A 57,671-nucleotide genomic window follows, 5' to 3' on the forward strand; every position below is an offset into this window, starting at 1 on the left:
ACAAGGTGGCCCTGCGGCGCAAGCGCCTGGGGCTGTGGGAGCCGATCACCTGGGGAGCCTACGCGGAGGCGGTGCAGCTGGTGGGGCACGCCCTGCTGGCCCTGGGGGTGCAGCCGGGAGAGCGGGTCGGGGTGGTGGGGGAGAACCGGCCCGAGTGGCTGATGAGCGACCTGGGCATCCAGGCCGCCGGCGGGTGGACCGTGGGGATTTACACCACCAGCAGCCCCGAACAGGTGGCCTACATCCTCGACCACGCCGGGTGCCGCCTGTACATCGTCGAGGGCGAGGAGCAGCTCGACAAAGCCCTGGAGGTGCGCGGCAGGCTGCCGGCCCTCGAGCGCATCGTCGTCATGGACCCGGAGGGGTTGCGCGGCTTCCGCGACCCGCAGGTGCTGCTGTGGGAGGACTTCCTGGCGCTGGGGCGGGCGCACCGGCAGGCCCACCCCGACGCCCTGGATGCGCGCTGGAGCGGCATCGGCCCCGACGACGTGGCGGTGCTGATCTACACCTCGGGGACCACCGGGCCGCCCAAGGGGGCGATGCTCACCCACGGGAACATCCTGTGGACGCTCGAGGCCCTCGACCAGGCCCTGGACTTCCGCCCCACCGACGAGGTCCTCTCCTACCTACCGCTCTCCCACATCGCCGAGCGCCTCCTCTCCGTCTTCGGGCCGATCCGCATTGGCTACACCGTCAACTTCATCGAGAACGTCGACACGGTGCTGGAGAACCTGCGCGAGGTGGCCCCGACCATCCTCTTCGTCGTGCCGCGCATCCTGGAGAAGCTCCACTCCGCGGTGACGCTGCGGCTGCAGGAGGTCGATCCGGTCAAGCGCACCGCCTGCCGGCTGGCCATGGCGGTGGGCCGGCGCGCCGCACCGCCACGCTGGCGGGGGGGGCGGGCCGCGCTGCCGGTGGAGGCGCTGTACCGGCTCGCGGACCTGCTGGTGCTGGGGCCGCTGCGCCGCCGGCTGGGCCTCCACCGGGCGCGCTGGGTCCTCTGCGGCGCCGCGCCCGTCGCCCCCGACGTGCTGGCGGCGTTCTGGGCGCTGGGCGTGCCGGTGCGCCAGGTCTACGGCCAGACCGAGGGGAGCGGGCCGACCACGGTCCACCGCGACGGGGACATCCGCCTGGAGACGGTGGGGCGGCCGCTGCCGGGCGTGGAGGTGCGCCTGGCCCCCGACGGGGAGATCCTGGTGCGGGGCGGGAACGTCTTCCGCGGCTACTACCGCGACCCGGAGGCCACCGCGGCGGCGCTGCAGGACGGGTGGCTCTGCTCCGGCGACGTCGGGGTGCTCGACCCCGACGGCCACCTGCGCATCACCGACCGCAAGAAGGACCTGATCATCACCGCCGGCGGCAAGAACATCGCCCCGCAGGCCATCGAGAACCGGCTGAAGTTCTCCCCCTACATCCACGACGCGGTCGTCATCGGCGAGGGGCGCCGCTACCTGGTGGCGCTGGTCGTCATCGACGAGGAGAACGTCTCGCGCTGGGCGCAGGAACGCCGGCTGCCCTTCACCACCTACAGCGACCTGGCCGCGCACCCGGAGGTCCACCGCCTGGTGGCGCAGGAGGTGGAGGCGGTGAACCGCACGCTCTCCTCCCCCGAGCAGGTCAAGCGCTTCGCCATCTTGCCCAAACGGCTCTACGCTGAGGACGGCGATGTGACGCCCACGCTGAAGGTACGCCGCAAGGCGATCATGGAGAAGTACCGGGACCTGGTCGAGAGCCTCTACCGGTAGGGCACCCGTGCACCCGTTGGTCCGCCCCCTCGGGGTCTGCTTCCTGCTGGCGGCGCTCCTCGCCGCCCCGGGCCCGGCGTCCGTCACCGGCTTCGGGACCGCCGCCACCGCTCCCGCCCTCGGGGGATCCCGCGACACGCTCGTCATCGGGATGAACCAGGAGCCGGACCGCCTGGGCCGCTTCTCGGTGATGTCTGCGGCGCGGGTGGTGGAGGGGGCGCTCTTCGCCCATATCGCCCCCTACACGGAGCGGTGGGTGCGCCGCCCCGTGCTGGTGGAGGACTTCCCGACGCTGGCCAACGGCCGCTGGCAGGTGCGGCCCGACGGGCGGATGCGCCTGGTGTGGCGGGTCCGCCGCGGCTTCCGCTGGCACGACGGGCGCCCGGTGACCGCGCTGGACTTCCGGTTCACCTTCGCCATGGTGCGCCACCCGGCCACCCCGGGGGTGAGCCGGGCGGTACTCGGCAAGGTGGAGCACGTCTTCGTCCCCAATCCGGACGACCCCTACACGCTGGTGGTGCAGTGGCGGGAGCGCTACCCCTTCGCCGGCACGCTGCCCTTCGGGGAGCCCGTGGTCTTCCCCCGCCACCGCCTGGAGGCGGCCTTCCTGCGCTCGCCGGCGCGCCTGCCGCTCGACCCCTACTGGCGCGCGCCGCTCGGCAACGGCCCCTACCGGTTCGTGGAGTGGGTGCCCGGCAGCCACATCCTGCTCGAGGCGGTGCCCCACTTCCCCCTTGGCGCCCCCCGCATCCGCCGCCTCCTCTTCCGCTTCGTGCCGGACGCCACGGTGCTGCAGACGCTGGCCATCGCCGGTCAGGTGGACGCCACCGAGATCAGCGGCTTCGGGGTGGAGCAGGCTCTGGAGGTGCAGCGGCGGAGCTCGGGGGCGGTGGCCCTCTTCACGCCGTCGCTGCGCTGGGAGCGCATCCTCTTCAACCTGGACGACCCCTGGCTGGCCGACCGGCGGGTGCGCTGGGCCATCGCCCACGCCATCGACCGCGAGGGCATCGTGCGCACGCTCTTCCAGGGACGCTACCCGCTGGCCCACACCTGGCTCGCCCCCCGCCACCCGGCCAGCAACCCGCACGTGCGCCGCTACGCCTACGACCCGGCGCGGGCCCGGCAGCTGCTGGCGGAGGCGGGCTTCACCCCCGGACCCGACGGCGTGCTGCGCGACGCGGCGGGGCGGCGGGTGGAGCTGACCATCATGTCCACCGCCGGGGTGGCCGTGCGGGAACAGATCGAGGAGATCGTCCAGGACCAGCTACGCGCCGTGGGCATCGCCCTGCGCATCGACAACCGCCCCGCGTCGGTGCTGCTGGGGCAGATCACCGTGCGGCGGCAGTTCCCGCACCTGGCGCTCTACTCCACCCTCTTCAGCCTCGAGTCCACGGGGTTCGAGGGGTTCCACAGCAGCCAGATCCCCTCGCCGGCCAACAACTGGGAGGGCTTCAACGTCATGGGGTGGCGCCACCCCGAGAACGACCGCCTGCTGGAGGCCATCACCACCGAGCTGGACGAGCGGCGCCGCCACGAGCTGCTGCGGCGGCAGCAGGCCATCTTCGCCGAGGAGCTGCCGGCGCTCCCGCTGTACTTCGTGCCGGCGATCGTCACCGTGCCCCGCACGCTGCGCGGCGTGCGCCCCACCGGCCTCTTTGGCTCCTTCCTCACCTGGAACGCCTGGGAGTGGGCGTGGGCGGAGTGACGGCGTGAGCCGCGTGAGGGGCGCGGGCGCCGCGCGCTGCCGTTGCGGCGGTGTCGCGGCCCTCATCCCGGCGGCGATCCCGTGAGCGCGCCCCCCACCGGCCACATGCTCCGCGAGATCCGGGAGCAGCCCCAGGTGGCCGCGCGCCTGCTGACCGAGGGGAGGGGGGAGGTGGCGGCGCTGGCTCGCGTCCTGCGCCGCCGTCAGCCCCCGTTCGTCGTCTTCGCGGCGCGCGGCTCCTCGGACAACGCCGCCGTCTATGGCAAGTACCTGGTGGAGACCCTGCTGGGGGTGCCGGCGGCTCTGGCCGCGCCCTCGACCGTGACGCTGTACCGGCGGTCCCTGCGGTTGCGCGGGGCCCTCGTGGTCGGCCTCTCCCAGTCGGGGGCGTCTCCCGACGTCGTCGAGTTCGTGGCGGCGGCACGCCGGGCCGGGGCGCTCGCGGTGGCGGTGACGAACCGCCCGCGCTCGCCGCTCGCGGACGCGGCCGCCCACGTCCTGTGGCTGCGCGCCGGCGCGGAGCGCAGCGTGGCGGCCACCAAGACCTTCCTGGCGCAGCTCCTGGTGCTGGCGATGCTCGTGGGAGCCTGGGGGCGGGTGGGGACGCTGCGCCGAGGTCTGGCGCGGGTGCCGGGGGCGGTGGAGGAGGCGCTGGCGCTGGACGCCCCCGTGACCGCGCTGGCGCGGCGGTGGCGCGACGCCACCGGCTGTCTCGTCACCGGCCGCGGCTACGGCTATCCCGTGGCGCTGGAGACCGCCCTCAAGCTGAAGGAGGCCTGCTACCTGATGGCGGAGGCGCTGTCGGGCGCGGACCTGCTCCACGGCCCGATCGCGCTGGCGGCACCGGGCGTGCCGGTGCTGCTCGTGGCCCTGCGGGGACCGTCGCTGGCGGCGCAGCGCGCGGTGACGCGGCGGCTGGCCGCGCGCGGTGCCGAGGTCGCCCTGGTGACGGATGCGCGCCGCGCCGGCCCGCCTGCCGCCACGGTCCTCCCGCTCCCGCAGGACCTCCCCGAACCGCTGGCCGCCATCCCGGCAGCCGTCCCCGCCCAGCTGCTGGCGTGGCATTTGGCCGTCCAGCGCGGCATCGACCCCGACCGGCCCCGCGGGCTACGCAAGGTGACCCGCACCCGGTGACCCCGTGACCCCCGCGTCCCCATCCCGTCCGCTGCGCACGGCCGCCGGCCGCGTGCGCATCGCCGCCGGCCGCGTGGTGGCGCCGGACGGCGACCTCACGCCCGGCTGGGTGGAGGTGGCGGACGGCCGGATCGCCGTGGTGCAGGCGGGGTGGCCGGACGCGGCGGACGTGGCGCTGCCGCGCGGAGTCGTCCTGCCGGGGTTCGTCGACCTGCAGGTGAACGGCGCGGCCGGCGTGGACTTCCTCACGGTCGAAGACCCGGCCGCGCTGGACCCGGCGCTCCGCCACCTCGCCGCCACGGGGGTGACGGGCTTCCTCCCCACCCTCATCAGCGCGCCCCTGCCGGTGGTGCGCCGCGCGCTGGAGGTGCTCAGCGCGGCGCGTGCCGCGGACCGGCCGGGGCCGCGCATCCTGGGCGTGCACCTGGAAGGGCCCTTCCTCGACCCCGCCCACGCCGGCGCCCACGACGTCGCCTGGCTGCAGGCGCCGTCGGTGGAGCTGGCCGAGGCACTCCTGGATGGCTCCGGCGCGGCGGTGCGCCTGGTGACGCTCGCGCCGGAGCTGCCCGGCGCAGGCGCGGTGATCGCCGCGCTGCGGGCGCGGGGAGTCGTCGTGGCTGCCGGCCACACCGGCGCCGACTTCGCCGCCGCCCGCGCGGCCTTCGACGCGGGCGTGGCGATGGTCACGCACCTGTTCAACGCCATGCGCCCGTTCCACCACCGCGAGCCGGGGCTCGTCGGTGCCGCCCTCCTGGACGGTCGGGTGTGCGCCTCGCTCATCCTCGACGACGTCCACCTCCATCCGGCCGCGGCGGCGCTGGCGATGCGGCTGCTCGGGCCGGAGCGGGCGGTCCTGGTGACGGACGCGGTGGCGGCGGCGGGCGCGCCTCCGGGGACCTACCGGCTGGGGACGCGCGAGGTCGTGGCACAGGACGGTGCGGTGCGTCTGCCCGACGGCACGCTGGCCGGCAGCCTCCTGACCATGGACGCGGCGGTGCGGCGCGCCTTGGCGCTCGGGGCGACCTGCCGCGACGTGGCCCGCATGGCGGCGCTGACCCCTGCAGCGCTCCTGGGGGTCCCGGCCGGCCTCCGCCCCGGGAACCCCGCGGACCTGGTCGTGCTCGATGAGGGTGGGCAGGTGGAGCTGACCCTGGTGGGCGGGGCCGTCGTCTTCCAGGCTGGCCGGTCCTGACGCGAGAGCCGCCTGCCGTCACCCGGGCGCACGGGGAAGCCCTCGCGGCGGACGGTCCCGTCGGTGGACCAGGGCGGGCGGCGGGCGGCGGCGAAGTGTGCTTGTACCGAGAGTCGCGGAGGTGACCGCACATGCGACGACGTCTCGTCGCCGGGGTACTCGTGGGGGTGCTGCTCGCGGGGCTTGGCGTCGCGGCCGCGCAGGCCCAGCAGCCCGTCAGGCTGACTTTCTGGAGCTGGCGGGTGGAGGACAAGTGGGCCTACGACCGGATGATCCGGGTCTTCCAGCAGCGCAACCCCGGGATCACCGTCGAGTTCATCCCCTACAAGGCCACCGAGTACAACACCATCCTCTCGTCGGCACTGACCGCCGGGAAGGGGCCCGACATCATCCACCTGCGGGCCTACGGCGGGCTGGAGACCTTCGCCGCGCCCGGCTTCATCCTCCCGCTGGACACGACGAAGGTGCCGGAGCTACGGCGCTTCCCGCTGCAGACGCTGGCGGGCGCGCGCAGCCGCAAGGACGGGCAGATCTACGGGGTGCCCTTCGCCACGCAGACCCTGGTCATCTACTACAACAAGAAGATCTTCGCGCAGCACAACCTCTCGGTGCCGCGCAGCTGGGACGAGTTTCTGACGGTGCTGCGCACCCTCAAGGAGAAGGGCGTCCTGCCCCTGGCCAACGGCGGCAAGGAGGGGTGGACGCTCGAGGTGATGGCCGGCGTGCTCACCCCGAACTTCTACGGCGGCACGAGCTTCTACGAGGCGGTGATCCGCGGGCACACCACCTTCAAGGACCCGAAGTTCACCGGCGCGCTGGCGAAGCTGCTGGAGCTGCGCCCGTACATGGCGGACGGGTTCATGGGGATCGACTACGCCACCATGCAGCAGCTCTTCATCAACGAGCAGGCCGCTATGTTCATCGGCGGGTCGTGGGAGATCGGCTTCTTCAAGGCGCAGAACCGCAACCTCGACTTCGGCGTGTTCGCCGGCCCGCCGGAGAAGCCGGGGCAGGTGCCCTGGGTCTCCTCCTTCGCCGACGGGAACTACGGCATCAACGCCAAGACCCCGTACCCGGAGCAGGCGGTGAAGTTCATCCGCTTCACCGCCACGACCGAGTGGGGGCAGATGTTCACCGACCTGCTGGCCCAGCTCTCCGCCGTGCCGCGGGTCGTCGTGCGGGACCCCGTGCTGAAGCAGGTCCAGGCCCTCAACCGCAAGGCCACGCCCTACATCATGCTGGTCGGGTTCCGGTGGCAGACGCCGACGGGCTCCACCCTGCTGCAGAACGCCCTGCAGGCGATGCTGGCCGGCCGGATGACCCCTGTGCAGGTGGGGGAGGAGGTCACCCGCGGGCTGGCGAGCTGGTTTGAGCCCTTCCGCGGGCGGTAGGGGCTCCCGGGGGGAGGGTCCGAACCGGGCCCGCCCCCCGGTCGCCGACCGGAGGTCGCCGCAGGCCGCGACATGACCGTCGGTCGCACCGGGGAGGAGCAGCCCGGGGCCCTCGCCGTCAGGGGGCGCGACACCGCGCGCGGGGAGGTGGCCCGGGCCCGCCGCCGACGCCTCAGCCTGCGGGCGACGCGGCGGCTGTGGCTCGTGGTCTTCCTGGGACCGGCGACCGCGCTGTTTGCGCTCTTCGTCACCTACCCGATCCTCTCGGCGCTGGCCTACAGCCTCTTCGCCTGGGAGGGCATCGGCCGCCGCGAGTTCATCGGGCTGGGCAACTTCGTCCGGCTCGTCCAGACCTTCCCCTACCCGCGCCTGTTGGTGAACGCCTTCTGGCACAACGTCCTGGTCTTCGTCCTGACCATGGTCGTCCAGAACGGGACGGCCCTGGGGCTGGCCCTGCTGCTGGCGCGGGATCCCTGGGGGGCGCGGGTGTACCGGGTCATCTTCTTCCTCCCCGTGACCCTGTCGCTCGTCATCGTGGGCTTCCTGTGGCTGCTCTTCCTCAACCCCGTCTTTGGGGCGGTGAACAAGGTCCTGGCGCTGGCCGGGGTGGGCCACCTGGCCCGCCCCTGGCTGGGCGACCCGCACACGGCCCTGGTCACGCTCGTCCTGGTGAATGCCTGGCGCTGGCTGGGCTTCCCCACGCTGGTCTTCCTGGCGGCGATCCACGCCATCCCCGAGGAGTACCTGGAGGCGGCGCGCATCGACGGGGCCGGGGAGGGGGCGGCGGTGCGGCACGTCGTCCTGCCGCTGCTCGCCCCCGCGGTGACGATCATCGTGCTCCTGACCTTCCTTGGCGCCTTCAACTGGTTCGAGCTCCCCTACGTGATGCAGGGGGTCGCCGGCGCGCCCGACCGGGCCACCGACGTGCTGGGGCTGCTCTTCTACCGCACCGCCTTCGGCGAAGTGGACACCGGCCTGCAGGACATCGGCATCGGCTCGGCCATCGCGGTGCTGATGTTCGCGCTGTTGGGGTCGGTCTCGGCGGTGGCCGCCGTCCTGCTGCGACGGCGGGAGGTGGAGTACGCGTGAACGTGGCGGCCGCGGGCCTGCGCCGGAGGCGCCCGCGCGGCTGGGCGTGGGCCGGGCAGCTGGTGCTGACTGCCAACGCCCTGCTCGTCCTGGCGCCCATGGTCATCATGGTCCTCTCCGCCTTCAAGACCACGCGGGAGATCTTCCAGCACCCCTTCGGGCTGCCGCAGGCCTGGCGCCTGGAGAACTTCGCCCGGGTGTGGGTGGAGGCCCACTTCGCCCGGTACGTGCAGAACAGCCTGATCGTCACGGCGGCCGCGGTGCTGCTGATCCTCGTGCTGGGCGCCATGGCGGGCTACGCGCTCGGGCGGTTCCGCTTCGGCGGGAACGACCTCCTCTACCTGTACTTCCTCAGCGGGCTGATGCTGCCGCTGCGGCTGGGGGTGATCCCGCTCTTCCTGCTGATGCGCAACCTCCACCTCCTCGACACGCTGTGGGCCCTGATCCTCATCTACGCCGCCTCGGGGCTGCCGAGCGCCGTCTTCATCCTCACGGGGTTCTTCCGCACCCTGCCCCAGGACCTGGACAGCGCCGCGCGCATCGACGGCGCCGGGGAGTGGCGCATCTTCACCACCATCATGCTGCCGCTGGTGCGCCCGGCCCTGGTGATCGTGGCCATCTACAACATCATCCCGGTGTGGAACGACGTCTTCTTCCCGCTGGTCTTCATCCAGTCGGACGCGCGCAAGACGCTGCCGCTGGGGATGACCACCTTCTTCGGGCAGTACTTCACCGACTGGGCCACGCTCTTCGCCGGCCTCACCCTGGCCGCGCTCCCGGTGATCGCCACCTACGCGCTCCTCTCCGGGCAGTTCATCCGGGGCCTCACCGCCGGCGCCGTGAAGGGGTGAGGGCGCTCCACCCCGTCCTCGAGCGGGTGCGTGGCGGGCTGGTGGTCTCCTGCCAGGCCCGGCCGGGGCACCCGTTCCGCGACCCCGCGCGCATCCTGGCGATGGCCGAGGCGGCCGCCGCCGGCGGGGCCGCGGGCCTGCGCCTGGCCGGGGAGGAGGACATCCGCGTCGTGCGGGCAGCCCTCGACCTGCCCATCATCGGCCTGCGCAAGGTGACCTCCCCCGGCTCCCCTGTTTACATCACGCCCACCCTCGAGGACGCGCGCGCGGTCGTGGAAGCCGGAGCCGACCTGGTGGCGGTGGACGCCACCGCCCGGCCGCGTCCCGGCGGGGTGGAGGCGGCGGCGCTGATCGCCGCGGTGCGCGCGCAGCTGGGCCGCCCGGTCCTGGCGGACGTCTCCACGGTGGAGGAGGGTATCGCCGCAGCCGCCGCCGGGGCCGACGCGGTGGCCACGACGCTCGCGGGGTACACGGGGCCGGGGGCGCCGCCGGGGGAACCGGACCTGGCGCTGGTCGAGGTGCTGGTCGGGCGGGTCGAGGTGCCGGTGATCGCAGAAGGCCGCTATCGGACCCCGGAGGAGGTGGCGCGGGCGTTTCAGGCGGGAGCGTTCGCCGTCGTGGTGGGGCGGGCCATCACCGACCCCGTCCACCTCACGCGCCGGTTCGTCGCCGCCACGCCGCGCCGATAGGGAAACCCGATGGGCCGCATCCGGACGGGGAGCGTCCCCCTCTTCCTCGGGGTCGACGGCGGTGCCACCTCCACGAGCTGCGTCGTCGCCGACCTGCACGGCCGCGTGGTGGGTGTGGGCCAGGCCGGGCCGGTGGACCACCTCTACCGCCCCGCGGGGCGGCGGCAGACCCGCGAGGCGCTGCGCCAGGCGGTCGGGGAGGCGCTGCGGGGATCGGGAGCGCGCCGCATGCGCGCCGCCGTGGCCGGCCTGACGGGCTTGGAACCGGCCTCGCCGGAGTCGGCGCTGGCCACGAGACTCCTCAGCGAGGCGGCACGGGCACAGGGCGCGCAGGTGGAGGCGCTGCGGGTGACGTGGGACGTCGAGGTGGCGTTCGCCGGGGCCACGGTGGGACGCCCCGGGGTGATGGTGGTGGCGGGCACGGGCTCGGTGGCCTTCGGTCGCGACGCTGCCGGGCGGACGGCGCGCGCCGGCGGCTACGGGTTCCTGATCGACGACGCCGGCGGCGGCGTGGCCATCGGGCGGGCGGCGCTGGCCGCGGCGCTGCGCGCGCAGGACGGCCGCGGGCCGGCGACGCGCCTGGAGGAGGCGGTGGCGGCGCGGCTGGGCCCGTGGCCGGCCATCCGGCGGGCGGTGTACGGGGAGGAGGGGCGCAGGGTGCTGGCCTCGCTCGTCCCCCTGGTGGTGCAGGCGGCGCGGCGCGGGGACGTGCAGGCACAGGCCATCCTGGGGGAGGCGGGGCAGGCGCTCGCCACCCTGGCCCTGGCCGTCGTGCGCCGCCTGGACCTGCCGCGGGCCGACCTCTACCCGGTGGGCGGCGTCTTCGAGTCGGGCCCTCTTCTCCTCGCCCCGCTGCGCGCCGCCCTGGCCGAGGCCGGCGTGCCGGTGCGCCTGCGGCGGCCGGTCCTCCCGCCGGCGCTGGGAGCGGTGCTGCTGGCCATGGACCTGGCGGGCATGGCCCCGCCGCCGGCAACGGTGCGGCGGCTGCGCCGAGCCCGGATGGCCAAGCGCGCCCGCGCCGGCCCACCGTCCCGCGCCGACCTGTGGTCCCGCTGACGCAACGGCCTCCCGGCGAGCGCCAGCCGGACCGCCCCGCCGCCGAACGCCACCCTGACTGACCCGCCGGCGAGCGCCACCCGGATCGAGCCTCCTGCGCGGCGCAGGCGGCGGCGGGCCTCCTCCGCGTCCGTGCCGAGCCGCGCCATCACGATCGCCGTCTTCACCTCGCCGCCCGCCGCCGCCAGCAGGCGCGCAGCGGTGCGCGGCGGCACCCCGGCGGCCTGCGCCACGATCGCGCGGGCCCGTGCGCGCAGCTTGGCGTTCAGCGGCCGCACCCCCACCATCAGGTCGCCGTAGACGTGCCCCAGCCGCACCATCGTGGCCGTGCTCAGCATGTTCAGGACGAGCTTCTGCGCCGTGCCGGCCTTGAGGCGCGTCGAGCCGCGCACCGCCTCCTCGCCGGTCTGGGGCACGATGGCGATGTTGGCCGCGCGCACGAGCGGCGTGCGCGGGCGGGCCGCCAGCGCCACCGTCGTGGCCCCCCGACGGCGTGCCTCGGCCAGCGCGGCCACGGTGAAGGGGGTGGAGCCGCTGGCGGCGATGCCGACCACCACGTCGCGCCGTCCCACCCGCAGGCGCCGCATCTCCCGCCGCCCCAGCGCCGCGTCGTCCTCGAGCGGCGAGGTGGCCTCCACGGTGGCGCCGATGCCGCCGGCCACGACCGCCTGCACTGTCTCCGGGCGGACCCCGAAGGTGGGCGGGACCTCCAGGGCGTCCAGCAGGCCGATGCGCCCGCTGGTGCCGGCGCCCACGTAGATCAGCCGCCCGCCGCGTCGCAACGCCGCCACGGCGGCGCGCACCGCCCGCGCCACCTGCGGCAGGACGCGCTCCACGGCCGGCAGCACCCGGCGGTCCTCCTCGTGGAGGCGGCGCAGCAGGGCCGGCAGCGGCAGCGCGTCGAGGGGGACGGTCACGGAGCGGTCACGGCGGGTTGGGCGGGTAGATGGCCCCGAGCACGACGGGGTGGCGCGCGCCGGTGGCGCGCGGGATGTTGGTGGCCAGCCCCAGGAGGGCGTCGTGCCCGAGGATGGCGAAGGCCACCGCCTCCTTGGCGTCGTCGTCCACCCCGAACTCGGAGGCGCGCCGCACCGCCCGCGGGGCCAGCCGCCGGCGCAGCCGCTCCATCAAGGTGCGGTTGTGCACCCCGCCGCCGCTGACGATGACCTCGTGCACGTCGTGGCGCGGGAAGATGAACCGCTCGTAGTTCAGCACGATGGCCTCGGCGGTGAGCGCCGTCACCGTGGCCAGGGCGTCGTGGGGGGAGAGGTCCTTGCGCCGCGCCCGGGCCAGCACCGCCTCGGCGTAGGCACGCCCGTAGCGCTCCCGGCCGGTGCTCTTGGGGGGCGGGGCGATGATGTACTCGTCCCACAGCAGGTCGCCGAGCAGGGTCTCGTCCACGGTGCCCTGGGCGGCGGCCTGGCCGTCCGCGTCGAGGGCGCGCCCGAGCAGCATCTCCGCCAGCAGGTCGATGACCATGTTCCCCGGGCCGGTGTCGAAGGCGAGGACCTCTTCCGGCCCGGCTCCCGCCGGCAGCACCGTGGCGTTGGCGATGCCGCCGATGTTCTGGGCGATGCGCGTGCGCGTCCGGTCGGCGAAGAGGACGAAGTCCGCGTACGGCACGAGCGGGGCGCCCTGACCGCCGGCGGCCATGTCCCGGGCGCGGAAGTGGGCCACCGTGCACGTCCCCGTGCGCTCGGCGATGACCGCCGGCTCCCCGATCTGCAGCGTCGCCCCCGGCTGCCCGGGGCCGGGCGGGATGTGGTAGACCGTCTGCCCGTGCGAGGCGATGAGGTCCACCTCGCCCACGCGCGCCATCACCCCCAGCGCCGCCTCGGCGAAGACCTCCCCCACCGCCACGTTCAGCTCGCACACCTCGCGCGTCGAGCCCGCGGCGGTGAGGGCCAGCACCCGTTCCCGCACCTCCGGCGGGTAGGGGTAGGAGGCGGTGGCCAGCGTGGCCACCCACCGCGCCCGGTCCTTCCCCTCCACCCGCACCGCCGCGGCGTCCACCGCGTCGGCCGAGGTGCCGGAGATGAGCCCGATGACGGTGCGCGCCGGCTTGCGGGCGATGGCGTCCAGGACGCGGGCCAGCCGCATCAGCGCAGCGCCCCGTAGAGGGCGTCGTGGAAGGGGCCGCGGAAGGTCTCGATGGCCGGGTCGACGCGGGGGTGGACGCGGTTGGTCAGGAGGACGACGACGAGGGCGCGGTCCGGGTCGACGACGATGGAGGTGCCGGTGAAGCCGGTGTGGCCGAAGGCGCGTGGCGAGGCGCCCTCGCCCATGAAGGTCGTGCCCGTGCGGGTGCGCCACCCGAGGCCGCACCCGCTGCCCAGTGCGGCCCCGGTATGGTCGCGCACCGCCTCGGCAACGGTGGATGGAGCGAGCAGCCGCCGTCCCGCCAGCACGCCCCCGTCGAGCATGGCCTGTCCCAGGCGCGCCACCTCCTCGGCCGGTCCGAAGAGCCCGGCGTGCCCGGCCACACCGCCGAAGGCGTAGTGGGCATTGCCGTCGTGGACCTCCCCCACGATGACCTCCCTACGCCACGGGAAGCCCGGCCCCTCCTCCCCCGCCTGCGCCTCTTCGTAGCCATTGCCCAGCTCGGTCGCCGCACAGGTCCGCCGCCACGACGGCGGCGGGCGGAAGCGCGTCCGCCGCCACCCCAGCACCGGGGCCACGTGCGCGGCCAGGTAGCGGTCGAGCGGCAGGCCGCTGGCCAGCCGCACCAGTTCGCCCAGCAGGATGAACCCCAGGTCGCTGTACTCGAAGCGCGTCCCCGGCGGCGCCGCCGGCGGTGTGGCGCAGATCTGGGCGACCGCCGCCTCCGCTGTGGCGGCGCGCAGGTAGAGGCGGATCCACGCCGGCAGCCCGGAGGTGTGGGTGAGCAGGTGGCGCACCGTGACCGCCCCCTTGCCGGCCTGCGCGAAGGCGGGCAGCCAGGCCGCCACGGGACGGTCGATGTCCAGCGCCCCGCGCTCCCACAGCTGCAGCACCGCCGTGGCGGTGACGGGCTTGGTGAGCGAGGCCAGGTCGAAGAGGGTCCCGGCGGTCATGGGCCGCCGGTGGGGGACGACCTGCGCCCAGCCGAAGGCTCGGTGGTGGACCACCCGCCCGTCCTGGCGCACGTGCAGGACCGCCCCCGGGAAGACGCCGCGCGCGATGGCCTCCGCGAGCAGGGCCTCCACCGGGGTCAGGCGTCCGTCGCGCCGCGCCGTCACGCCGCCGTCCAGGTGGGGCGCAGGCGCGGGTCGAGGAGCTCCTGCAGCGCGTCGCCGAGCAGGTTGATCCCCAGCACGGCCACGACGATGGCCAGCCCCGGGCCCAGCGTCGGCCAGGGGCTCACCTCCAGGTAATTGCGCCCCTCGCTGACCATCAGCCCCAGCGACGGATACGGCGGCTGGGTGCCCAGGCCGAGGAAGCTCAGCGCCGACTCGAAGAGGATGGCCGTGGCCAGGTTGATGGTGGCCTGCACCAGGACCGGCGTGGCGGCGTTGGGCATGACGTGGCGGGTGACGATGCGCGACGGGCGCTGCCCCAGCGCCCGCGCCGCCTCCACGTAGGCCTGCGCCGTCACCACCAGGGTGGGGCCGCGGGCGATGCGGGCGAAGATGGGGACGTAGACCAGGCCGATGGCCAGCACGGTGGTGGCGATCCCCGGGCCCAGGATCACCACGATGGTGATGGCCAGCAGCAGCACGGGGAAGGCGAAGGCCACGTCCATCACCCGCATGATGACGGTGTCGACGGCTCCGCCGACGAAGCCGGCGACCACCCCGAGGGTGCCGCCCAGCGCCAGGGCGAAGGCCACGGCCAGCGCCGCCACCGCCAGCGAGGTGCGGTAGCCCCACAGGATGCGGCTGAGCAGGTCGCGGCCGTAGAAGTCGGTGCCGAGCAGGTAGGGGCGGCCGGGCGGCGCGAAGCGCGCCTCCGGGTGCATCTCGGTCACCGGGAAGGGGGCGAGCACGGGCGCGAGCAGCGCCGCGGCGAGGACCGCCAGGAGCAGCGCCGCCCCCGTGGCGGCTTTCGGGGCGCGGCGGACCAGGCGCAGGGGGCCGGCGGACGGCCGGACGGCCCTCAGGGCGGGGCGGGAGGCGGCGCCCTCAGCCATGCCCTCAGCCATAGCGGATGCGCGGGTCGAGCAGGACGTAGGCCAGGTCCACCGCCAGGTTGATCAGGACGAAGAGGCCGGTGACCAGCAGCACCACCGCCTGCAGCACCGGGTAGTCCCGCTGCACGATGGCCAGCAGCCCCAGCCGCCCCAACCCCGGGATGGCGAAGACCTGCTCCACCACGATCGACCCCCCCACCAGGTAGCCGGCCACGATCCCGATGAGGGTCACCACGGGGATGAGGGCGTTCGGCAGCATGTGCCGGCGCACCACCGCCACCTCCCCCAGCCCCTTGGCCCGGGCCACGGTGACGTACTCCTCCCCGCGCACCCCCACCAGGGACGCCCGCACCATGCGGGCGATGGCCGCCGCGTTGGGCACGGCCAGCGTGAGCGCCGGGAGGAAGAAGCCCCAGAGGTTGCCCAGCGGGTCGCGCCACAGCGGCGGGTAGGCCAGCACGGGGAACCAGCGCAGGTGGACGCTGAAGGTGAGGATGAGCACCGCCCCCACCCAGAAGGCCGGCAGGGAGAGGCCGAGCAGCGTGAAGGTCTGCATCGCCGCGTCGGCCAGGCGGGAGCGCGTGGTGCCGGCGGCGACCCCCAGCGGCAGGGCCAGGGCCACGGCCAGCCCCAGCCCGTAGGCGGCCAGCTCCAGCGTGTAGGGGAGGGCCTCCCCCACCAGGTCGGCGATGGGACGGCCGGTGCGCACCGAGGTGCCCAGGTCCCCGCGCAGCAGCCGTCCCATCCACCGCAGGTACTGGACCGGGACCGGCCGGTCGAGTCCCAGGTCGCGGCGCACGCGGGCCAGCTGCTCGGGATCGGTGGACTCGAAGCCCAGCAGCACCTGCGCCGGGTCCCCGGGGATGAGGTGCATCAACCCGAAGACCAGCATGGAGATGACCAGCAGGACGGGGAGGAGCAGGAGGAGGCGCTGGGCCAGGTAGCGTTGCATGGGACGCGCGCGGGCCCCGGTCCACGGACCGCGACCGCGACCCGCGCGGGCCTACCGGCTCGCCGTCACCCAGCTCTCCGCCAGCGGGGCCATCGAGCGCGTGGAGGTGAGGACGAACCCCTGCAGCTGCGTGCGCATGACCGCGAAGAGGTCGGCGTAGGCGATGAAGAGGAAGGGCACCTGGTCGGCGATGCGCTGCTGGGCCTGGACGTAGAGCTGGACGCGGCGCCTGGGGTCCGGGGTGGCGCGCGCCTGGTCCAGGAGCTGGTCCAGCGTCGGGTCCTTGAACTTGAAGACGTTCGTGCTGCCGGTGGAGTGGAGGTGGCGGTACAGGTGGATGTCGGGGTCGGTGGCCCCGCCGTTGAGCGAGACGAAGGTGTCGAACTGGCTGCCCCGCCAGCGCGCCAGGAAGGTGGCGAAGTCCACCTGCTCCAGCTCCACGGTGACCCCCGCCTGGGCCCACTGCTCCTTGAGCACCTGGGCGATCTGCACCGCCTCCGGCACGGTGGGGATGGGCATCATGCGCAGCGCCAGGCGCGGCTGCCCGGCCTGGGCCAGCAGCTGGCGGGCCCGCCCCACGTCAGGGCGGTAGTGGGGGAGGCGTCCCGGCGGCAGCGGGGCCCACTCCTCCAGCGTGGGCGGCAGCGGCCCGCCCACCGCCGCCCGTCCCGAGTAGACCAGCTCGACGACCTTCTGCCGGTCGGTGGCCAGGCTGAGGGCCTGGCGCACGCGCACGTCGGCCAGCGGCCCTCGCTCCACCTGCAGCCCCACCAGGCTGTAGGAGAGGTCGGGGGTGGAGACCACCCGCAGCCCCGCCACGTCGCGCAGGGTGCGCGCCGCGGTCACGTCCACCCCGAAGCCGATGATCATCTCCACCTCGCCGGCGCGCACCGCCGCCCGCAGGGTGGCCGGGTCGGGGATGACGCGGAAGACGACGGCGTCGGCGTAGGGCAGGCGCGTCCCCTCGGCGTCCTTGCGCCAGTAGCGCTCGTGGCGCACCAGGCGCACGCCGGTGGCGGCGAACTCGGCCAGCTGGTACGGGCCGCTGCCCAGCGTGCGCGTCTGCGGGGTGCCCACCTTCTCCTCGAAGTTCACCGGCACGATGCCGGAGCGGCGGTTGTCCGCCAGCACGGAGAGCAGCGGGGCGAAGGGCTGCGCCAGCGTGATGCGCACGACGAAGGGGCTCACCACGGTGACCTCGCGCACCGGCCCCAGGAAGCTGGCCTGCGGCGAGCGGGTGGCCGGGTTGAGGATGCGCTCGATGGTGTACTTCACGTCGCTGGCGTCCACCGCGCTGCCGTCGTGGAACGTGGCGTCGCGGCGCAGGGTGAAGGTGTACTCGAGCCCGTTGGGCGAGACGCTCCACGACTGGGCCAGGTTGGGCTCGAGGGCCAGCGTGCGCGGGTTGAGCCGCAGCAGCGACTCGTAGACCAGGTCCAGCACCTGGAACGAGGAGAAGGCCGTGGCCACGTGCGGGTCGAGGTTGAGGATCTCCTGGGTGATCCCCACCCGGATCGTCCCGCCGCGTCGCTCCGCCTGCGCCCGGGCCTCGCCAAGCGCGAGCGCAGCGACAACGCCGAGCGTGACCGTCACCACCAGTGCCTTCCTCACCACTACCACCCTCCAGCCACCTCCCCGACGAACCATCCGAGTGCTTCATTCGCCTCGGAGGCCCTTCTCCCCTGGAGCCCGGCAGGAGAGCTCCACGGGCGGTTCGAATGGTGCTGTCGGCGTCGCGCCCGGCCCGAGCTGCCGGTGGACGCCGGAGGGTCCGTGATGGTCGTCCCCGCCCGCCTCGCCGCGATGGTGCTCGCCTCCCTGGTCCTCATCGCCCTGGTCTCTGCCCCCACCACGGCGGCGCCCCCGGTCCCCGACACGGTGGTGATCGGGGTGGCGCAGGAGCCCGACGCCCTGCTCTTCTCCGCCATGCAGGTCTCGGGGGAGATCCAGGACGTCCTCTACGCCTACATGGTCCGCTACAACGACAAGGGCCAGACCTTCCCGCAACTGGTGGAGAAGCTGCCGACCATCCGCGACGGCGACTGGCAGATCCTCCCCGGCAAGAAGATGCGGGTGACCTACCGCTTCAAGCGCGGCTACACCTGGCACGACGGCCGGCCGGTCACCGCGCTGGACGCCTCGTGGACCTACCTGATGCTGCGCAACCCGCGCAGCCCCACCCTCAGCCGCTTCGAGCTGCGCAAGATCGACCACATGCTCGTTCCCAACCCCAACGACCCCTACACCCTGGTGGTGCAGTGGAACGAGGCCTACCCCTTTGCCAACCTGGGCCACCAGATCCTGCCCAAGCACGTGCTGGAGGCGGAGTACCTGCGCGACCCCTCCCGCCTGAAGGCGCACCGCCAGGCGCACGAGCCGGTGGGCAACGGCCCCTACCGCTTCGTCGAGTGGGTGCGGGGCAGCCACATGACGCTGGAGGCCTACGACCGGTTCCCGGAGGGGCGGCCGCGCATCAAGCGGTTGGTCTTCCGCTTCATCCTCGACAGCACCGTCCTGCAGGCCAACGTCATCGCGGGGCAGATCGACGTCACGGCCACGACCAACAACTTCTCCCTGGACCAGATGGTGGAGATCGAGCGGCGCAACCCCCAGATCGCCGCCCACTACACCCAGGGGCTGATCTGGGAGCGGCTGAACCTCAACCTGGACGACGAGTTCCTGCGGGACAAGCGGGTGCGCCAGGCGCTGGCCCACGGCATCAACCGGGAGGAGATCACCGCGCGCCTCTTCCAGGGCAAGCAGCCGGTGGCCCACACCTGGCTCCCGCCGGCCCACCCGGCCCACCACCCCAACGTGCGCAAGTACGCCTACGACCCGGCGCGGGCCCGCCAGCTCCTGCAGGAGGCCGGCTTCACCCCCGGCCCCGACGGCATCATGCGCTCGCCGGCGGGGAAGCGGCTGGAGCTGACCATCATCTCCACCGCCGGCAATGCGGTGCGCGAGCAGGTCGAGCAGATCATGCAGGCGCAGCTGCGCCAGGTGGGAATCGACCTGCGCATCAACAACGTCCCGGCCTCGGTGCTCATCGGGCAGATCATCCGCCGGCGCACCTACCAGATCACCATGTACGCCAACTTCTTCGGCCCCACCACGCTGGGCTCGTTCTTCCACTCCAGCCAGATCCCCAGCGAGGCCAACAACTTCGAGGGGGGCAACCACATGGGGTGGCGGAACGCCGAGAACGACCGCCTGCTCGACCAGATCGCCGAGGAGCTGGACGAGGCGCGGCGCATCCAGCTCCTGCGGCGGCAGCAGGAGCTGGTGGCGGAGGATCTGCCCGTGATCCCGCTGTACTTCCGCCTCTACCTGACCACGGCCAAGAAGGCGCTGCGCAACGTCAAGCCCGGGGGCTTCTCCGGCATCACCTGGAACGCGCCGGAGTGGGGGTGGGCGCAGTAGGGGCGGCCGGGGCGCGCCGGCCCGCCCCGCGGCGGGGCGTCAGGACCAGCGGCGACGCAGGCGGTAGCGGCGGTAGCCCTTGACCGAGGGCTCGCGGGTGACGCCGAGGTAGAGCTCCTGCACGTTCGGGTCCTCGCGCAGGCGCGCTGCCGGCCCGTCGAGCACGACGCGCCCGCCCTCCAGCACGTAGGCCCATTCGGCCAGCTCGAGGGCCAGCCGCGCGTTCTGCTCCACCAGCAGCAGGGCCGTCCCGGCGGCGTGCACCTCGCGCAGCGCCCGGAAGATCTCCGCCACCACCAGCGGGGCCAGGCCCAGCGACGGTTCGTCCAGCATGAGCAGCCGCGGGCGGCCGAGCAGCGCCCGGGCGATGGCCAGCATCTGCTGCTCGCCCCCCGAGAGCGTCCCGGCGGGCTGGCGGCGCCGTTCCGCCAGGACGGGGAAGAGGTGCTCCACCCAGGCGCGGTCACGGGCCACCGCCGCGTCGCGCCGCCGGAAGGCGCCCAGCCGCAGGTTCTCCTCCACGGTGAGGTCGGGGAAGATGCCGCGGCCCTCCGGCACGTAGCCCACCCCGAGGGCCGCCACGTCCTCGGGCTCCCACCCGTTCACGCGCCGGCCGGCCACCACCACGCTCCCCTTCGCCGGCTGCCCCGGCAGGTAGCCCATGACGGTGCGCAGCAGCGTGCTCTTGCCGGCGCCGTTGCTCCCCAGCAGCGCCACGATCTGCCCGGCGTGGACGGTGAGGGAGACGCCGTGCAGGACGGTGAGGCGGCCGTAGTAGGTGGTCTCGACATTGTGCACCTGCAGCAGCGGCGGGGCCTGCCGCGCCCGGAGGGCTGCGCCGCCCGGTTCCGGGCCCGCCATCCCGCTCACCGCGCCGAGGCCGCCGCCGGCGAGGCCCCCAGGTAGGCGCGGATGACCTCGGGGTGGCGCTGGACCTCCTCGGGCGTCCCCTCGGCGATGCGCACGCCGTGGTCGAGGACCGTGACGCGCTCCGAGACCTCCATCACCAGGCGCAGGTCGTGCTCGACCAGCACCACGGCCACCCCCCAGGCCTCCTGCACGTCCTTGATGCGGAAGACCAGCTCGGCCTTCTCCTCCGCCGTCATCCCGGCGGAGGGCTCGTCCAGCAGGAGCAGCACCGGTTCCAGGGCCAGCGCCCGGGCCAGCTCCACGAGGCGCTGCTGTCCGATGGGCAGGTCGCCCACTCGGCGGTGGCGCACCGCCTGCAGGTCGAGGAGGTCGAGGATCTCCTCGACGCGGCGGCGGTGGCGCACCTCCTCGCGCCGCCACCCCGGCGTGGCGCAGGCCGCCGCCAGCAGGGGGGTGCGGATGTGCAGGTGGCGTCCCAGCAGGACGTTGTCCAGGACCGTGGCGTGGCGGAAGAGCTCGAGGTTCTGGAAGGTGCGGGCCACCCCCAGGCGCGCCACCTCGTCGGGGCGCCGGCCGACCAGGGAGACGCCGCGCAGGCGGATGGTGCCGCGGTCGGGCCGGTAGAGGCCGCAGACGCAGTTGAAGAGGGTGGTCTTCCCGGCGCCGTTGGGCCCGATGAGGGAGACGAGCGCGCGCGGGGCGACCGTGAGGTCCACCCCCGCCAGCGCCTGGACGCCGCCGAAGGCGAGGGCCAGGTCGCGGATCTCCAGCAGCGGTGGCTCGCCGCTCACGGCCGCCGCCTCACCGACCCCGACCGATCCCGCCGCCGACCCCGCCGGGCCGTGCCGGTCAGTACTGCACCGGGTAGCTGATCCAGTCCGTCACCTTCACGTACTGCCGGTTGGTGGCCCGGACGATGTAGAGGCGTGTGATCCCCTGGCGCCGCTCCGGCCCGAAGGTCACCCCGCGGATGACCTCGCCGTCCCAGTTGCGCAGGCGCTCCAGCTCCGTCACCACGCGGTCCTTGGTCACCTCGCGGCCGGCCCGGCGGAGCCCCTCCAGCAGGGGTTCGATGAACGAGACTCCGGCCAGCACGTTGTAGGGGTTCTGGCGCACCAGCTCCGGGGCGGCGCGCCCCAGCCGCTCCAGCAGGGCGTCCACCCGGGCGTCGCCGTGCCCCGGGAGGGGGAAGTAGGCCGTCGAGTAGACGTCGTTCCAGGCGTCCCCGGCCAGCTGGAACATGATCGGGTCGCCCAGGGTGAAGGTGGCCAGCAGCTGCGGCCGGAAGCCCAGCCGGGCCATCTCCCGGACGATCAGCGCGCCGTGGCGGGGCGTGGCCGCCAGGAAGACGGCGTCCGCCCCCGACTCGCGCAGCCGCACCGCCTGGGCGCTCACGTCGGCGTCCGTCACCTCGTAGGAGGTCTGGCCCACCACCCGGACGCGGGCGGTGGTGGAGGCGCGCTTGACCCCCAGCAGGAGCTGCTGTCCGTACAGGTCGTTCTGGTAGAAGACGGCGATGCGCCGCACGTTCAGGCGCTGCGCGGCGAACTCGGTGAGGATGCGCGCCTCGTGCACGTAGGAGGGGTAGGTGACGAAGAGGTACTTGCGCCCGCGGAACCCCGCCCAGATGTCGCTGGTGGTGGGGGTGATCCACAACGTCTGGCTCTCCACCACGTAGTCGCGGGCGGCGAAGGCGTTGGCCGTGCCGATCATCCCCACGATGGCAAAGACCCCCACCCGCTCCACCAGCTCCCGCACGTTCGCCACGGCCCGCGGCGGCAGGTAGGCGTCGTCCCGCAGCACCAGGGTGATGCGGCGGCCGTTGATCCCGCCCTGGGCGTTGAGCAGCGCGAGGTAGACTTCCATACCGCGCCCCACCCCGATCCCCCAGTAGGCCGCGGGGCCGGACAGCGGCACCGTCGACCCGAGCAGGATCTCGGTGGGGGTGACGCCGCGTTCCTGCGCCTGGCCCGGAGCCCCCAGGAGCAGCAGGGTGACGACGAGGAGCCCGAGCGCCCCTGTCCTCAGATCTCGCATGACCGGATCCCTCCCCGATGGAGCTGTCCGCCCTCCCCGTCGGCCGGGGTGCAGTCCCTGTTCGTCATCCTCCCCCATGCCCCCTCGGCCTGGCGGCATTCGGTTCCGGAACCTGACCCCCTATACTATGGTGGCAATGTCACTTCATTGACACACTCTCCCCGGTTCCCGGCAGGGGGCGTCAGGTGTTCCCAGTGGCGAAATCGACGCGAACCGGATGGAGGCGTGGGGCCCGCCAAGCCCCGCCGCGGCGTCGGTGGGCCGCTGGAGCGGCTACGCTGGGGGCCGTCCTCCTGGCCATCGCGGGCGTCTGGCTGTGGGGAAGCAGAGGCGGCGAGGGGAGCGCCGACCCGCTGGCGGTGCTCCACACGCCGGACTTCCACGCCCTGGCCTTCGCCCCCGACGACCCCGACGTCGTCGTTCTTGGCCACCACAACGGCATCCTGCGCAGTGATGACGGCGGGCGCACGTGGCAGGCGCTCGTCGAGCGTCCCAACTTCGACGCCATGGGACTGGCGGTCCACCGGCGCGACGGACGGCGCATCTACCTGGCCGGGCACCTCATCTTCCAGGCCAGCGGCGACGGGGGCCGCACGTGGCGGGCCGTGGAGCACGACCTCCCCTACACGGACATCCACGGCTTGGCGATGAGCCCAGACAACCCGGACCGCCTCTACGCCTTCGTCGTCGGTCACGGGCTCTTTCGCAGCGAGGACGGGGGGCGCCGGTGGATGGCGGTGCCCGCGGCCCTGCCGCCCGACGTCATGGCGCTGGCCGCCGCCGGCGGTCAGCCCGAGACGGTGTACGCAGGCAGCATGCGCGGCGGCGTCATGCGCAGCACCGACGGCGGGGCGACCTGGACCGCGTCGGCCACGGGTCGCGTCTCCAGCACGGTCTTTGCCCTCGCCGTGGATCCCTTGTCCCGCAACACCGTGTACGCCGGCACCAATGGAGGTCTCTTCAAGAGCACCGACGGCGGGGCGACCTGGACGAAGCTCCCCTTCCCCGGAGCGAACGCAGTGGCCCTCGCGGTCAGCCCGGCCCGGCCCACCCGCGTCCTGGCCATCTGGATGAAGCGCCGCGGGCAGGGACTGGTCTACCGCAGTGATGACGGCGGCCGCACCTGGGGGGACGGGATGACGGAGCGGTGAGCTGGGTACAGCGGTCTTCCGCGCAACCGCTGCCTCGTGGGTCAGGCCCGTCGGCGGACCTCGCGTCCGAGCAGCCCTTCGGGGCGGACCATCAGGGTGAGGACGATCACCAGGAAGGCCAAGGTCGTCTTGAACTTCACCGAGACGTACCCGGCGAAGAGCGCCTCCAGGACGCCCAGGCACAGCCCGCCCAGCACGGCCCCCGGCAGGCTGTCCATCCCGCCGAGGACCGCCCCCGCGAACCCCTTGAGGAAGGGGTCGAGCATCATCGCCGGGTCGAGCAGCGTGGCCGGGGCGGTGAGGATCCCGGCGCCGGCGCCGAGAGCCCCGGCCAGCCCCCAGGTGAAGGCCAGGATGCGGCGGGCCGGGATGCCCAGCGCCTGCGCCGCCTCCACGTGCTGGGCCACGGCGCGCATGGCCAGCCCCACGCGCGTGTGCTGCACGACCAGGTAGAGCGCGGCCACCAGGACCAGGCCGGCACCCAGGAGGCCCAGACTGAGCTGGCTCACCACCACGCCGCCCAGGCGGTAGACGCGCGTGTCGGAGAGAGGGAAGGGAAAGACCTTGGTCTCCGCGCCCCACACCGCCGTGGTCAGGCCGTTCAGCACCAGGGCCAGGCCCAACGTGACGACGATCCGCCCGAGCAGCGTCGCCTCCCGGGCCGGGCGCAGGACCACCAGGTAGAAACCGGCGGCGAAGGTCCCCGCCGCGGCCAGGGCGGCGGTGGTGGCCAGCGGGAACCCCCACCCGCCCGCCATCAGCGTGAAGGCGACGAAGGTGGCGGCCGTGGCCAGGTCGCCGTGGGCGAAGTTCAGCACCCGCGAGGCGCGGTAGAGCAGGACGATGCCCAGGGCCATGAGCGCGTAGAGCGTGCCCGCGGCCAGCCCGCCCACGAGCAGCTGCGCCGCCTGGCTCACGTCCGGCACACCGGGTTCACGACCGCCCCACCTGGCTCACGTCCGGCACATCCGCTCCATCCCGGCCGCACCCTCACAGGGGCCACGTCTTCAGGTAGGCCCGGATGCGCAGCCAGCGGCCGTAGAGCCCCTGGGGCTCCACCGCCATCATCAGGATGATGGCCGCCCCGTAGACCACCGGCTGCCACTCCCGCGCCGCCGTGAGCCACTGCGGGACCAGCGTCAGGATCACGGCGCCGATCACCGCCCCCGGGATGGTGGCGAGCCCTCCGACGACGATCATGGCGAAGTAGTAGATCGACTCGAAGAGCGTGAACATCTGCGGCTCGATGTGGCGCAGCGCCTGGGCGAAGAGCGCGCCGCCCACCCCGGCGTAGAAGGCGCTGAGGGCGAAGGCCAGGGTCTTGTACCGGGTGAGGTGGACGCCCATGACCTCGGCGGCAATGTCGCTGTCGCGGATGGCCACGAAGGCCCGCCCGACGTGGGAGCGGGCCAGGTTGACGGCCACCCAGACGAGCACCGCCGCCGTCCCCAGGGCCAGGTAGGCGAGCTGCCGGTCCGGGCTGAGACCCCCCAGCCCCAGGGTGACCCGGGGGATGGGCAGGCCCATGCGCCCGCCGGAGAGCGCCTCCCAGTTGGTCAGCACCTGGTTCACCGCGATGCCGAACCCCAGGGTGGCGATGGTCAGGTAGGGGCCGGTGAGCCGCAGCGCCGGCAGCCCCACGAGCGCGCCGAAGCTGGCGGCGACGAGGCCGGCGAGCGGCCAGGTCACCCACCAGGGTAATCCTCCGGCCAGCCCGGGGAGCGCCGGCACCCCCCGCCCCAGCACGCCCGTGGTGTAGGCGCCGATGGCCACGAAGGCGGCGTGGCCGAGGGAGATCTGCCCCGTGTACCCGGTGAGGAGGGTGAGGCCGACCGCCACGATGACGTGGGTGGCCGCCAGCACGGCGGTAAAGAGGAGGTAGCCCGGGGCATAGAGGGGGAAGAGGAGGAGGGCGACGGCCAGCCCGAGCACCGCCAGCCAGCCGGCGGTGCCGCGCACGAGGGCCAGGTCCTCGTCGTAGCGCTGGCGCAGGTCGGTGCGCATCCGCCTGCGCATCTTCGCCGCGCCGGGCCCGCACTCTTGCGTCGGCCCGCGCCGGCCAGCGCCCCCCGCGCCTGCACGCCCGCCTCCCCGCGTTTGCAAGCCCGTCGCGGATGCGATAGATTGCGCATAGACGCCCGCCGGCGGTCTGGCCGGGCGTTTTTCTCGCCCGCGGGGCAGGGCCGTTCACGCGCAGCGAGGGAGGGACGGATCGAGCGGTGGTGACGAACCGCCTGAAGCTCCTGGTCGGCGGGGTGCAGTTGCGGGACGGCGTCGGCACGGTGGTGGACGTCGTCGGCCGCATCCTCACCCGCGCCGGGCTCTACGTGCTGGCCAACGAGCGCAACTACGCCTCCACCATTTACGGCGCGCACCAGTTCGACCCGCTGGTCATCAGCGCCACCCCGCCGCTCTCCCACGGCGACAACCTCGTCGACATCCTCATGGCCCTGGAGTTCGACGCCAACCCCGACGTGCCGCGCCAACCCAACCGCGACACGATCCTGCGCCACGGCCCGCACCTCCGCGACGGCGGGGTGCTGCTCTACGACTCCTCCACCGGGGAGGTGCCGGTGGACGACCTGGTGGCGCGCGGGGTCAAGGTCTTCCCGCTGCCGGCCCGGCAGATCGCCCTGCGCGAGCTGCGGCGCGAGGTCGTGAAGAACATGGTGGTCACCGGGGCGCTCTTCCGCCTGCTGGAGTTCGACATGGACCAGGCCTACCTCCGGCAGCTCCTGGAGGAGCGCTTCCTGCGCAAGGGCCGGGAGCTCGTCGACCTGAACCTGGAGGCGGCGCGCCGGGGGCGCGAGGTCATCGAGCAGGTCCTGGCCGCCCAGGGGTGGCGGGACGTCGGCTACCGCCTGGAGCCCGTCCCCACCAACGGGGAGCGGCGCCTCCTCGTCTCGGGGAGCGAGGCCCTGGGCATGGGGGCGATCCAGGCCGGGTGCCGCTTCTACGCCGGCTACCCCATCACCCCGGCCTCGCCGCTCCTGGCCTTCATGGAGCGGTGGCTGCCGCGCTACCAGGGACGGTCGCTCCAGGGGCAGAACGAGCGGGAGTCGATCCGCGCGGCCCTGGGGGCCAGCCTGGCCGGGGTGCGCGCCATGGTGGCCTCCTCGGGCCCGGGCATCTCCCTCAAGGTGGAGGAGTTCGGCCTGGCCGGGGCGGGGGAGATCCCGCTGGTGGTCGTGAACGCGCAGCGCGCCGGCCCCTCCACCGGGATGCCGACGAAGACGGAGCAGGCCGACCTGCGGATGATGATCGGCGCCGGCCACGGGGACTTCCCCCGCATCGTGCTGGCCCCCTCCACCCTGGAGGAGTGCTACACGATGATCCAGGAGGCCTTCTACCTGGCCGACAAGTACCAGTGCCCGGTCTTCGTCCTCACCGACCTGACCCTGGCCGAGGTGCGCAAGACCGTCCCCGAGGCCTTCTTCCTGGAGCACCGCATGCCGCCCCACCGGGAGGGCGTGCTCACCGAGGCGGAGCTGCGCCGCGACGGATACCGGCGCTACGCCATCACCGAGTCGGGGATCTCCCCGCGCATCTTCCCCGGCACGCGGGGCGGCATCTTCAAGGTGAGCGGGACGGAGCACGACGAGTTCGGCTTCGTCACCACCGAGCCGCCCAAGCGCGCGGCCATGATGGACAAGCGCATGCGCAAGCTGGAGACCTACCTGCAGGAGGACGCCCGCGGGCCCCAGGTCGTCGGCACCCCGCGCGGGAACCCGGTGCTGGTGGGGTGGGGCTCCACCAAGCCGGTCCTGCTCGAGGCGCGGGAGCGCCTCCGCGCCGACGGGCTGGACGTGGCGGTGGTCCACCTGACGCACCTGTGGCCCTTCCCCACGCACCTGGTGCGGCCGGTCCTGGCGGACGCCGCGGCCATCATCGTCTGCGAACAGAACTGGTCGGGGCAGCTGGCCGACCTGCTCCAGGAGCGCTGCCTGCTCCCCACCCGCCGCATCCTCAAGTACAACGGGCGGGTCTTCTACGTCTCCGACATCATCCGGGGGGTGCGGGAGATCCTGCGCAACGGGGCCACGGAGTTCCGCGTCTCGGAGTTCGTGCCCGTGACCGTGGAGGCCCACGAGGGCGACTGAGTGAGGACGGACCCACCATGAGCACGAAGCCTGCCGCACGCACGCCCATCAGCAAGGTGTGGGAGGAGAACGCCGTCCCGCGCCACCGCATCCAGTGGTGCCCCGGGTGCGGGGACTACGCGGTGCTGAACGCGGTGAAGATGGCGCTCACCCGGCTGGAGCTCATGCCCCACGAGGTCCTGCTCATCGGCGGCATCGGCTGCTCCGGGCAGATCCGCAACTACCTGAACGGCAACGCTCTGCACGGCACCCACGGCGGGCCGCTGGCCTACGCCGTGGGGGTGACCATGGCCAACCCCGAGCTGCGCGTCATCGCGCTGGCCGGCGACGGGGACACCTTCGCCATCGGCGTGGAGAACTTCGTCCACGCCTGCCGCCGCGACCCCAACGTCGCCCTCATCGTCATGGACAACGGCGTCTACGGGCTGACCACCGGGCAGCGCTCCCCCACCGGCGGGCTGGGGCAGCCCCAGGAGGAGTTCAGCGAGGAGTCCCCGCCGGCCTTCAACCCCCTGCGGCTGGCCCTGGCCGCCGGGGCCACCTTCGTCGCCCAGTCCTTCAGCGGCGACCCCCGGCACAGCGCCGACGTCTACGTGGAGGCCATCGAGCACCCGGGGTTCGCCTTCGTGAACGACTTCTCGCCCTGCGTGACCTACAACAAGTTCAACACCTACGACTGGTTCAAGCAGCACGTCGAGCTCGTCCCGCCCGACCACGACCCCGCCGACCTGCAGGCGGCCTTCCGGCTGCTGGACGACTTCGAGGCGCGCGGGCGCCTGCCGCTGGGGGTGATCTACCGGCGCCCGCGGCGCAAGAAGCCGCAGCAGCGGCTCCCCATGTGGGACCACGAGCTGGCCGACGTCGACCTGGAGCCGATGCTGCGCACCTTCCGCTGAGCCGGTCCGACGGCGGCCCGGTCCGCGCCCCGCGGCCCGCCGGCGGGCGCCGGCCTCGCGCCCGGGCGGCCTCGCCCCTCAGGGCTCCCCGAGCGCGTCCAGCTCCGCGCTGAGGGCCTCGGCCAGCGGCGCCACGGTGCCGGCGTCGAAGGCGAAGCGCGCCCCCGCCGCCGCGAAGAGGGCCGGCAGCGGCGCGGCCCCGCCCAGGGCCAGCGCCTCGCGGTAGCGCCGCACCGCGTCGCGGTAGTCCGCCCGCGCCCGCAGCCACACCTGCAGCGCCCCCAGCTGCGCGATGCCGTACTCGATGTAGTAGAAGGGCGCCAGGAAGAGGTGGAGCTGGGCGTGCCACAGCGCCCCGAGCGGCTCCTCGAGCCCCGTCCAGTCCACCGCGGGGTGGAAGCGGCGGTAGGCGGCCACCCAGGCGGCGCGCCGCTCCTCGCGGCTGTGCCCCGGGTGGGTGTAGACCCAGTGCTGGAAGGCGTCGATGGTGGCCACCCAGGGGAGGAGGCGGATGACGCGCTCGAGGCGGTGGCGGTAGGCGCGGCGCCGCTCCTCCGGGTCCGGGTAGAAGGGGTCGAGGTGGTCGGCGGTGAGCAGCTCCATGGCCATGGACGCCACCTCGGCGAACTCCATGGGCGGGTGGCGGTAGGCCAGCAGCGGCTCCTCGCGGACGGCCAGGGCGTTGAAGGCGTGCCCGCCCTCGTGGAGCAGGGTGAGGACGTCGGTGTCCCGCCCCACCGCGTTCATGAAGATGAAGGGCCAGCGCCGCTCCGTCAGCGTGGCCTGGTAGCCGCCGGGGGCCTTGCCCTTGCGGCTGGCCAGGTCGAGCAGCCCCTCCTCGCGCAGGAAGCGGAACTGCGCGGCGAACTCGGGGTCGACCCGGGCGAAGATCTCCTCGGCGCGCGCGGCCAGCTCCTCGGGGCGCTCGAAGGGACGCAGCGGCGGGGCGCCGCTCGGGTCCACCTCCAGGTCCCACGGGCGCAGGCGCTCCACCCCGAGACGCTGCTGCCGCGCCCGGTGGAGGCGCGCCGCCAGCGGCACCAGGTGGGCCTCGACGGCGTCGTGGAAGCGGAAGCAGTCCTCCGGGGTGTAGTCGAAGCGCTCCCGCCGGCGCCAGACGTACTCGCTGTAGGTGGGCACCCCGGCGTTGCGGGCGATCTCCCGGCGCAGGGCCAGCAGCCGGTCGTAGAGGTCGTCCAGCACCTCCCGGTCGGCCAGCCGCCGCCCGGCGATCAGCCGCCACGCCTCCTCGCGCGTCGCCCGGTCGGGCTCCTCCAGGAAGCGGGCCATCTGCTGCAGGGTGCGCTCCGCCCCGCGGTAGGTCACCGTCATCGCCCCGCTGACCTTCTGGTACTGCTGCTCCAGCTCGGCCTCCCGCACCTCCAGGGGCAGGTTGGCCTCGCGGAAGAGGGCGACGCGGGTCTGGACGCTGCGGTCGAAGAGGCGGTAGCGCTCGGGCAGCGCCCGGCGGTGTGGGCTGGCCAGGTAGTGCTCGTCGAGCCGCTGCAGCAGGGCCTTCATCCGCGGCTCCACTTCCCGGATGAAGGTGAGGTAGGCGTGCTCGCGTTCGGGGTCGTCGGTCTGGGAGGTCATGGCGATGTAGCGCCGCGCCCGCTCCTCGCCCACGGCGGCGAGCAGCTCGCTCACGTCTTCCAACCACCGCTCCAGGGCGTCGGGGGACTCCGGGGTGCGCGCCAGCAGGGCCGCCCCCAGCGGCTCGATGGTCTCCCACCGCCCCAGGTCGGCGTCGGGCGGGACGAACCGGCGCGGGAAGACCTTGCGGGGATCGAGGCGGACGGCCATGTGCAGCCACTCCTGTCCGAGGTCTGGGGCCCCGCCGCCGCGTGACGGGCGGGCGCGGGGCGTCGCCCCGGACCGGGGCGACGCCTAGGGGGCGTAGCGGCCGGCGGCGAGCATGCGGTCGGCGATGGCCCGGCCCAGCGCGACGGCGTTCGCCGGCGGGTAGCGCAGCAGGCGGCGCAAGCCCGTCAGGGCCGTGCGCAGCGCCTCTCCCTCCTCGACCGCGGCCAGCACCTCGCGGCCCAGCCCCTCCAGGCGGGGCACGGCCTCGTTCACCCAGGCCCGGGCCATGAGGGCGTGCCCCTCCGCCCCCGGCGTCCCCGCCGCCTGCTGGGCGCGCCGCACCACCGACTCCATGGCGTAGACCTCACTCACCATATCGGCCAGCCAGCCCAGAATTTCCTGGTGCTCCTCCAGGGCCGGGCCCAGCCGGCGCACCGCCGCCCCCGCCGCCACGAGCACCGCCTGCTTGGCCAGGGCCACCTGCTGCCGCTCCGCAGCGAGCCCCTCTCCGGCTGCGCCGTCCCGCCCCAGGGCCGGCAGGGCGGGGCTCAGCACCGCCTCGGCGGCCCGCTGGGCCGCCGCCAGCAGGGGCAGACGGCCGCGCTGTGCCCGCCGGAGCAGCATGCCGGTGATGAGGAGGCGGTTGATCTCGTTGGTCCCCTCGAAGAGGCGGTTGATGCGCGCGTCGCGGTAGGCGCGGGCGGCCGGGTAGTCCTCGATGAACCCGTACCCGCCGTAGATCTGCACCAGCTCGTCCACGACCCGGTCGAGCATCTCCGAGGCGAAGACCTTGGCGATGGAGCACTCCACCGCGTACTCCTCCAGCGCCCCCAGGTACCCGCCCTCCTGTGGGGCCCGGGCCAGCGCCGCGTCGATGAGCCCGCCCGTCCGGTAGACCATCGCCTCGGTGGCATAAAGCCGCAGGGCCATCTGGGCCAGCTTCTGCTTGATCAGCCCGAACGCGGCGAGGGGCCGGCCGAACTGCCGGCGCTCCTGCGCGTAGGCCAGGGCCTGGCGGAAGGCCAGCATCGCTCCGCCGAGCACCCCGGCGGCCAGCTTGAACCGCCCGACGTTCAGGATGGTGAAGGCGATCTTGTGCCCCTGCCCGACCTCGCCCAGCACGTTGGCCGCCGGGACGCGCGCCTGCTCGAAGAAGAGGGAGGCGGTGGAGGAGCCGCGGATGCCCATCTTGTGCTCCTCCTCCCCGACCGTCAGCCCCGGCGTCCCCCGCTCGACGATGAAGGCGGTGTGGTGCTGCCCGTCCACCTTGGCGTAGGTGACGAAGAGGTCGGCGAAGGCGGCGTTGGTGATGAACTGCTTGGTGCCGGTGAGGAGGTAGGCCTCCCCCTCGCGCACGGCGCGCGTGCGGATGGCCATGGCATCCGAGCCGGCGGTGGGCTCGGTGAGGGCGTAGGCGCCGATGCGCTCGCCGCGGGCCATCGCCGGGAGGTAGCGCTGCCGCTGGGCCTCGTTGCCGTAGAAGACGATGGGGAGCGTGCCGATGCCGATGTGCGCCCCCACGGAGACGGAGAAGGAGGAGGCCATCCCCAGCCGCTCGGTGATCACCAGGGCCGTGATCTTGTCGAGCCCCAGCCCCCCGTAGGCCTGGGGGATCTCCGCGCCCAGGAAGCCCAGCGCCCCCAGCCGGGCGATGAGCGCGCGCGTGAGCGCCCAGTCCTTGGCCTCCAGGCGGTCGGCGACGGGCAGGACCTCGCCGGTGACGAACTCCTCCACCGTCCGCGCCACCAGGCGCTGCTCGTCGGTCAGCATCTCGGGGGTGAAGATCGGCCCCTCCGGGTCGGCCACCAGGAACCCGCCGCCCTGCCGGGCCACCTCCTCCTGCGCCACGCCTGCCTCTCGGGTCGTCACCGCCTCCCGCCTCCTGTTCCCTCGGCCCTCACGGACGCGCGCCCGCGGCGTCCCGGCGCCTCACCACCGGGCGCGCCGCCCGTGGCCTCCATGCAGCCTCACGGGCGCTCGAAGAGGCCGGCCGCGCCCATGCCGCCGCCCACGCACATCGTCACGAGGCCGTAGCGCCCCCCGCGCCGGGCCAGCTCGTACAGCAGCGTCACCGTCATGCGCGCGCCGGTCGCCCCCAGCGGGTGCCCCAGGGCGATGGCCCCGCCGTTCACGTTGAGCCGACTCTCGTCCAGCTCGAGGGCCCGCACCACCGCCAGGGCTTGCGCGGCGAAGGCCTCGTTGAGCTCGATCAGGTCGACGTCCTCCAGCCGTACTGCGGCCAGACGCAGCGCCTTGGGAATGGCCTCCACCGGCCCGATGCCCATGAGCTCCGGGGCCACGCCCGCCGTGGCGAAGGCCCGGAAGACCCCGAGCGGCCGCGCGCCCAGGCCGGCCGCCACCCGGTCGGCGACCACCACCACGGCCGCCGCCCCGTCGCTGGTCTGGGAGGCGTTGCCGGCGGTGACCACGCCGTCGCGGGCGAAGACCGGGGGCAGCGCGGCCAGCCGCTCCAGCGAGGTGTCCCGCCGGATGCCCTCGTCGTGCGCCAGCGTCACCGACGTAGGGCGGGGGCGCCCGTCGCCGTCCTCGTAGCGCGTGACGGTGAGCGGCAGGATCTCCTCGCTGAAGCGGCCGGCGTCGTCGGCGGCGGCGGCGCGCTGGTGGCTGCGCAGGCTGAAGACGTCCTGGGCCTCGCGGGTGACGTGGAAGCGCTTCGCCACCACCTCGGCCGTCAGCCCCATGGAGAGGAAGACCTCAGGCCACGCCACGGTCAGGTGGGGGTTGGGGGCGTAGCGCCACCCCGTCATGGGGATGAGCGTCATCGACTCCACGCCGCCGGCCACGGCCACGTCCACCTGGCCCGTCATCACCTCCTGGGCGGCCATGGCGATGGCCTGCAGCCCCGAGGCGCAGAAGCGGTTGACGGTCACGGCGCTGCTGGTGACCGGCAGCCCGGCGCGCAGGGCGGCGATGCGGGCAACGTTGAGGCCCTGTTCCCCCTCGGGCATGGCGCAGCCCAGCACCACGTCCTCCACCTGCGCCGGCTCGAGGTCGGGGACGCGGCGCACCGCCTCCGCCACCACCGCCGCCGCTAGCTCGTCGGGGCGGGTGTCCTTGAAGGCCCCGCGCGGGGCCTTGCCGATGGCGGTGCGCACCGCCGAGACGATCACCGCATCGCGCATGCGCCGTCCCTCACCCTTCGTCCGTCGACTGCCCGCGGCCCGGGGGGCCCGCGGGTCGGGTCAGTTCCGCAGGGGCCGCCCCGTCTGGAGGAGGTGGCGGATCCGCTCCTGGGTGCGCGCCTCCCCCAGCAGGCTGAGGAAGGCCTCGCGCTCCAGCTCCAGCAGGTAGGCCTCCGAGACCCAGGACCCCTCCGGCACGTCGCCGCCCGTCATGACGTAGGCCAGGCGGCGCCCCACCACCTCATCATAGGCCGTGATGTGCCCCCCGGTCTTCAGGATGTACAGGAGGGACTCCAGCGCCGCCCGCCCGCGCTGGCCGGCCACCCGCACCGGAGCCGGCGGTTCGCCGTGGTAGCCCAGCTGTACCAGCGACCGCGCCACCTCGCGCGCGTCGGCCACCACCCGGTCGGGGTTCATCGTCACCAGGTCCGCCTCCCGCAGGTAGCCCAGCTCCCGCGCCTCCAGGGCCGAGCGGGAGACCCGCGCGCGCGCCACCGTCTCGAAGGCCCAGCGCAGCAACGGGAGGAGGTCAAGCGTGACGTCGGCGGGGATGCGCCGGCTCAGGCGCCGCACCACCTCCATCGTCCCCGTGCCGGCCGGGATGAGCCCCACCCCCGTCTCCACCAGGCCCAGATAGGTCTCGGCGGCGGCCACCACGCGCGGGCAGGCCATCGCCATCTCGACGCCGCCGGCCAGCGTCCGCCCGGCCACCGCCGCCACCACCGGCTTGGGGTGGTGGCGGACGCGCTGCAGCAGGTCCTGGAAGGTGCGCAGCGCCAGGTCGAGCTCCTCCCAGTTGCCCTCCTGCGCCTCCATCAGCAGGAGGGCCAGGTTGGCGCCGGCGGAGAAGTCGGCCGCGTCCGTGCCGATCACGAGCGCCTCGAACTCCCGCTCCAGCCGGTCCAGCCCCGCCGCCAGCACCTCCAGCGTGCCGAGGCCGATCAGGTTCAGCTTGCCGTGCAGCGCCACCGCGGCGATCCCCTCGCCCAGGTCCAGCAGTGAGGCGTCGGCGTTCTGTGCGAGCACCCGGCCCGTGCGGCGGACGGCGCCCAGCCGCAGGACCCCCGGGGGCTCCGAGACGGGACGGTAGGTGGCCGTGGCCGGGTCGAAGGCGGCCCTGCCCGCGGGGTCGTCACGGTAGAAGCGCCCCTCGCCGCGGCGCAGCACATCCTCCACCAGCGGGGGGAGGGGGACGCCCTCGGCGTCCAGCCGCTCCGCCACCGCGGCCACGCCCAGCAGGTCCCAGGTCTCGAAGGGGCCCTCCTCCCAGTTGAAGCCCCAGCGCATCGCCCGGTCGACGTTCACCACGTCGTCGCTGACCTCGGGGATGCGGCGCGCGGCGTAGACCAGCGCGTCGCGCACCAGCGTCCACACGAAGCGGCCCAGCGCGTCCTCGGCGGCCATGGCCGCGCGGAGCCGGTCGGCCAGCGGCAGCTCCCGCACCGCCTCCACCCACCCCACCTGCGGGCGCCGCCGCGGCCGGTAGGTGAGGGTGGCCAGGTCGAGGGCTTCCACGCCGGCCTCGGTGCGGCGGTAGAAGCCGCCGCCCGTCTTCTCGCCCAGCCACCCGCGCCGCACCATCTCCTCCAGCGGCGCCGGCGCGCGGAAGGTCTCGCGGGCCTCGTCGTGGGGCAGGTGGGCGTAGCTGTGGGCGGCCACGGCCAGGGCGACGTCGAGCCCCACCAGGTCGGCGGTGCGGAAGGTGGCCCCGCGCCGGCCCAGGAAGGGTCCGGTGACGGCGTCCACCTCCTCGACGGTGAGCCCCAGCGCCAGCATCAGGTGGACGGCGCGCAGGAAGGCGAACGTGCCGATGCGGTTGGCGATGAAGTTGGGCGTGTCCTTGGCGTAGACGATCCCCTTGCCGAGTCGCCGGTCGCCCCAGGCCGCCACCGTGGCGGTGACGGCCGGGTCGGTGGCCGGGGTGGGGATGAGCTCCAACAGCCGCATGTAGCGCGGCGGGTTGAAGAAGTGCGCGCCGAGGAAGTGGCGCCGCGCCGCCTCGGGCAACGCCTCGCCGATGCGTCCCACCGGCAGCCCCGAGGTGTTGGTGGTGATGATCGTCCCCGGGCGCCAGGACGCGCCCACCCGGTGGAGCAGCGCCTGCTTGGTCGGCAGGTCCTCCACCACCGCCTCGATGACCCAGTCGGCCTGCGCCACCTGTTCCAGGTCGCGCTCCACATCCCCGGGCGTGATCAGGCGGTCCACCTCCGGCAGGAAAAGCGGTGCCGGCTCCCACCGCCGCAGCCGCTCCTTGGCCTGATGGGCCAGGTCGCCCAGGTCGAGGAGGACTGTTGCCACCCCGGCGTTGGCCAGGTGCGCGGCGATCTGGCTGCCCATCACCCCGGCGCCCAGGACGACCGCGCGGCGCAGCGTCACGGCTGCAATCGCAGGGTCCCCTCCGCTGCGGCATCGATGGCCCGGCGGTCGGTGAGGAGCGGGTGGTAGGCCCCGCGGGCCCAGGGACCGGCGAAGTCGCGGTAGTGGCGGTGGAAGGGGAGGCCGCTCTGCCCGGTGGAGTGCATCGCCCGCGCCTCCCAGGTGCGCGTGTCCACCAGGAAGCGGTAGGAGGCGATGGCCACCTGCCGGAACGGCTCCTCCGGGCTGTAGGCGCCCATGTTCACCGTGAAGGCCGACCCCCCGGTGGCCGGCGGCCGGGCGTTGAAGACCCACCCGAGCCCCCGCACGCGTCCGAGGGGGTGGGTGAAGGTGGGCGTGTGGGCGCGCCCCCACGTCCAGCCCGCTCGGTCGCGGCCGTAGCGCTGTCCCAGCGTCTCCACCGCGCGGCGCAGGGCGTCCTCCACGGCGCGGTCCCGCCCCGCCGGTCCCCACCAGGGGTCGCGCGGGCGGCCGCTCAGCCGCAGCAGGACCAGCAGGGGCGCGTCGTAGGCGCGCAGGTAGCGGGCGAAGAGGTCGCGGTCGAGGGTGTCGCGGAAGAGGGCGGCGAGCAGCTCGTGCAGCAGGGCGTGGTAGAGGAGCGGGGCGCGCAGGTGGGGGGCCATGGTCCCGTCCCACCGCTGCACCTCCTGGAAGAGCGCCCGCAGGTCGGGGTCGGTGAGGCGCACGTCCTGCCAGGCGGCCACGAAGCGGCGGGCCAGCAGGTCGGTCTGGTCCTGCTGGATGCGCGCCATCGCCTCCAGGTCGAGCCGCCCGGCCCCCTCCAGCAGCTGGGTGATCCGCAGCGCCCGGAACCCCACGTCGAAGTCGTCGCCCAGGTAGTACGGGTAGTCGGAGGGGGCCACCCGGTTGTTGGCGGTGACGATGAGGCCGCGGGGCGGGTTGAAGAGCACCGGCAGCGCCTCGTCGGGGACGAACCCCTGCCACTCGAAGGTTCCGGTCCACCCCGGCACCGGACGCAGGCCCGTCGCCCCCGGCGGCCGGACCGGCACGCGCCCCGGCATGACGTACCCGATGTTGCCCTGACGGTCGGCGTAGACCACGTTCTGGGCGGGGACCGTCCACCCGCGCAGCGCCGCCCGGAACTCCTGCCAGGTCCGCGCCCGGTTCAGGCGCAGCACCGCCCCCGGCAGGTCGTCGGGGTCGTGCCCGGTCCAGCGCAGGGCCAGGAAGAGCGGCAGGTGGCGCACCGCCGGGTTGAGCATGGGGCCGTGGCGGGTGATGCGCACGGTGAGGACCTCGGGGAGGGCGCGGCCGCGCACGCGGATCACTTCGCGCACGACGCGCGCCCGCAGCCAGCTCCCGCGGTAGAGGTACCGGTCGGGGTCCTCCGGGTGGAAGCGCTCGATGTACAGGTCCTGCACGTCGGGGTTGGCGTTGGTGAGGCCCCAGGCGATGTGGCGGTTGTGGCCGATGACCACCCCGGGCGTGCCGGCGAAGCTGGCGCCGATGACGTCGTAGGGCCCGCCTACCAGGTGCACGGTGTACCAGATGGCCGGCATCTGCGCCTCGAGGTGCGGGTCGTTGGCCAGCAGCGCCCCACCGCTGCCGGAGCGGCGCGGGCCCACCACCCAGCTGTTGCTCCCCCAGGGTCCCCCGCCCCGCGCGCCCTCGCCGCCGGGCGCGGTGATCACGGGCGCGCCCGGGGCCTCCCGCGGCAGCAGGGCCGCGGCCGCGCCCGGGCCGAAGCGTCCCTCCAGCGCCGCCTGCAGCACCTCCTGCCGCCAGTTGCCGCCCAGCACCCAGGCCATGAAGCGGGCGAAGGCCAGCGTGTCCACGGGGCTCCACGGCTCGGGGCGGACGCGCAGCAGGGTGAACTCCAGCGGCAGGCGCCCGCGGTGGGCGCGCAGGAAGGCGTTCACGCCGGCACTGTAGGCGCGCAGGGCGGCGGCGCTCTCGTCGCTCACCCCGGCGCGCCAAATGGCGTCTGCCGTGCGCCGCAGCCCGATCACCCGCATGAGGCGGTCGGCCTCCAGCGCCGCCGGGCCGAAGAGCTCGGCCAGCCGCCCGGCGGCCAGGCGGCGGAAGAGCTCCATCTGCCAGAGGCGGTCCTGCGCGTGCACGTACCCCTGGGCGAAGAAGAGGTCGTGGGTGGTGCGGGCATAGATGTGGGGGACGCCCCAGCGGTCGCGCACGACCTCTACCGGGGCGTGCAGGCCGGGCACCCGCACCGTGCCGTGGACCTGAGGGAAGGGACGGCGCACCAGGTAGACGGCGGTCCCCCCCGCGGCGAGGAGCAGGACCAGGAGCACGACCAGGCCGGCGCGCAGGATCCGGGCCACGGCCTGTGCTCTTCGCCCGGCGGCGAGAGCGCTCCTCTGTGGCCCGGCGGCATGACGTGGGCGGCGCAGGACCCGCTCGTGACGCGGGGCGCGCCGGGCCGCCGTCGTGACGCGGGGCCCCCGGCCTCGCGCCGCGGGATCGCGCCGCCCGGAGTGCTACAGTGACGACGTGGTGACGCTGACCGGCGCTGCCCAGGTGCGCGTCCGTGCCGCGCTCGTCTCCGTGGGCGCCAGCCTGGCCCTCCTGGCCCTGAAGTTCGGTGCCTACCGGCTGACCGGGTCCGCGGCCATCCTCTCCGACGCGGCCGAGTCCGTGATGAACGTCATCGCCGCCAACGTGGCCCTCCTCAGCCTGGTGGTGGCGGCCCGTCCGGCGGACGCGGGGCACCGCTACGGCCACGGCAAGGCCGAGTACGTCAGCAGCGCCACTGAGGGGGCCCTCATCCTCCTGACCGGGGTGATCGTGGTGGCCAACGGTATCGGCCGGCTCGTGCGCCCCGCCCCGCTGGCGGCCCTGCCCCTGGGCGTGGCGCTGCTGCTGGTGGCGGCGGGGGCGAACGCGCTCGTGGCCCGGTTCCTGCTGCGCATCTCGCGGGAGCACGACTCCGCGGCGCTGGCCGCCGACGCGCACCACCTCCTGGCCGACGTCCTGACCTCGCTGGGGGTAGTGTGCGGGTTGGGGCTGCAAGGGTTGCTGGGCGTGGTGTGGATCGACCCGGTCATCGGCGTGCTCGTGGGCGCGCACGTGGTTCGCCTGGGCGCCGGGGTGTTTCGCCGCGCCATCGAGGGCCTGATGGATTCCCCCCTGCCGTCGGAGGAGGAGGCGCGGATCCACGTCATCCTGGGCGACCACGCCGACGAGATCGTCGAGTACCATGCCCTGCGCACCCGCAAGGCCGGCCAGCAGCGCTTCATCGACCTCCACCTGGTGCTCCACCGCACGCTCACGGTAGGGCGGGCGCACCGGCTCTGCGACCATCTGGAGGAGCACATCCGGGAGGCCCTCCCCGGGACCGACATCACCATCCACGTGGAGCCCTGTGGGCCGGCCTGCGAGCGCTGCGGCGTCGGCGAGGCGGCCATGGCGGCCATGGACGCGCGGGAGGCGGGCACGGGGTGAGGGAGCCTCCGCGGCCCCGCGCATCCCCCACGCTCCTGGCTGTGACCGTGGTGCTGGGTCTGGGCCTGGCACCGCGGCTGGTCCCGCTCTCCTACCTGGACGTCGTCGCCACGGCCCTGGTCCTCGCCCCGGCCGTGATGGGTCTCCACCTGCTCCACCGGACGGGTCTCATCTCGTTTGGCCACGGAGCCTTCTTCGGGCTGGGGGCGTACGCGGGGGGGCTTCCTCTACACGTTCTGGGATGTCACCTCACTCCCGGTGTACCTGGCGGCCGGGGTGGCGGCGGCGTCGGGGCTGGGGGCCGCCTTCGGGGCGCTGGTGGCGCGCGTCGGCCGGTCCTCCTGCCCGGTCCTGACGCTGGCCCTGGGACAGATCGTGCACGCGCTCTTCGTCAGCGGCGCGGTGTTTCGGCTCTTTGGCGCGGTGGGACAGGGGTTCTTCCTCGTGGGCACCGGCGGGCTCTTCATCCCACGGTTCCCGCTGGCCGGCCCGGCGCTCCCCGAACCGGCCTCGACGGTGGCCCTCTACTACACCATCCTCACCGCCGTCGCCGCCACGGGCTGGGTCCTCTGGCGGGTGGACCGCTCGCCGTTTGGTCTGGCGCTTCGGGCCGTGGGCGCCAATGAGCTGCGGGCGGCGTGCACCGGCGTGCCCGTCCGGCAGTACCGGTGGGCGACCTTCGTCATCTCGGCCGGTGCGGCAGGCTTGGGAGGCGCCCTCTCCGGCCAGCTCTACCGCCAGATCACCCCGCAGCACCTGAGCTGGCTCTTCTCCGCGCAGCTGGTCTTCCCCCTGATCCTGGGAGGGACCGCCCGATTCTCCGGTCCCCTGGTGGGTACCGCGGCCTTCGTCGCCCTGCAGGAGGTGGCCCTGCGGACCACTCAGTACCGTGGCTTGGTCCTGGGCGCCGCGTTCGTGGCGTTGGCCCGCTTCCTGCCGCACGGTCTCACCGGCGTGTGCTCCCGACCGACGCCGGTCACCGGCGGGGAGGGCGCCCGCCGACCGGACGCCCATGCCGCGGCCCGCTGACTGGGCCCCTGCTCCCGGCGTCCGGGAGGCACCATCCCCGCCTTGACGACCTCCCCGGGACCGCCTAAGATTTAGCTCAACCTAATTTAGTCTCGACTAAACACCACCCGGGAGGCGGTGCCTGCATGACCAGCGAGGGTCCCGAAGCCGACCGCCGGCTCTCCCGTCGGAACTTCCTCTCCACCGCCGCCGGCCTGCTCGGAGGAGCCGGCCTCCTCTCGTGGGGGTCGAGGCTCCCCGGCCTGGCCGCGGGCCGGGCCAGGGCCGTCAGGGCACCGTCGCCCCATTCACCGGAGGCCGCACCGGCACACGCCATGCCCGCAGCCTCGCCGCCCACACCGGCCGGCCACGGCCTGGGGGCTGTCGGCGAGGTCGACGTCAGGAGGATGGGATTCGACCCCTCCGCCTACCTGACGCGCTTCGACTGGGGGCGCGCCCGGCCGCTGGGCGGCGGTGGGAGCCTGCGGGAGTACCAGGTGGTGGCCTACGACCGGGAGATCGAGATCGCCCCGGGGGTCTTCTTCCCGGCATGGACCTTCAACGGCACCGTTCCCGGACCGACGCTGCGAGCCCGGGAAGGGGACCGGCTGCGGATTCGCTTCATCAACGCGGGCACGCACCCGCACACGATGCACTTTCACGGGATCCACACGGCCGAGATGGACGGGGTGCCCGGCATCGGCGCCGGGGAGGTCGCGCCCGGCCGGAGCACGGTGTACGAGTTCCGGGCCGAGCCCTTCGGCCTGCACCTCTACCACTGCCACGCCGTGCCGCTGAAACGCCACATCCACAAGGGGCTGTACGGGGTCTTCATCATCGACCCCGCGGGCGGCCGCCCGCCGGCGCGCGAGCTGGTGATGGTGCTGAACGCCTTCGACACCAACTTCGACGGCGAGAACGAGGTCTACGCGGTCAACACGGTGGCGTTCCACTACATGCGCCACCCCATCCGGGTCCGGCGCGGGGAGCTGGTGCGCATCTACCTGGTGAACATGACGGAGTTTGACCCGATCAACTCCATCCACATCCACGCCAACTTCTTCCACGTCTACCGCACCGGCACGCGCCTGCGCACCGACGAGTTCACCGACACCATCATGCTGGCCCAGGGCGAACGGGCCATCCTGGAGATGCGCTTCCCCTACCGGGGGCGGTACATGTTCCACGCCCACGTCAGCGAGTTCACCGAACTGGGGTGGATGGGGTTCTTCGAGGTGACCGACGATGACCTCTGAGCGTGTCTCCGCCCTGCCCGCGGCCCCGTCCCGTCCCGGCGGCGCGCGGCTGTGGCTCCTGGGGATCTATCCCCTCGCCCTCATCGCCCTGCTGGTCCTCCTCGTCCTGCGCCTGGGCCCGCTGGGCGTCTTCCAGGCGGCCTTCCCTCCGGTGGAGGACCTGACCATCACCCGCGTCCGCCTGACCCCGGGGCAGTTCCAGGTCCACGTCACCAACGGGGGCGCCGACCCGGTGACCATTGCCCAGGTGCTGGTGGACGAGGCGTACTGGGAGCACACGGTCGCCCCGCAGCGCACCATCCCGCGGCTGGGGTCGGCCACCGTCACCATCCCCTACCCGTGGGTGGAGGGCGAGGCCCACGAGATCGTGCTGGTCACCGCCACCGGGCTGACCTTCAGCCACACGGTCGAGGTGGCGGCCCCGAGCCCTCAGCCCACGCGGGCCTTCCTCCTGACCTTCACGCTGCTCGGGGTCTACGTCGGGGTCCTCCCCGTCTTCTTGGGCATGCTCTGGTTCCCGTTCCTGCGGGCGCTGGGCCGGCGCTGGATCCACTTCTTCCTGGCGCTCACCGCCGGGCTCCTGGTCTTCCTTGGGGTGGACGCGCTGGAGGAAGCCCTGGCGACGGCGGCGGCCCTCCCCACCGCGTACCACGGCACGGCCCTGGTGGCGGTGGGGACGCTGGGGGCGGTCATGCTGCTGGTGGTGGCGGGCCGGCTGGCCGCCCGCCGCGGTCCCCGGCCGCTGGTGGTGGCCTACCTGATCGCGCTGGGCATCGGCCTGCACAACCTGGGGGAGGGGCTGGCCATCGGGGCCGCCTTCAACCTGGGCGAGGTGGCGCTGGGCGCCTTCCTCGTCATCGGCTTCATGCTGCACAACACCACCGAGGGGCTGGGGATCGTCGCCCCGCTGGCGCGCACGCCCCCGGGGGTGGGCCACCTGGTCCTGCTGGGGCTGGTGGCAGGCGTGCCGACCATCCAGGGAGCGTGGCTCGGCGGGTTCACCTACTCCCCGGTGCTGGCCGCGCTCTTCCTGGCGCTGGGGGCGGGGGCGATCTTCCAGGTGGTGTACGAGATCGCCCGCCTCATGGCCGCCGACGCCGCCGAGGGCCTGGCCACGGCGCTCAACGCCGGCGGTTTCGTGCTCGGGCTGCTGATCATGTACGTGACCGGACTGCTCGTGGCGGTGTGAGGAAGGGACGGTGGACCTGAGCCAGGCCATCCAGGACTACCTCAAGGGGCTGTACAAGCTGCAGCCGCACTACCCCCAGGGGGTCCCCACCACTGCCCTGGCCCAACGGATGGCGGTGACACCCGCCTCCGCCACCAACATGGTGAAGCGGCTGGCGCGCCTGGGGCTGGTCGTGCACACGCCCTACCAGGCCGTGACCCTCACCCCGCGCGGCGAGAGGGTGGCCCTCGAGGTCATCCGCCACCACCGCCTGCTCGAGCTCTTCCTGCGGGAGCACCTGGGCCTGGCCATCGACCAGGTGCACGACGAGGCCGAGGCCCTGGAGCACGTCCTCTCCGAGGCGGTGGAGGAGCGCATCGCCGCCCTGCTGGGCGAGCCCGACGCCGACCCGCACGGCGATCCCATCCCCTCCCGGGAAGGATACCTGGCCCACCCGACCTACCCCCGCCTGGGGGAGCTGGCGGCGGGCCAGGGCGGGGAGGTGGCGCGCGTCAGCGACGAGGACCCCCGGCACCTGCGGGCGCTGGCGGCGCGCGGCCTCGTCCCGGGCACGCCGGTGCGCGTGGTGGGGCGCGATCGTGCTGGCGGCGTGCGCGTGGAGCTGGGCGGGCGGCGCCGCCGCATCCCCGCGGCGCTGGCCGAGCGCGTCTTCGTGCTCCCCGCCGCCCCCTGACGCGTCAGGCGGCCCCCGACCGCGCCCCCACGGGCGAGGCGTCCCGAATCGGGGAATAACATCACACGACATGCCTTGGACCTCGGCGGCGGGCCGTGCTATACTGCGCGGCAAAGCTCGAGTGAACTCGCCGTGTCCTCGGATCGTTCTAGCCGTTGAGGCGTTCATGAGACTCGCTGACGCACCCTGGAGGACACTCGAGCGGGCGAGACGGGCGCTCGCGCTTCCCTCGTGCGGCCCAGCAGACGTCCGGCTGGGCCGCTGCGCTTTCCGGGGCGTGGCGCCGGGGCGGCGGGGGACGCGGCGGGGGCAGGCAGGACGGTCGTGACCATGCAGACGGTGGGAGAGTACCTGGAGGCGGCGCGGGGGGATCCCCGCCTGCGGCGGACCACGCACCACTACATTGCCGACATGATCGACTACTTCGGGCCGGAGCGGGTCTTCGAGGGCGTCTTCGGCATGGAGGCCCAGCTCCAGGACATCGTCGCCTACTTCAAGGCCTACTCGATGTCCATGGAGCGCCGCCTCCTCCTCCTGGTGGGGCCGCAGGGCTCGGGGAAGACCATGACGGTGGACCGGCTGAAGCGGCGGCTGGAGGAGTACTCGCGGACCGACGCCGGCCTCCTCATGGCCGTGGACGGCTGCCCCTTCCACCAGCACCCCTTCGACCTGGTCCCCCCCGACGTCCTGGAGGCGGCGGGGATCTACTGGCACGAGGAGGCGGTCCCCTGCCCCATCTGCGACCGCCTGATCGCCCGCTACGGGTGGCGGGGGGTGCCGGTGCGGCGCATCACCATCTCGGCGCGGGACAAGGTGGGCCTGGCCAAGCACACGCCCACCGACCTGCGGCGCGAGGACATCACCAACTTCGTCGGCAACATCAACTTCGCCCTGCTGCGGGAGAAGGGCTCCACCTACGACCCGGACGCTTACGACTTCGAGGGGAAGATCATCTGGGCCAACCGGGGCATCCTGGACTGGACCGAGGTCTTCAAGAGCCGCCGCCAGCTCCTCAGTCTGCTGCTGGAGCTCATCCAGTCCAAGCGCATCGACCTGGCCAACTTCCCCACGGTGCACGTCGACGAGGTGGTCATCGGCCACACCAACTACCCCGAGTACCAGGTCTTCCTCTCGGAAGACATCATGGAGCCCCTGCGCGGCCGGATCTACAAGGTGGACTTCCCCTACAACACCGACCTGGCCGGGGAGAAGCGCATCTACGCCGCACTGGTGGAGCGGGCCAACCGGGTGCGCGGCGAGGCCAAGCACGTCAGCGAGGACGTCCTGGAGCTGGCCGCCCGTTACGCCCTGAAGACCCGCGAGGAGTCCCAGGGGATGCGCGGGCTGTCGCCCCGCTTCTTCGAGGACGCCTTCTCCTACGCCTACACCCTCTGCGGCTCGTGCCTCGACCTGGACACGCTGGCCACGGCCATCGAGCGCACCTTCCCCCACCAGTCCATGAAGGACATGAACCTCAAGGAGCTCCTGCGCCAGTTCGAGGAGACCAAGGTCGAGTTCGTGAACAGCAAGGTGGACATGATCGTCGAGGGGATCGTCCCCAACCACTTCTACGACTACGCCCAGAACCTCTACCTGAACTACCTGGACGCCGCCGCCAAGAACGTGCAGGGCGAGGCGCTCACCGAGGGGGAGAAGGAGCTCATCGACGAGGTGGAGGGCATCATGGTGCAGAAGCGGCAGATCAGCCGCCAGGGGCGCCCCGCCTTCGAGAACGTCCTGCTGGAGCGCCGCGAGGAGCTGCGCCGCATGTCCTACCGGGAGAACGAGCACCTGCGCCCGGTGATCAACGAGATCGTCTTCAACAAGATCAAGAACCTCCTGCGCCTGTACGAGAAGAGCGAGGAGCTGGACCGCAAGAGCCAGGAGCTGCTGGACGTCCTCTACCGCACGGCCATCGAGGAGCACGGCTACTGCACCGTCTGCGCCCGCTCCCTCTTCAAGGTGCTGGGGCGGAGCTTCTGACCGCCGTGCTGCGCCTCCACCGCGGGCGGATCGCCCAGCACCGGCACGACGAGCTCCTGCGGGCCTACCTGAAGCAGAACCTCAACGAGCTCATCCAGCAGAAGGAGCTCATCGTCGACGGCCGGGTGAAGACCCAGATCACCACCCTGGACCTGCCCACCCTGAAGTACGCCGAGGAGACGAGTGTGCTGGCCCGCGGCGGCCGGGGCGGCGCGGGCCGGGGGGCGGGGGGCGGGGCGGGCCGGGGGAGCGGGGACGAGGAGGTGCAGGTCCTCAGCGGCCTGCTCGGCGGCGACCACCACGGGCGGGAGCTGCGGGTGGAGCTGGACTTCGACGAGTTCGTGCGCCTGGCCCAGGAGGTCCTGCTGGACCAGGTGGCCCTCCCGGCCTTCCACGAGCCCCTGCGCGCCGGCGAGGTGGAGGTGGACGAGCCCCCGGAGCTGGACGACCTGGACCGCATCGGCCTGCGCCCCGACCTCAACCTGGAGGAGACCATGGTGGCCTCGCTCCTGCGCAACGTGCGGGAGCGGCGCACCCTCGACTACGACGTCGACCTGCGGCTGGACGGGTGGTACTTCGTGGAAGACCCCACCGTCTTCCAGCACCACCGCTCCCTGGAGGTCTACGTGCTGGATATCTCCGGGTCGATGCGCGGAGAGTACCTCTCGCTGGTGCGCAAGACGATCTTCATCCTCTGGTACTACCTGGACCGCCGCTACCCCACCAACCTGCGGCGCTACGTGGTCTTCCAGGACGTGGCCGAGGAGAAGACGCGGGACGAGTTCTTCTGCGTGGAGTCCAGCGGCGGCACCCACATCTCCTCGGGGTTCGAGAAGGCCATGGAGCTGCTGGAGGGCGTGACGGAGCACGACAAGTTCCTCTTCCTGTTCACCGACGGCGAGACGTCCTCGGGGGACTTCGACCTGGCCAAGCGGCGCTACGAGGAGGCGCTGGGGCGCTTCGACCTGGTCTGCTACGGGCACGTCAACCCCGGGGGGCGGGGCGTGGGCGGCTTCTCCGAGTACGTCCAGGAGGCGGCGCGCCGCCACCCCAACGCCACCTTCGCCAACCTGGTGGACCTGGAGACCATCCGTCAGGCCCTGGGGGACTTCCTGAGCTTCTTCCAGGAGGAGCAGAGGACGGGCCGGCTATGGACGCCTACCAGGCGATCATCGCGCGCATCGAGACGCTAGCCCGCGCCCGCGGGCTCTCCTTCGACCCGGTCTACTTCCGCATGACGGACAGCGACGAGCTGGCCGAGGTGGCCAGCATGGGGCTGCCCAACCGCTTCATCCACTGGTACTGGGGCGGGGCCTACAAGGAGCTGGTCACCCAGCAGGGCAAGGAGGTCTTCAGCATCCTGGAGCTGGTGCTGAACACGCGCCCCAGCCACGCCTTCCTCCGCCAGTCCAACACCTACCTGCAGAACGTCCTGGTCATCGCCCACGTCTTCGGGCACCTGGACTTCTTCAAGAACAACCACTGGTACCGCAAGTCCAACAAGAACATGCTCAACGAGGCGGAGCTGCACGCCCGCCTCATCCGGCGCTGCGCCGAGCGCTACGGCCGGGAGCGGGTGGAGGGCCTGCTGGACGCCCTGCTGGCCGTGGCCACCACGGTGAACGCCTTCGAGCGCAACCCGGAGGCGCGGCGGCGGCGGCTGATCTACTACCTGGAGGAGCGGGCCCCGCTGGAGGAGTGGGAGCGGCACCTGCTGCAGTCGGTGCGCGAGGAGGCCGAGTACTTCGACCTGATCCAGCGCACCCACATCATCAACGAGGGGTGGGCCACCTTCGTGGAGGCGGAATTGCTGCGGGAGGTCCTCTCCGCCCGGGACTGGGCGACCATCTCCGTCCAGCTCAGCGCCCGCCCCGCCCCCTACACCATCGGCTACACCCTCTTCAAGGCCATCCGCGACGGGCGGGTCCCCCAGCGGGTGGGGCAGGGTTTCGCCGCCGCACTGCGCGTGCGCCGCGACTACGACGACATCCAGCTCATCCAGGACGCCCTCACCGAGGACCTCCTCCACCGGCTCGACCTCTTCGTCTACGACCCCAAGGAGAAGCAGAAGTCCTACAACCTGGAGCGGGTGCGGGACATGCTCATCGAGCAGAAGCTCTTCAAGGGGGAGCCCCATATCGAGGTGGAGCCGGGGACCCACCAGCGGGACCTGCTGCTGGTGCACCGGGACGAGGAGCGCAAGCTCGACCCCAAGCGCATCGCCCAGTTCCTGCGCGCGGTCCACTCGCTGTGGCGCAACCCGGTGAAGCTGCGGGCCAACGGCAAGATCTACACCTACGACCGCCGCGGCTTCTCGTCTACGTAGCCCGTCCCGGACTTGCAGGGCCACCAGTCTTGCGGGCCGCCAGGGCGGGCACGGGCAGGCCGAGGCCCGGCCGCCTCGGCGAGGAGGGGCGTCGCGGCGGCGCGAAGACCCTCCCCGTGGAGCTGGTGGGGAAGGTCGCCCTCGTCACCGGCGCCGCCCACGGGATCGGCCGCGCCGTGGCCCAGGTCCTGGCGCGGGAGGGGTGCGCCGTGGCCGTCCACTACCGGACCTCCGCCGCCGAGGCGGAGGCCCTGGCCGCGGCGCTGCGCGCCGGCGGGCGGCGCGCCCGGGCCATCCGCGCCGACGTCACCGTGGCGGCCGAGGTGGAGGCCCTGGTCGCCGAGGTGGAGGAGACGCTCGGCGGGCTGGACATCCTGGTGAACAACGCCGGGATCGTCCACCGGGTGGGCTGGGAGGCGCTGGACGAGGCGGCCTGGCGGCGCATGCTCGACGTCAACCTCACCGGCGCCTTCCTCTGCGCCCGCGCGGCGGTGCCGGCCATGCGCCGGCGGGGCGGCGGCGCCATCGTGAACGTCGCCTCCATGCGCGGCCTCATCGACGGGGGCGCCCCCCACTACGCCGTGGCCAAGGCCGGGCTGCTGATGCTCACCAAGACCCTGGCCGTGGCCCTGGCCCCGACCATCCGGGTGAACGCCGTCGCCCCCGGCTACACCGAGACGCGCCAGCAGCACCACCTCACCGTGGCGGAGCGGGAGCAGATCCTGGCCCGCATTCCGCTGGGGCGCTTCGCCGAGCCCGAGGAGATCGCGCGCGGGGTGCTCTTCCTGGTCTCGCCGCGGGCCGCCTACATCACCGGCCAGACCCTGGTGATGGACGGCGGGGTGAGCATGTGGTGAAGGTCAGTGCATGGTGCGGAAGTCCGAGGGCTTGACCTGCTCGAGGAACTTCCGCCACTCCTCCATTTCCTCGTCGAAGGGCTTCTTCAGCTGGATGGCCTGGGCGGCCACCTTCTCCTCGACGTAGATCGGGGCGTCCGTCCGCAGGGCCAGCGCGATGGCGTCGGAGGGGCGCGAGTCGATCACCAGCGTGGTGCCGTTGCTGGCCACGTGGATCTCGGCGTAGTAGGTGCTGTCCCGCACGTCCGTGACGACGACGCGGGTGACGGTGGCCGAGAGCTTGCCCAGGATGTTGCGCAGCAGGTCGTGGGTCATCGGGCGCGGCGGGCGGACGCCCTGCAGCTCCATGGCGATGGCGGTGGCCTCGGCCTGCCCGATCCAGATGGGCAGCGCCATCGTCTCGGGGTGGTCGACGAGGAGGACGACCGGGTTCATCTGCTGGTCGAGCGCGACCCCTCGGACCTTCATCTGCAGCACGGTCGACCCCCTCCTCTGCCCGGTGGCGTCCCTGGCGGTCCGCCACCCGCGACGACCGCCGGCGGTCGCCGCCGTCGTATTATAGCATGCGTCGCGTGACGACCTGGTGGCCGGTCCCCCCGGGACAGGAGGGGCGGCCCGGACCCCGAATGGGGCAGGAGAGCGGCGGCGGCCCCCGAGGCAGGGCCGGGGAGGGGACATGACGGGATACCTCATCGCGGGCGCGGTCGTCCTCGTCGCGCTCTACGGCGTCCTCACCTACAACCGGCTGGTGGTCCTGCGCAACCGCATCGACAACGCCTGGTCCCAGATCGACGTCCAGCTGCGGCGGCGCTACGACCTGATCCCCACCCTGGTGGAGACGGTGCGGGGGTACGCCGGCCACGAGCGGGAGGTCTTCGAGCGCGTCACCGAGGCGCGGGCCCGGGCCATTGCCGCGGGCACCGTGGCCGAGCAGGGGCAGGCGGAGAACCTCCTCACTCAGGCCCTGCGCACGCTCTTCGCCGTGGCCGAGAACTACCCGCAGCTGCGCGCCAGCGAGAACTTCCAGCGCCTCCAGGAGGAGCTGGCCAACACCGAGGGCAAGATCGCCTTCGCCCGGCAGTTCTACAACGACACCGTGCTGCGCTACGAGAACCTCCGCCAGTCCTTCCCGGCCGGGGTCCTGGCCGGGCTCTTCGGCTTCCGCCCCCGGGAGTACTTCGAGATGGAGGAGGCGGCGCGCGAGCCGGTCCCGGTGCGGTTCCCCTGACCGGCGGCCCGGTCCGCACCCTCGCCCGGCCCCGCTATCCTGGGGATGTGACCACGAGGGACGCGGGCGGGACGTGAGCACGAAGGACAGCGCGAGGGACTCGGACACCAGGCAGGCCGGCTCCCTCCGCCTGGCCGCCGGGATCCTGGCCGGCCGGGCCTCGGCCTCGCTCATCCGGGCGGCGCGCGCCGGCGGCGCCACCACCGTCCCGGGCCGCGTGGCCCGCTTCCTCATCCCCGACCTCCTCCCCCGCCTGGCCCGGCGGCTGCGCCACGGCGTCATCCTGGTCACCGGCACGAACGGGAAGACCACGACGGCGCGCCTGGTGAGCGCGCTGCTGGCCGCCGCCGGCCACCGGCCCATCCACAACCGCGCCGGGGCGAACTTGCCCGCGGGCATCGCCGCCGCCTTGGTGGGCGGGGCGGGGGTGGACGGGCGCCTGCAGGGCGACGTCGGGGTCTTCGAGGTCGACGAGGCGGCCCTCCCGGGCGTGGCGGAGGCGGTGCGCCCGCGCGCGGTGGTCCTGGGCAACCTCTTCCGCGACCAGCTCGACCGCTATGGCGAGGTGGACCTGGTGGCCGCGCGCTGGCGGCGGGCGCTGGACGCGCTGGGTGGGGCGACGACCGTCCTCTACAACGCCGACGACCCGCTGGTGGCGGACGTGGCCCGGGGCCGTACCCCCAGCCGCACCTTCGGCGTGGACGACCCGGACCTCCGCCCCGGCGCCGTCCTCGAGCACGCTGCCGACGCCCGCTACTGCTACCGCTGCGGCGTGCCCTACGTCTACCGCACGGTGACGCTCGGCCACCTGGGCGACTACCGCTGCCCGCGCTGCGGGGTGGCCCGCCCCGCCCTCGAGGCGGCCGCCCGGGCGGTGCGGCTGGCCGGGGTGGAGGGATCCAGCTTCACGCTGGCGTCCGGGGGGATGGCGCTCGCGCTGCGCACCATGCTGCCGGGGCTCTACAACGTCTACAACGTCACGGCCGCAGTCGCGACGGCCCTGTGGGCGGGTGTGCCGCCCGAGGTCGTCGCCCCCACGGTGGCCGCCTTCGCCCCGGCCTTCGGCCGGGGCGAGCGCCTCCACCTCGACGGGCACCCGGTCCACCTCCTCCTGGCCAAGAACCCGGCCGGGTTCAACGAGGTGCTGCGGACGGTCCTGGCCGATGCCCGCCCGCTCGTGGCGGTGATCGCCATCAACGACCTGGCGGCCGACGGCCAGGACATCTCCTGGCTGTGGGACGTCGATTTCGAGCTGCTGCGGGAGGCGGCCCGCCTGGTGGTGGCCACGGGCCGGCGGCGCGAGGACCTGGCGGTGCGCCTGAAGTACGCCGGGCTGGTGCCGGGGACGGTGGTGGTCGAGGCCGACGAGGGGCGGGCGCTGGTGCGCGGCCTGGCCGCCCTCGACCCCGGGCAGCCGCTCTACGTCATCCCCACCTACACCGCGCTGCTGCGCCTGCGCGGTCTGCTCACGCGGCGGGGGCTCGTGCGCGGGTTCTGGGAGGCCTAGCCTCGGTGGTCCTGCGCCTCTGCCACCTCTACCCCGACCTCCTCAACCTCTACGGCGACCGCGGCAACATCCTCACCCTGACCCACCGCGCCCGCGCCCGCGGGATAGCGGTGGAGGTCACCGAAGTCCCGGTGGGGCGTCCACTCGGTGACCCGAGGCACTACGACCTCTTCTTCCTGGGCGGCGGGGAGGACCGGCAGCAGGCGCTGGCGGCGGCGGACCTGGCGGGGGAGAAGGGCGAGGCGCTGCGCGCCGCGGCGGCCGACGACGCGGTGGTGCTGGCGGTGTGCGGCGGCTACCAGCTGCTCGGCCACTACTACCGTCCGGCGGAGGGTCCCGACCTGCCCGGCGTGGGCCTCCTCGACGTCACCACGCACCACCCCGGTCCGGGGGCGCGCCGCCTGATCGGCAACATCGTGGTCCGCTGGGCGGACGGCCCGCACCCCCGGGCCACGCTGGTGGGGTTCGAGAACCACGGCGGGCGCACCCGGCTGGGCCCGCAGGCGCGTCCGCTGGGGCGCGTGGTCGTCGGCTTCGGCAACAACGGCGAGGACCGCACCGAGGGCGCCGTGCAGGGGACGGTGGTGGGGACCTACCTGCACGGTCCCCTCCTGCCGAAGAACCCCGCCTTCGCCGACCACCTGCTGGCCCGGGCGCTGGCGCGGCGGTACGGCCCGGTGGCGCTGGCGCCGCTGGACGACGCCGTGGAGGAGGCCGCCCACCGGGCGGCGGTGCGCCTGGCCGGCGCGGCGCGCGCCTGGCGCTGAGGGCTGCGCCGCAGCGGGCATCCGCACGTCGCCGGACGCTGCCTCGCTGGACGCTGGGACGCGACGGAGGCTATAATCAACCGTCCTCCGACGGGACGGCCCCATCGTCTAGGGGACCAGGACGCGGCCCTCTCAAGGCCGAAACGGGGGTTCGAATCCCCCTGGGGCCACCACGCCGGGAGCGTACGCACCGACTCGCCGAAGGCCTCCCCCGTGCAGTTCGGCCGCCGCGCGTCGCCCGCTCCGGAGCGTCCGTCCAGGGGAGTGAGCCATGGCAGCGATGCCCGCCGCGTCGTCCACCCCGAGATCCGACGCCACGGCGATCCGCCGCGCCGCCTTCGTCGGCGTGGGCGTGATGGGCGAGGCGCTGATCCGCGGGCTGCTGGCGCAGCAGCGCCTCCGCCCCCAGGCCGTCGTCGCCTCCCACCCCCGGGAGGCCCGCCGCCAGGAGCTGCGTGAGCGCTACGGCATCACCGTGGAGGCACACAACCGGGCGGCCGTCGAAGGGGCCGACCTGGCGGTGCTCTGCGTGAAGCCGCAGGTGGCCCCGCGCGTCCTGCGCGAGCTGGCCGGCGCGCTGGCGCCGCACGCCTTCCTCCTCTCCATCGCCGCCGGCGTCCCCCTGGAGGTGCTGGCCGCGGCCAGCGGCCAGCGCGCCGTGGTCCGCGCCATGCCCAACACCCCCGCGCAGATCGGCGAGGGGATGACGGTGTGGACGGCCACGCCGGAAGTCACGCCCGAGCAGCGCGCGCAGGTGCGCACGCTGCTCGGCGCGCTGGGCCAGGAGCTGGAGGTAGCCGACGAGGACTACCTGGACATGGCCACCGCCGTGAGCGGGACCGGCCCCACCTACGTCTTCCTCCTCATGGAGGCGCTCGTGGACGCGGCCGTCCACCTGGGGTTCTCCCGCACCGACGCCCGCCGCCTGGTGGTGCAGACGCTGCGCGGCGCGGCGCTGTTCGCCGAGCAGTCCCACCTCCACCCCGCCGAGCTGCGCAACATGGTCACCTCCCCCGGGGGGACCAGCGCGGCCGCCCTCTACCAGCTGGAGAAGGGCGGGCTGCGCACCGTCATCTCCAAGGCGATCTGGGCCGCCTACCAGCGGTCGGCGGCGATGGGCCGGGCGGCGCGCGCGGCGCTCACCGGGGAATCCGCCGATCCGGCGTGACGGCGCGCATGCCCCTGCGGGCGCCGGCGGCTGCGGCGGGAGCGCGCTGGCGGGGCGCGCGCGGTGACGTATAATGCTGTGAGGAGTCAGATGGTGCGAGCGCCCGGGACCGCCCAGCGGACCGCCGCCGCCTTCGCCGCGGCCGTGGTCCTCCTCGTCGTCCTGGCCGTTGCCGCCACGGTGGCGGCGCGCACGCGCTGGTGGTTCCCGCCGCTGGCGTCCCTGCACGGCCGGGCGGTGGACACCCTCTTCGCCGTGACCTTCGGCATCATCGCGGTGGCCTTCGTCCTCGTCCACGCCCTGCTCGCGCTCTTCGTCTGGCGCTACCGGGAACACCCCGAGCGCCGCGCCGCCCACTGGCACGACCACCGCGCCCTGGAGCTGACCTACACCCTCGTGCCGGCCGTCGTGCTGGTGAGCCTGACCCTGGCGGCGGCGCGCCTGTGGGCGGGGATCCACAGCCCGCCGCCTGCTGGGGCGCTGGCGGTGGAGGTGCGGGCGGAGCAGTTCGGCTGGCTGGCCCGCTACCCCGGCCCGGACGGCGTCTTCGGGCGGGTGGACCCGGCGCAGTATGACCGCCGGCGCAACCCCATGGCGCTGGACCGGAGCGACCCGGCCGGCCGCGACGACATCGTCACCACCGAGCTCCACCTGGTGGTCGGCCGGCCGGCGGCGGTGCGGCTGCGCTCGAAGGACGTCATCCACTCGTTCTTCCTGGCGGAGCTGCGGGTGAAGCAGGACGCCGTCCCGGGGGTCACGGTGGTGAAGTGGTTCGTACCCACGCGGGTAGGGACGTTCGAGATCGCCTGCGCCGAGCTGTGCGGTGTGGGCCACTACGCCATGCGCGGCCGTCTGGTCGTGCAGTCGCAGGCCGCCTTCGACGCCTGGCTGGCGGCGCAGGGGCGCCGCTAGGGGGCGGCCAGCGGAGGGAGCGATGAGCCACGCCACCCACCCCGAGGTCCACGTCGAGCCCGAGCTGAGCTTCTGGCGCAAGTACATCTTCAGCCAGGACCACAAGGTCATCGGCATCCAGTACGCCCTCACCTCGCTGGTGATGGCCGTGATCGGCGGGATCCTGGCCATGGTGATCCGCCTGCAGCTGGGCTGGCCGGGCACGCGCTGGCCGCTGCTGGGCAGCCTCTTCCCGGGCGGGGCGCCGGGCGGGCTGGTCTCGCCGGCCTTCTACCTGGCCAGCGTGACCATGCACGGGACCATCATGATCTTCTTCGTCCTGACCACCCTGCTCACCGGCGGCTTCGGGAACTTCCTCATCCCGCTCATGATCGGCGCGCGGGACATGGCCTTCCCCTTCCTCAACATGCTCTCCTACTGGCTCTACCCGCCGGCGCTGCTCGTCCTGCTGGCCTCCTTCTTCGTGGAGGGCGGCGCGGCCGGGGGCGGGTGGACCGCCTACCCGCCGCTGTCGGCCCTGCCCCAGGCCGCCCCCGGCTCGGGGCTGGGGCAGACGTTGTGGCTCATCAGCCTGGCCATCCTCATCGTGGCCTTCCTCTTCGGCTCGCTGAACTACATCACCACGGTGCTGCAGCTGCGCACGCGGGGCATGTCCATGCTGCGGCTGCCCCTCACGGTGTGGGCGCTCTTCGTCACCGCGCTGCTCTCGCTGTTCGCCTTCCCCGTGCTGCTGGCCGCCTCCATCATGCTCCTCTTCGACCGCCTGGGGGGGACGAGCTTCTTCGTGCCCGCCGGCGTGCTCATCGGCTCCCAGGCCGTCGACCACCGCGGCGGCAACCCGCTGCTCTGGCAGCACCTCTTCTGGTTCCTGGGGCACCCGGAGGTCTACGTGCTCATCCTGCCCCCCATGGGGATGGTCTCCGACATCCTGGCCAACAACGCCCGCAAGCCCATCTTCGGTTACCGTTTCATGGTGGCCTCCATCGTGGCCATCGGCTTCCTCTCCTTCCTGGTCTGGGGGCACCACATGTACGTCAGCGGCATGCACCCGCTGCTCGGCACCGCCTTCATGACGACGACGCTGATCATCGCGGTGCCCTCGGCCATCAAGACCTTCAACTGGCTGGCCACCCTCTACCGTGGGCGCATCCGCTTCACCACACCCATGCTCTTCGCGCTGGGCTTCCTCTCGCTCTTCGTCACCGGGGGGCTCACCGGCATCGTTCTGGGCCAGCCGCCGGTGGACATCTATATGCACGACACCTTCTTCGTCGTCGCCCACTTCCACTTCGTCATGGGGCTGGCCGCCATCTTCGCCGCCTTCGCCGGGACCTACTACTGGTTCCCCAAGATGTTCGGGCGGATGATGGACGAGCGGCTGGGCAAGTGGCACTTCTGGCTCTCCTTCGTGGGCGCGTACGCCACCTTCTTCCCCATGCACTACCTGGGCTTCCGGGGGATGATGCGGCGGATCTATACCTACACGCTCTACGAGCGCCTGGCCGGGCTGCAGCCCATCAACGCCTTCATCTCGGTGGCGGCCTTCGTCCTCTTCGCCGCGCAGTTCATCTTCCTGTACAACTTCTTCGCCTCCGCCGTCCGCGGCCGGCGGGCCGAGGTCAACCCCTGGGGGGGCACCACGCTGGAGTGGCAGGCCCCCTCCCCGCCCCCGCACGGGAACTGGGGCCCGACGCTGCCCACCGTCTACCGCTGGGCCTACGACTACTCCCCGCCCGGGGCCAGGGAGGACTTCCTCCCTCAGACGGCCCCGCCGGTCGAGGCGGCCGTGCCCGGCGACGGGCAGCGGCGGGGGAGGGAGGGCCACTGACCTCCCCTCGCACGCTCGAGCGCGCCCCGCGGCCGGTCCCGGCCCCGCCGGGGGGCGGGGCTTGGCCGCCCTCGGGGGACGGCTTCCGGGGCGGTGGCGGTGGGGAGAGCGCCGTCCCCCGCGCCCAGACGGCGCGGGTGGGGCTGGGGGTCTTCCTGGTGGCGGTGACGATGCTCTTCGTTGCCTTCACCGCCTCCTACCTGGCGCGGCGCACCGCTGCCGACTGGGCGCCCGTCCCGCTGCCGCAGCTGTTCTGGGCGAACACGGCGGTGCTGCTGGCCAGCAGTGCGGCCCTGGAGTGGGGGCGGCGGCGCGGGCGACGGGGCGACCCGGCCGCGTTGCGCGCCGGGGTGCGCACGGCCGCCGCGCTGGGGGCGCTCTTCGTCCTGGGACAGGTGGGGGCGTGGCGCCAGCTGGCCGCCCAGGGCGTCTTCATGGCCACGAGCCCCCACAGCGCCTTCGTCTACCTGCTGAGCGGGGTGCACGCCGTCCACCTGACGGGCGGGGTGGGCGCCCTGGCCTACGCGCTGCGGCAGGTGGACCGCCACCCCGACCCGCTGGGCGCGGTGGAGGCGCCGGCGCTGTACTGGCACTTCGTGGACGCGCTCTGGCTCTACGTCTTCGCCGTCCTCGCCTTCCTCTGACCGGGCGCGCGGAGGGCGTCGAGCGCCCGAGGACGGGATCTCCGAGGACGGGACACCCGGAGGAGCTGATGGAGCAGGTGGGGCAGGTCGTGCAGCGCACGGAGGAGCAGGTGCTCGAGCCCTCCCCCTGGGGCGGTGGGCAGTCCCCCTTCGCCGTCTCCTGGCCCAAGCTGATGATGTGGCTCTTCCTGCTCTCCGACGCGCTGACCTTCGCGGCCCTGCTCTCCGGCTACATGGTGGCCCGTCTCACCGCGGGCGTCTGGCCGCACCAGGCGGCGATCTTCAACGTCACCTTCGTCGTGGGGCCGATGACCTTCATCCTCATCTGCAGCAGCGCCACCATGGCCGTGGCCGTGGGGGCCGCCCGGCGGGGGGAGCGGCGCCTGGTGGTCCGCTACCTGCTCCTCACCGTGCTCGGCGGGCTGGCCTTCCTGGGGATGCAGGCGTACGAGTGGACCCACTTCATCCGCGAGGGGGGGCGGCTCACCGGGTGGGCTGGGCACGTCCCCGAGGGGGTGCTGCCGCCGGGGGCGGCGATGCCGGCGATGTTCCCGGCCACTTTCTTCGTCACCACCGGGTTCCACGGCGCCCACGTCACCAGCGGGGTGATCTACCTGTTGGTCAAGGCCGTGCAGGCCGCCCGCGGGCGGGCCAGCGCCGAGTCCGTCGAGATCGCCGGCCTGTACTGGCACTTCGTCGACCTGGTCTGGGTCTTCATCTTCACCATGCTCTACCTGATCTGAGGCTGAGCTGAGGCGGGAGGGAGGCGTGGCCCCACACGGCGGATCCGCACACACAGACGGCCCCTGGTACCGCACCTACGTCGTGGTGTGGTTCTGGCTGCTGGTCATCACCGTCCTGGAAGTCGGCGCGGTGGCGGTGACGTTGCCGCGGGCGCTGCTGGTGACGCTGCTGGTGGTGCTCTCGCTGATGAAGGCGGCGCTGATCGTGGCCTACTTCATGCACCTGCGCTACGAGCGGCTCAACTTCATCTTCGCCGTGCTGGCCCCGGCGATCCTCATCGTGGTCCTGGTGGCGGGCGTCGCCCCGGACGGGGTCAACGCCGTGCTGTTGCGGCGCTAACGGCCGTGCCGGGCGCGCGCGAGACGCATCCCGGTGACGCGCGAACCGCCCCCGGGGAGGGGGCGGCGGCGCTCCTTGTCCCTACAGCAACCCCTCGTCGCTCAGGCGGGCCAC

48 protein-coding genes, 1 tRNA gene and 1 pseudogene (1 of these 50 only partly in view) are annotated in these 57,671 nt (G+C 73.4%); 32 read left to right on the forward strand and 18 right to left on the reverse strand.

Translation table 11 applies throughout. The features are described 5' to 3' along the window. The 9 genes from RB146_00320 to RB146_00360 form a co-directional block, all read left to right on the forward strand. On the forward strand, positions 1 to 1,745 hold a 1,745-nt coding region (locus tag RB146_00320), incomplete at its 5' end, for an AMP-binding protein (protein ID MDQ7827425.1). Between the two features lie 7 nt (positions 1,746 to 1,752). Beyond that, positions 1,753 to 3,450, forward strand: coding sequence for a peptide ABC transporter substrate-binding protein (locus RB146_00325; GenBank protein ID MDQ7827426.1), 1,698 nt, complete (start codon positions 1,753 to 1,755; stop codon positions 3,448 to 3,450). Positions 3,451 to 3,531: 81 nt separating this feature from the next. Beyond that, the gene (locus RB146_00330; GenBank protein MDQ7827427.1) at positions 3,532 to 4,584 is read left to right on the forward strand and encodes an SIS domain-containing protein; all 1,053 of its coding nucleotides are present in this window, start codon (positions 3,532 to 3,534) and stop codon (positions 4,582 to 4,584) included. Positions 4,585 to 4,588: 4 nt separating this feature from the next. Then, positions 4,589 to 5,776, forward strand: coding sequence for an N-acetylglucosamine-6-phosphate deacetylase (gene nagA, locus RB146_00335; GenBank protein MDQ7827428.1), 1,188 nt, complete (start codon positions 4,589 to 4,591; stop codon positions 5,774 to 5,776). Positions 5,777 to 5,907: 131 nt separating this feature from the next. Continuing rightward, positions 5,908 to 7,167: an extracellular solute-binding protein gene (locus RB146_00340; GenBank protein MDQ7827429.1), complete on the forward strand. Its 1,260-nt coding sequence runs from the start codon at positions 5,908 to 5,910 to the stop codon at positions 7,165 to 7,167. 72 nt (positions 7,168 to 7,239) lie between these two features. Then, positions 7,240 to 8,256 carry a sugar ABC transporter permease gene (locus tag RB146_00345; GenBank protein MDQ7827430.1) on the forward strand — a complete coding sequence of 339 codons (1,017 nt, stop codon included), beginning with the start codon at positions 7,240 to 7,242 and terminating at the stop codon, positions 8,254 to 8,256. Next, positions 8,253 to 9,107 carry a carbohydrate ABC transporter permease gene (locus tag RB146_00350; GenBank protein MDQ7827431.1) on the forward strand — a complete coding sequence of 285 codons (855 nt, stop codon included), beginning with the start codon at positions 8,253 to 8,255 and terminating at the stop codon, positions 9,105 to 9,107. The genes RB146_00345 and RB146_00350 overlap by 4 nt, the downstream gene beginning before the upstream one ends. Next, positions 9,104 to 9,796, forward strand: coding sequence for a putative N-acetylmannosamine-6-phosphate 2-epimerase (locus RB146_00355; protein ID MDQ7827432.1), 693 nt, complete (start codon positions 9,104 to 9,106; stop codon positions 9,794 to 9,796). Before RB146_00350 ends, RB146_00355 begins: the two co-directional genes overlap by 4 nt. 9 nt (positions 9,797 to 9,805) lie before the next feature. Beyond that, positions 9,806 to 10,852, forward strand: a complete 1,047-nt coding sequence (locus RB146_00360; GenBank protein ID MDQ7827433.1) for a BadF/BadG/BcrA/BcrD ATPase family protein — start codon at positions 9,806 to 9,808, stop codon at positions 10,850 to 10,852. A gap of 62 nt (positions 10,853 to 10,914) precedes the next feature. Here RB146_00360 and murQ read toward each other — a convergent pair. The 6 genes and pseudogenes from murQ to RB146_00390 all read right to left on the reverse strand — a co-directional run bounded on the left by murQ (position 10,915) and on the right by RB146_00390 (position 17,523). After that, a pseudogene (gene murQ, locus RB146_00365) lies at positions 10,915 to 11,769 on the reverse strand (N-acetylmuramic acid 6-phosphate etherase). Positions 11,770 to 11,776: 7 nt separating this feature from the next. Continuing rightward, on the reverse strand, positions 11,777 to 12,952 hold the full coding sequence (locus RB146_00370; protein ID MDQ7827434.1) for an anhydro-N-acetylmuramic acid kinase: 1,176 nt from the start codon (positions 12,950 to 12,952) through the stop codon (positions 11,777 to 11,779). Continuing rightward, positions 12,952 to 14,070, reverse strand: a complete 1,119-nt coding sequence (locus RB146_00375; GenBank protein MDQ7827435.1) for a serine hydrolase domain-containing protein — start codon at positions 14,068 to 14,070, stop codon at positions 12,952 to 12,954. Before RB146_00375 ends, RB146_00370 begins: the two co-directional genes overlap by 1 nt. Next, positions 14,067 to 14,960: an ABC transporter permease gene (locus tag RB146_00380; protein ID MDQ7827436.1), complete on the reverse strand. Its 894-nt coding sequence runs from the start codon at positions 14,958 to 14,960 to the stop codon at positions 14,067 to 14,069. The genes RB146_00375 and RB146_00380 overlap by 4 nt, the downstream gene beginning before the upstream one ends. 4 nt (positions 14,961 to 14,964) lie before the next feature. Continuing rightward, on the reverse strand, positions 14,965 to 15,912 hold the full coding sequence (locus RB146_00385) for an ABC transporter permease (GenBank protein MDQ7827437.1): 948 nt from the start codon (positions 15,910 to 15,912) through the stop codon (positions 14,965 to 14,967). 51 nt (positions 15,913 to 15,963) lie between these two features. Next, positions 15,964 to 17,523 (reverse strand): ABC transporter substrate-binding protein, encoded by a 1,560-nt coding sequence (locus RB146_00390; protein ID MDQ7827438.1) that lies wholly within the window; start codon positions 17,521 to 17,523, stop codon positions 15,964 to 15,966. Positions 17,524 to 17,688: 165 nt separating this feature from the next. Here RB146_00390 and RB146_00395 point away from each other — a divergent pair, with 165 nt between their 5' ends. Next, complete coding sequence (locus RB146_00395; protein MDQ7827439.1) at positions 17,689 to 19,332, forward strand: peptide ABC transporter substrate-binding protein; 1,644 nt, start codon at positions 17,689 to 17,691, stop codon at positions 19,330 to 19,332. A gap of 39 nt (positions 19,333 to 19,371) precedes the next feature. Here the strand turns inward: RB146_00395 and RB146_00400 are convergent, their stop codons facing one another. From RB146_00400 to RB146_00410, 3 genes are read right to left on the reverse strand one after another with little or no spacing between them, the layout of a single operon-like run. Continuing rightward, a complete protein-coding gene (locus RB146_00400) occupies positions 19,372 to 20,193 on the reverse strand; it encodes an ABC transporter ATP-binding protein (GenBank protein MDQ7827440.1) in 822 nt (273 codons plus the stop codon). Positions 20,194 to 20,198: 5 nt separating this feature from the next. Next, entirely contained in the window at positions 20,199 to 20,993 is a 795-nt protein-coding gene (locus RB146_00405) for an ABC transporter ATP-binding protein (GenBank protein ID MDQ7827441.1), read from the reverse strand. Between the two features lie 58 nt (positions 20,994 to 21,051). Beyond that, positions 21,052 to 22,239: an ABC transporter substrate-binding protein gene (locus tag RB146_00410; protein MDQ7827442.1), complete on the reverse strand. Its 1,188-nt coding sequence runs from the start codon at positions 22,237 to 22,239 to the stop codon at positions 21,052 to 21,054. Between the two features lie 359 nt (positions 22,240 to 22,598). Here RB146_00410 and RB146_00415 point away from each other — a divergent pair, with 359 nt between their 5' ends. After that, positions 22,599 to 23,390: a sialidase family protein gene (locus tag RB146_00415; protein ID MDQ7827443.1), complete on the forward strand. Its 792-nt coding sequence runs from the start codon at positions 22,599 to 22,601 to the stop codon at positions 23,388 to 23,390. 41 nt (positions 23,391 to 23,431) lie between these two features. Here RB146_00415 and RB146_00420 read toward each other — a convergent pair whose 3' ends face one another. Both RB146_00420 and RB146_00425 read right to left on the reverse strand, forming a co-directional pair. Further along, positions 23,432 to 24,316 (reverse strand): branched-chain amino acid ABC transporter permease, encoded by an 885-nt coding sequence (locus RB146_00420; GenBank protein MDQ7827444.1) that lies wholly within the window; start codon positions 24,314 to 24,316, stop codon positions 23,432 to 23,434. Positions 24,317 to 24,380: 64 nt separating this feature from the next. After that, on the reverse strand, positions 24,381 to 25,394 hold the full coding sequence (locus RB146_00425; protein ID MDQ7827445.1) for a branched-chain amino acid ABC transporter permease: 1,014 nt from the start codon (positions 25,392 to 25,394) through the stop codon (positions 24,381 to 24,383). A 218-nt stretch (positions 25,395 to 25,612) separates the two neighbouring features. Between RB146_00425 and RB146_00430 the strand changes: the two genes are divergently transcribed. Next, the gene (locus tag RB146_00430) at positions 25,613 to 27,490 is read left to right on the forward strand and encodes a 2-oxoacid:acceptor oxidoreductase subunit alpha (GenBank protein MDQ7827446.1); all 1,878 of its coding nucleotides are present in this window, start codon (positions 25,613 to 25,615) and stop codon (positions 27,488 to 27,490) included. 17 nt (positions 27,491 to 27,507) lie between these two features. After that, positions 27,508 to 28,386: a thiamine pyrophosphate-dependent enzyme gene (locus tag RB146_00435; GenBank protein MDQ7827447.1), complete on the forward strand. Its 879-nt coding sequence runs from the start codon at positions 27,508 to 27,510 to the stop codon at positions 28,384 to 28,386. Between the two features lie 78 nt (positions 28,387 to 28,464). Here RB146_00435 and RB146_00440 read toward each other — a convergent pair whose 3' ends face one another. The 5 genes from RB146_00440 to RB146_00460 form a co-directional block, all read right to left on the reverse strand. Next, complete coding sequence (locus tag RB146_00440) at positions 28,465 to 30,189, reverse strand: M3 family oligoendopeptidase (GenBank protein ID MDQ7827448.1); 1,725 nt, start codon at positions 30,187 to 30,189, stop codon at positions 28,465 to 28,467. A gap of 84 nt (positions 30,190 to 30,273) precedes the next feature. After that, a complete protein-coding gene (locus RB146_00445) occupies positions 30,274 to 32,058 on the reverse strand; it encodes an acyl-CoA dehydrogenase family protein (GenBank protein ID MDQ7827449.1) in 1,785 nt (594 codons plus the stop codon). 98 nt (positions 32,059 to 32,156) lie between these two features. Continuing rightward, positions 32,157 to 33,332 (reverse strand): acetyl-CoA C-acyltransferase, encoded by a 1,176-nt coding sequence (locus tag RB146_00450; GenBank protein ID MDQ7827450.1) that lies wholly within the window; start codon positions 33,330 to 33,332, stop codon positions 32,157 to 32,159. Positions 33,333 to 33,392: 60 nt separating this feature from the next. Next, positions 33,393 to 35,708, reverse strand: a complete 2,316-nt coding sequence (locus RB146_00455) for a 3-hydroxyacyl-CoA dehydrogenase/enoyl-CoA hydratase family protein (protein ID MDQ7827451.1) — start codon at positions 35,706 to 35,708, stop codon at positions 33,393 to 33,395. After that, entirely contained in the window at positions 35,705 to 38,008 is a 2,304-nt protein-coding gene (locus RB146_00460) for a penicillin acylase family protein (protein MDQ7827452.1), read from the reverse strand. Before RB146_00460 ends, RB146_00455 begins: the two co-directional genes overlap by 4 nt. A gap of 172 nt (positions 38,009 to 38,180) precedes the next feature. Here RB146_00460 and RB146_00465 point away from each other — a divergent pair, with 172 nt between their 5' ends. The 9 genes from RB146_00465 to RB146_00505 all read left to right on the forward strand — a co-directional run bounded on the left by RB146_00465 (position 38,181) and on the right by RB146_00505 (position 48,420). Continuing rightward, positions 38,181 to 39,128: a cation diffusion facilitator family transporter gene (locus RB146_00465; protein MDQ7827453.1), complete on the forward strand. Its 948-nt coding sequence runs from the start codon at positions 38,181 to 38,183 to the stop codon at positions 39,126 to 39,128. A 258-nt stretch (positions 39,129 to 39,386) separates the two neighbouring features. Continuing rightward, a complete protein-coding gene (locus RB146_00470) occupies positions 39,387 to 40,157 on the forward strand; it encodes a branched-chain amino acid ABC transporter permease (GenBank protein ID MDQ7827454.1) in 771 nt (256 codons plus the stop codon). A 386-nt stretch (positions 40,158 to 40,543) separates the two neighbouring features. Next, positions 40,544 to 41,392 (forward strand): multicopper oxidase domain-containing protein, encoded by an 849-nt coding sequence (locus tag RB146_00475; protein ID MDQ7827455.1) that lies wholly within the window; start codon positions 40,544 to 40,546, stop codon positions 41,390 to 41,392. Continuing rightward, positions 41,382 to 42,581 carry a metal transporter gene (locus RB146_00480; GenBank protein MDQ7827456.1) on the forward strand — a complete coding sequence of 400 codons (1,200 nt, stop codon included), beginning with the start codon at positions 41,382 to 41,384 and terminating at the stop codon, positions 42,579 to 42,581. The genes RB146_00475 and RB146_00480 overlap by 11 nt, the downstream gene beginning before the upstream one ends. Before the next feature lie 10 nt (positions 42,582 to 42,591). Continuing rightward, positions 42,592 to 43,254: a metal-dependent transcriptional regulator gene (locus RB146_00485; protein MDQ7827457.1), complete on the forward strand. Its 663-nt coding sequence runs from the start codon at positions 42,592 to 42,594 to the stop codon at positions 43,252 to 43,254. A gap of 330 nt (positions 43,255 to 43,584) precedes the next feature. Further along, the gene (locus RB146_00490) at positions 43,585 to 45,237 is read left to right on the forward strand and encodes a hypothetical protein (GenBank protein ID MDQ7827458.1); all 1,653 of its coding nucleotides are present in this window, start codon (positions 43,585 to 43,587) and stop codon (positions 45,235 to 45,237) included. A gap of 5 nt (positions 45,238 to 45,242) precedes the next feature. Beyond that, a complete protein-coding gene (locus tag RB146_00495; GenBank protein ID MDQ7827459.1) occupies positions 45,243 to 46,430 on the forward strand; it encodes a DUF444 family protein in 1,188 nt (395 codons plus the stop codon). Beyond that, positions 46,388 to 47,563, forward strand: coding sequence for a SpoVR family protein (locus tag RB146_00500; GenBank protein ID MDQ7827460.1), 1,176 nt, complete (start codon positions 46,388 to 46,390; stop codon positions 47,561 to 47,563). The genes RB146_00495 and RB146_00500 overlap by 43 nt, the downstream gene beginning before the upstream one ends. A 116-nt stretch (positions 47,564 to 47,679) precedes the next feature. Then, a complete protein-coding gene (locus tag RB146_00505; protein ID MDQ7827461.1) occupies positions 47,680 to 48,420 on the forward strand; it encodes a glucose 1-dehydrogenase in 741 nt (246 codons plus the stop codon). A 3-nt stretch (positions 48,421 to 48,423) separates the two neighbouring features. Here the strand turns inward: RB146_00505 and RB146_00510 are convergent, their stop codons facing one another. Beyond that, complete coding sequence (locus RB146_00510; GenBank protein MDQ7827462.1) at positions 48,424 to 48,888, reverse strand: bifunctional nuclease family protein; 465 nt, start codon at positions 48,886 to 48,888, stop codon at positions 48,424 to 48,426. A 208-nt stretch (positions 48,889 to 49,096) separates the two neighbouring features. On the opposite strand from RB146_00510, the gene RB146_00515 reads away from it, so the two are divergent. The 10 genes from RB146_00515 (at position 49,097) to RB146_00560 (ending at position 57,557) form a co-directional block, all read left to right on the forward strand. Beyond that, positions 49,097 to 49,648, forward strand: coding sequence for a LemA family protein (locus RB146_00515; protein MDQ7827463.1), 552 nt, complete (start codon positions 49,097 to 49,099; stop codon positions 49,646 to 49,648). A gap of 73 nt (positions 49,649 to 49,721) precedes the next feature. Then, positions 49,722 to 51,155 carry a MurT ligase domain-containing protein gene (locus RB146_00520; GenBank protein ID MDQ7827464.1) on the forward strand — a complete coding sequence of 478 codons (1,434 nt, stop codon included), beginning with the start codon at positions 49,722 to 49,724 and terminating at the stop codon, positions 51,153 to 51,155. A gap of 5 nt (positions 51,156 to 51,160) precedes the next feature. Beyond that, complete coding sequence (locus RB146_00525) at positions 51,161 to 51,922, forward strand: glutamine amidotransferase (protein MDQ7827465.1); 762 nt, start codon at positions 51,161 to 51,163, stop codon at positions 51,920 to 51,922. A gap of 97 nt (positions 51,923 to 52,019) precedes the next feature. Further along, positions 52,020 to 52,095, forward strand: a tRNA-Glu gene (locus RB146_00530). A gap of 98 nt (positions 52,096 to 52,193) precedes the next feature. After that, positions 52,194 to 53,090, forward strand: coding sequence for a pyrroline-5-carboxylate reductase (proC, locus tag RB146_00535; GenBank protein MDQ7827466.1), 897 nt, complete (start codon positions 52,194 to 52,196; stop codon positions 53,088 to 53,090). Positions 53,091 to 53,180: 90 nt separating this feature from the next. After that, positions 53,181 to 54,002, forward strand: coding sequence for a cytochrome c oxidase subunit II (locus RB146_00540; GenBank protein ID MDQ7827467.1), 822 nt, complete (start codon positions 53,181 to 53,183; stop codon positions 54,000 to 54,002). Positions 54,003 to 54,024: 22 nt separating this feature from the next. After that, positions 54,025 to 55,830, forward strand: coding sequence for a cbb3-type cytochrome c oxidase subunit I (locus tag RB146_00545; protein MDQ7827468.1), 1,806 nt, complete (start codon positions 54,025 to 54,027; stop codon positions 55,828 to 55,830). Between the two features lie 137 nt (positions 55,831 to 55,967). Then, positions 55,968 to 56,474: a cytochrome c oxidase subunit 3 gene (locus tag RB146_00550; GenBank protein ID MDQ7827469.1), complete on the forward strand. Its 507-nt coding sequence runs from the start codon at positions 55,968 to 55,970 to the stop codon at positions 56,472 to 56,474. A 68-nt stretch (positions 56,475 to 56,542) separates the two neighbouring features. Then, entirely contained in the window at positions 56,543 to 57,217 is a 675-nt protein-coding gene (locus RB146_00555; protein ID MDQ7827470.1) for a cytochrome c oxidase subunit 3, read from the forward strand. 25 nt (positions 57,218 to 57,242) lie between these two features. Further along, positions 57,243 to 57,557 carry a cytochrome C oxidase subunit IV family protein gene (locus RB146_00560; protein ID MDQ7827471.1) on the forward strand — a complete coding sequence of 105 codons (315 nt, stop codon included), beginning with the start codon at positions 57,243 to 57,245 and terminating at the stop codon, positions 57,555 to 57,557. A gap of 81 nt (positions 57,558 to 57,638) precedes the next feature. Here RB146_00560 and RB146_00565 read toward each other — a convergent pair whose 3' ends face one another. Next, positions 57,639 to 57,671 carry the final stretch of a helix-turn-helix transcriptional regulator gene (locus RB146_00565; protein ID MDQ7827472.1) on the reverse strand. It continues 348 nt past the right edge of the window, so only the last 33 of its 381 coding nucleotides appear in the window; the start codon falls outside the window, past its right edge; it ends in the stop codon at positions 57,639 to 57,641.

The organism is Armatimonadota bacterium (assembly GCA_031081585.1).
Classification (GTDB): domain Bacteria; phylum Sysuimicrobiota; class Sysuimicrobiia; order Sysuimicrobiales; family Humicultoraceae; genus Geohabitans; species Geohabitans tengchongensis.

What these genes read in the sequence shown, in the direction of transcription:
- RB146_00360 (MDQ7827433.1), top strand. Translation starts at nt 9,806, where the DNA reads ATGGGCCGCATCCGGACGGGGAGCGTCCCCCTCTTCCTCGGGGTCGAC.
- RB146_00435 (MDQ7827447.1), top strand. Translation starts at nt 27,508, where the DNA reads ATGAGCACGAAGCCTGCCGCACGCACGCCCATCAGCAAGGTGTGGGAG.
- RB146_00500 (MDQ7827460.1), top strand. Translation starts at nt 46,388, where the DNA reads ATGGACGCCTACCAGGCGATCATCGCGCGCATCGAGACGCTAGCCCGC.
- RB146_00510 (MDQ7827462.1), bottom strand. Translation starts at nt 48,888, where the DNA reads ATGAAGGTCCGAGGGGTCGCGCTCGACCAGCAGATGAACCCGGTCGTC.
- proC (MDQ7827466.1), top strand. Translation starts at nt 52,194, where the DNA reads ATGGCAGCGATGCCCGCCGCGTCGTCCACCCCGAGATCCGACGCCACG.
- RB146_00490 (MDQ7827458.1), top strand. Translation starts at nt 43,585, where the DNA reads ATGCAGACGGTGGGAGAGTACCTGGAGGCGGCGCGGGGGGATCCCCGC.
- RB146_00480 (MDQ7827456.1), top strand. Translation starts at nt 41,382, where the DNA reads ATGACCTCTGAGCGTGTCTCCGCCCTGCCCGCGGCCCCGTCCCGTCCC.
- RB146_00395 (MDQ7827439.1), top strand. Translation starts at nt 17,689, where the DNA reads ATGGTCGTCCCCGCCCGCCTCGCCGCGATGGTGCTCGCCTCCCTGGTC.
- RB146_00345 (MDQ7827430.1), top strand. Translation starts at nt 7,240, where the DNA reads ATGACCGTCGGTCGCACCGGGGAGGAGCAGCCCGGGGCCCTCGCCGTC.
- RB146_00555 (MDQ7827470.1), top strand. Translation starts at nt 56,543, where the DNA reads ATGGAGCAGGTGGGGCAGGTCGTGCAGCGCACGGAGGAGCAGGTGCTC.
- RB146_00410 (MDQ7827442.1), bottom strand. Translation starts at nt 22,239, where the DNA reads ATGCGAGATCTGAGGACAGGGGCGCTCGGGCTCCTCGTCGTCACCCTG.
- RB146_00475 (MDQ7827455.1), top strand. Translation starts at nt 40,544, where the DNA reads ATGGGATTCGACCCCTCCGCCTACCTGACGCGCTTCGACTGGGGGCGC.
- RB146_00545 (MDQ7827468.1), top strand. Translation starts at nt 54,025, where the DNA reads ATGAGCCACGCCACCCACCCCGAGGTCCACGTCGAGCCCGAGCTGAGC.
- RB146_00400 (MDQ7827440.1), bottom strand. Translation starts at nt 20,193, where the DNA reads ATGGCGGGCCCGGAACCGGGCGGCGCAGCCCTCCGGGCGCGGCAGGCC.
- RB146_00340 (MDQ7827429.1), top strand. Translation starts at nt 5,908, where the DNA reads ATGCGACGACGTCTCGTCGCCGGGGTACTCGTGGGGGTGCTGCTCGCG.
- RB146_00540 (MDQ7827467.1), top strand. Translation starts at nt 53,181, where the DNA reads ATGGTGCGAGCGCCCGGGACCGCCCAGCGGACCGCCGCCGCCTTCGCC.
- RB146_00515 (MDQ7827463.1), top strand. Translation starts at nt 49,097, where the DNA reads ATGACGGGATACCTCATCGCGGGCGCGGTCGTCCTCGTCGCGCTCTAC.
- RB146_00385 (MDQ7827437.1), bottom strand. Translation starts at nt 15,912, where the DNA reads ATGCAACGCTACCTGGCCCAGCGCCTCCTCCTGCTCCTCCCCGTCCTG.
- RB146_00450 (MDQ7827450.1), bottom strand. Translation starts at nt 33,332, where the DNA reads ATGCGCGATGCGGTGATCGTCTCGGCGGTGCGCACCGCCATCGGCAAG.
- RB146_00440 (MDQ7827448.1), bottom strand. Translation starts at nt 30,189, where the DNA reads ATGGCCGTCCGCCTCGATCCCCGCAAGGTCTTCCCGCGCCGGTTCGTC.
- RB146_00370 (MDQ7827434.1), bottom strand. Translation starts at nt 12,952, where the DNA reads ATGCGGCTGGCCCGCGTCCTGGACGCCATCGCCCGCAAGCCGGCGCGC.
- RB146_00380 (MDQ7827436.1), bottom strand. Translation starts at nt 14,960, where the DNA reads ATGGCTGAGGGCGCCGCCTCCCGCCCCGCCCTGAGGGCCGTCCGGCCG.
- RB146_00425 (MDQ7827445.1), bottom strand. Translation starts at nt 25,394, where the DNA reads ATGCGCACCGACCTGCGCCAGCGCTACGACGAGGACCTGGCCCTCGTG.